Source organism: Arthrobacter sp. MSA 4-2 (assembly GCF_016405885.1).
GTDB lineage: Bacteria > Actinomycetota > Actinomycetes > Actinomycetales > Micrococcaceae > Arthrobacter_D.
The window spans coordinates 1-57,671 of record NZ_JAEKGC010000016.1 but is presented as its reverse complement, the minus strand read 5'-3'; the positions used below and the strand labels follow the sequence as shown (position 1 = coordinate 57,671).

Genomic DNA, 57,671 nt, shown 5'->3' with positions numbered 1-57,671 from the left:
ACCCACCCCCTCAACGAGGCCCTCGACCGCCTCGGCGGTCGCATAGTTCGCCTTCAGCCCGTCGTGAGTCGTCGTGTAGTCGTGGATGGTCAGCAGATCGGACTCGGTGTGCTCCCAGCCGTCGTTGGAGACGACGGGGCGGGTCGGATCGAGGGCCTTGGTGAGGTGGTACAGGGCCTGCACGAAGTGCTGCTGGGCGGGATCGTGCGAGATGTGCTGGACGCCCCAGCTCTCGTTGACCGGAACCCAGGTGACGATCGAGGGGTGCGAAATGTCACGTTCGACCACGCTCATCCACTCGCGGGTGACCCGCTGGACGGCGGTCGGGGAGAATTCGAAGGTGCTTCCGATCTCGCCCCAGATCAGCAGGCCCAGGCGGTCCGCCCAGTACAGGAAGCGGGGGTCCTCGACCTTCTCGTGGAGCCGGGCCGAGTTGAACCCCAGGTCCTTGATCAGCTGAATCTCGTCCTGAATGGCCTGGGAGTCCGGCGCGGTGTACAGGGAGTCGGGCCAGAAGCCCTGCTCCAGCACGGAGCGCACGTAAAACGGGCGGTCGTTCAGCAGGAAGTGGCCGCCGGCCTCGCCCACGCTGCGCAGGCCAAGGTAGGACCAGATCTCGTCGAGGACGTTGCCCTCCCGGTCCATCAGGACGACGCGCGCATCGAGGAGTCGCGGGTGGTCGGGAGACCACAGGAGGTTCTCATAGGCCTGGCCGTTCGCCTGGTGGGCCAGCGCGCTCGTCATGGTGAACCGTGGCTGGGAGGAGAACACCTGATGGGTGCCGAGGGGTTTGCCGCGGTAGCTGAGCTCGACCCGGACGCTCACCTCGTCGACCGGACGGGAGGACAGTTCGACGTCGAGGCTCACCGTCCCGCCGGGCACGTCGGTTCGCCAGGCGATCCGGCGGACGGAAGTGGCCGGGACGGCCTCGAGCCAGACCCGCTGCCAGATCCCGGTCGAGCGGTGGTACCAGATGACATGGGGCTCTTCGAGCCAGTCCTGCTTGCCGCGTGGCTGGGAGACGTCGTGGGGGTCGTCTTCGGCCCGGACGACGAGGACGAAGTCCTCCCCGGTCCTCGCCTGCTCCGTGATATCGAAGGAGAACGGTGTCTGACCGCCCTCGTGGGTGCCCAGCAACCGGTCGCCAGCCCATACCGAGGCCCGGTAGTCCACCGCGCCGAAGTGGATCAGCACCCGGTCCTCACCGCCGGTCCATCCGCTTGCGGCAATGTCGGCCGGGGTGAGCGTGCGCCGGTACCAGACCACCGGATGGAAGCCCGTGGCTCCGATGCCGGAGCGGGTGGATTCGGGCGGGAACGGGACGAGGATCCGTTTGCTGAAGCTGGTCGTCCCGGCTGCCCACCCGCTCTCAACCCCGGTATTTGAGTCGTCATGCTCGAACTCCCACTCCCCCGACAGATCGTGCCAGTGGCGCCGGACGAGCTGGGGCCGCGGGTAGCTGCCGTCTTGGGTGCTTGCACTGAAGGAGGAAGAGTTAGGCATGGCGTCAATCCTGACCGAATTTTTCAACGCTGTAAAGTCAATTTCGCCAAACGCTCCACGATGACGCGACTCAGGTTGGGGCGCCCGTTCAGGCCGACGGAACGGCCGGCTTGCCCTGGGGCACTGCCAGCCCGGAGGACACGGACGGGGTGCTCTGCCGGATCGTGAGTCCATGGGGAACGATCCGGTGCCGACCGACACCGCGGAAGCCGTCGATGCGTTCGGTCAGCAGTTCGAGGGCCGTCGAAGCCAGCGCCGACTTGTCCGGAGCCACCGAGGTCAGGCTCGGCGTCGTGTACTTCCCAATAGCCGTGTCATCCCACCCGAGCACCGCGATTCCATCGGGCACCGAAATGCCGGCGGCGGCGCAGGCACGCAGGGCTCCGGCGGCGAATTTGTCGTCGCGGCAGACGATGCCGTCGATGGAGACCCCCCGCTCCAGGGCAGCCCGAACCGCCTCACCGCTGGCTTCGGGCGAGAAGTCCTTTACCGACAGCACGAGCGCGGGATCCGGATCCAGCCCTGCCTCGATCAGGCCCTGCTGGTACCCAAGCAGCCGCTTGTCCGTCGAGAAGGTGACGTCGTCCTCGACGACTCCGAGGAAGGCGATGCGGCGCCGGCCCTGCCGGAGGAGGAAATGGACCGCTTCGGCCGCTGCGGCGACGTTGTCGATCATCACGTGGTCGCTGGTCGCCGGCATCGCGCCCTCCCCCAGCAGCACCAGGGGGGTGTCGTGGTGGAGCTTTGCGATGGACAGTGCGCCAATACTGACCGGGTGGAAGATGATGCCGTCCACCAGGCCGGCTTCGCGGTCCTCGAGCACTGCGTGTTCGGCGTCGAGTTTGCCCAGGGTCTGTTCGATGATGACCCGGTAGTTCCGCCGCGCCGCCTCTTCGGCGATCTGGCGGGAAAGCTCCGAGAAGTAGGGGTGGTCGATCTCCGGAATGGCGAGGGCGATCATCCCGGTTCTGCCCGTGACAAGGCGGCGGGCGGTCAGGTTCGGCCGGTAGCCGAGCTTGTCGATGGCGGCCTGCACCCGGAGCCTCAGTTCGGGCGCCACATGCGGGTAATCATGGACAACGTTGGACACGGTCTTCGTCGACACGCCTGCGACTTCGGCTACATCGACAAGTCTTACTCGCTTCACTGCCACCCCCTCGCTGGAAAATTAATACTAGTGGACAGTCGGGACTCATTGGGGCTTACTAGACATACGAGTTTACAGCGCTGTATCTTGAGGCAACGTCTACGGAACGCCGCCTTGCCGGATGGGCCGCCTGACAACGATGCGAAACGCCCCGGGCGCTGAGCACCACTTTCACCGAGGAGGACAATGATGACCTATCCGAAGCGGTTCATCCGTAACCGTGTATTCACAGCCACCGCCGTTGGGGCCACCGCCCTTCTGGCACTCACCGCCTGCGGAGGTGGCGGAGCCCAGCAGGGCACGGCCACGGAGTTCACCGGTGAATACACCGGCCCGAAGGTCGAACTCGACTACTGGAACGGGTTCACCGGCGGTGACGGCCCGTTCATGGAAAAGATGGTCGAAGAATTCAACGCCGAGCATGACAACATCAAGGTCGTCCCCAACACCATCAAGTGGGCCGACATGTACCAGAAGCTTCCCGCCGCCGTTCAGGCCGGCGAGGGCCCCGACGTCGGGGTCATGCACCTTGAGCAGCTGTCGAGCAACGCCGCCCGCAACGTCATCGTTCCCGTCGATGACCTCGCCGAGGAGCTCGAACTGACCGGTGACGACTTCACCGAAGAGGTTTGGGACGCAGGCGTGTACGAGGACAAGCGCTACGGCGTCCCGCTGGACGTTCATTCTCTGGCGATGTACTACAACACCGAGCACTTCGAGAAGGCGGGCATCACCGAGGCCCCCACCGACGCCGCATCCTTCGAGGACGCGCTGAAGAAGCTGAAGGCCGCCGGTTACGAGAACCCGTTCTGGATGCCCGCGAAGTGGCCCAGCCACCTCATGAACCTCTCCCTCCTGTGGCAGAACGGCGGCGAGCCCTACGACGCCGATGGCGCCAAGGCCACCTTCGATTCGGAGGCCGGCGTCGAGGGACTCGAATGGCAGACCTCGATCATCGAGGATGGGTACAGCCCCAAGAACGTCGCCATCGATTCCCAGTACGTCGCCTTCAAGAACGGTGAAAACTCCATCACCTGGGACGGCATCTGGCAGTTCAACGACCTCGAAGCCGCCGGCGTGCCTTACGCAGCCGCTCCGATCCCCGTGATCGGCGAGGAAGACGCAGTGTGGGCCAGCTCGCACAACTTCTTCCTCCCCCGCCAGGCCACTCCCGACGAGAACAAGGTGAACGCCGCCAAGGTCTTCATCGCCTGGATGAGCGAGAACTCCGACACCTGGGCCGGCTCAGGCATGATCCCGGCCCGCACCTCGGTGCGCGAAGGCGGAGCACTTGATGGAACCCCGCAGGAACCGATCGCTGCGAAGGTCGACTCCATGAAGTTCCTGCCTCCCGTCCCGGGTCTGGGCACCGTCCAGGCCGAGACTCTCGAGGTCGGCGTCGACAACGCGATCCTCGGCGAGCAGGAGCCCAAGGAAGCCCTTTCAAAAGTTGCTGCGAAAGCATCCCAGCTGATGGAAGAAAACCAAGCCTCGTTTGGAAAATAGCCGAACATGAAATCCTCATCCCAGGTGGGCGCCTCCTCGAAGGGGGAGGCGCCCGGGCGTCAGCCGACCACTACGCCCACCCGAATTGCGGCCCCAAAAACGAATAAGGGTGTCGCCAAGCAGGCCGCAGGCACTCCGTGGCTGTTCCTCGCTCCGTACCTGATCCTTTTCATCGGGTTCGTCCTCGTCCCCATCGTCTTTGGCCTCTGGATCAGCCTGCACGCCTGGGACTACACCCGTCCGCTTCAGCCCTTTGTCGGGCTGGCGAACTACGTGTCGCTGTTCCAGCCCGACTCGCCCTACTTTGAGAGCTTCTGGAGCTCCATGCAGGCAACGGGCATCTTCACCGTCTTCAGCGTTCCGCTGCTGCTGACCATCCCGCTGGCCGTCGCACTGCTGATGGCCTCGAAGTTCCCGGGCCGGAACTTCTTCCGCGCCGTGTACTTCGCGCCGTACGTCCTTGGCGTCGCAGTGATTTCGGTGCTCTGGCGCTACCTGCTCGACAACAACATCGGCCTCGTCAACTACTACCTCGGCGTGATCGGCCTGCCGGACAACATCGCCTGGACCACCTCCACCCCCGCGGCCTGGGTTGCCCTGATCGGCGTGACGGTGTGGTGGACCCTCGGATTCAACGCTGTCATCTACCTGGCGGCCCTGCAGGACATCCCCGCGGAGCTGTACGAAGCGGCAAGGGTCGACGGCGCCAACAAGTGGCAGCAGTTCCTCAATGTCACGATCCCCGGGCTGCGCCCCGTGTTGTCCTTCGTCACCATCGTCACGCTCATCGCCTCGGTGAACATGTTCGGCCAGTCCTACCTGATCACCCTTGGCGGTCCGGGACGTGAGACCCGCACCGCGATCTACCAGATCGCCGAAACGGGCCTGCGCAACTTCCAGATGGGGAACGCGGCAGCCATGAGCTACGTGCTCACCCTGTTCCTCATGCTCCTGAGCCTCATCGTGTTCTGGCTCTTCCGTGAAAAGAAGGAGGGGAAATGACACAGCTCACCGAGTCCGGTGCGTCAACAGCATCCGGCGCATCCGGTGCAGGGAACAGCGGGCGCCCGTCCACCAAGCGCGCCGATCCCGCCGGGCGGCGCAAGATGGTCCTGCGGCTGATCATCCTCAGCATTGTGGCGCTGATCTTCATCAGCCCGCTCATCTTCATGTTCGTCACGTCCTTCAAGACGCGTGAGGATGCCACCGGGATCCCGCCGAGCTGGATCCCCGACCCGTGGACGCTGCAGGCGTACGAGTCGATCCTCGCCCCCGGCAGCAGCACCCCGGTGCTGCGCTGGTTCCTCAACAGCATGGTGGCCGCACTGCTCCACGCGGCCCTCGTCGTCGTGATCTCCGCCCTCGCCGCCTACCCGCTGGCGCGGATGGAGTTCCGGGGCAAGAAGATCGTGTTCGGCGTCATCGTCGCCACGCTGCTGGTGCCCCCGGTCATCCTGATCATCCCGAACTACCTGATCGTGAGCGGCCTGGGCTGGCTCAACGCCCTGGTGGCGATCATCGTCCCGACCGCTGCGTCGGCCTTCGGTGTGTTCTTCATGCGGCAGTTCTTCGGAGCGCTGCCTGAAGACCTCGAGGAAGCCGCCCGGCTCGATGGGGCGAACCGGTTCGAGATGTTCACGAAGATCATCCTGCCGCTCGCGAAGCCCGCAATGGCCACGCTGGCGCTGCTGGCGTTCCTCACCAACTGGAACGACTTCCTCTGGCCGATTTACGTGCTCTTCAGCCCCGAGGTGCAGACCCTGCCCGCGGGCCTTTCGACCCTCCAGTCGGCCAACGCGGTGAGGTACGACCTGCTGATGGCCGGCGCCGTGATGGCTAGCCTTCCGGTCCTGGCGCTGTTCGTCTTCCTCCAGAGGTTCATCATCGAGGGAGTCTCACGCTCCGGCGTGAAGGGGTAACACCTGAAGGGCTGAACCCCCGAAGGGCTCACAACGGTTCCCGATTCCCCCCGGCGCACGCGCCGGGGGGAATCGCCCGTTAAGCGCCATGTCAGGGGACGACCGAAACCCCGATCCCTGCGCACTAGACTTCTGAAGGCACCTCCCGCGGAGGCGCCTTCCCAGCCAGTACCCAGCACCCACCCCAGAGGAACTCATGACACCGATGGACCCCGCAGTGCCCGTCTCGGGCCACCAGTACACGCTTCGCGCCGGCGGCTACACCGCCGACATCGCCGGTGTCGGAGCCTCGGTCCGCCGGCTGCGCTTCGAGGGCCGGGACCTCGTCGTGCCCTACGAGGAATCCGAGGTCCGCCCCTTCTTCCGCGGTGCACTCCTGGCGCCCTGGCCCAACCGGATCGTCGACGCCCGGTACACCTTCGGCGGGAAGGAAAACTTCCTCGCAATGACCGAGCCCAACCGCGGTCACGCCCTGCACGGGCTGATGGCCTGGCAGGACTGGGTTGCCGAGGAGCACACCGAGTCCTCCGTCCGGCTTCGTGCCGAGGTGGTCCCCCAGGACGGCTACCCCTTCCGCCTCCTGGTCCAGGTTGACTACGTGCTCGACGACGGCGGCCTGTCCACGACGGTGACGGCGACAAACACCGGGCCCTCCCCCGCCCCCTACGGCACCGCGCCGCACCCGTATCTCGTGGGCGGGAACGGCCTCGTCGACGATTGGACCCTCTCCCTGCCCGCGGACTCCGTCCTGAACGTCACCGAGGACCGGCTGATCCCCACCACCCTCGACCCGGTGCACGAGGAGTTCGATTTCCGAGCTCCTCGCGCCGTGGGCGCGACCTTCATCGACCATGCCTTCACGGACCTGGCGTACGACGCCGACGGGCGGGTCACCGTGGGTGTCACCGGCACCGACGGCCGCGGCGCGGGCATCACCTTCGGCCGGGACTGCCCCTGGGTGCAGGTGCACACTGCGGACCAGCCGGACCCTGCGGTCTCCCGCATCGGCATGGCCGTGGAGCCCATGACGTGCCCGCCGGATGCCTTCAATTCGGGCACCGACCTCGTCGTGCTGGCTCCCGGCGGATCCCACGAGGCGCGCTGGAGCATCCACACCCTCTAGGGGCCAACAAAGGGTTGCGGCGGCTCCGCGCGCCTGCTAGTCCTGAGTGACAAGGTGTTCCGCAGAGGAACCGGCATGCGCCCAGGGACGAGCGGTGCCGGAAGAAGGGAAGTGCACCGTGGTCCGCAGCAACCCTCCGGTCGAGGAACCCGACGAGAAGAACGTCGAGGTCAAGAACCGGCCGAAAAACTGGGCCGCCGGCGTGCCGGGGGTCTACTACTCAATGAAGCCGGCGCTCGAGCACATGGGGGTGGACCGGACCCGGAAGACCCTGCTGGCGCTGAACCAGAAGGACGGTTTCGACTGTCCCAGTTGCGCCTGGCCCGACCCGAACCACCGCAAGGCCTTCGAGTTCTGCGAAAACGGCGCCAAGGCGGTGACCTGGGAGGCCACCCCCGTCGTCATCGGCACTGAGTTCTGGGCCGAACACTCGCTGACCGACCTGCGTGCACGCACCGAGTACTGGCTCGGCATGCAGGGCCGGCTTACCGAGCCCGTCTACAAGGCCGCCGGCGAGGACCACTACCGTCCGGTGGGCTGGGACGAGGCGTTCTCGATTGTCGCCCGGAAACTCAACTCCCTGGAATCCCCGCATGAGGCGGCCTTCTACACCAGCGGGCGGACCTCGAACGAGGCGGCGTTCCTCTACCAGCTGTTCGTCCGGGGCTTCGGCACGAACAACCTGCCCGACTGCTCGAACATGTGCCATGAGTCCTCGGGCTGGGGCATGGGCCAGACGATCGGCATCGGCAAGGCCACCATCACCTACGACGACTTCGCGAAGTCGGACCTGATCATCATCCTCGGCCAGAATCCGGGGACCAACCATCCGCGCATGCTCACCGCGCTGGAGGAGGCCAAGGAGTACGGCGCGAAGATCGTCGCCGTAAACCCCCTGCCCGAGGCGGGCCTGCGGAGGTACAAGAACCCGCAGCGGGTCAGCGGCATCGTCGGGCGCGGCACCGAGATCGCCGATCAGTTCCTGCAGATCCGGCTCGGCGGCGACATGGCGCTGCTCCAGGCCGTCTCCAAGCGGGTGTTCGAGGCCGAGGCAAGGAATCCGGGCAAGGTCCTCGACCACGACTTCCTCGAGAAGCACTGCGAGGGCCTCGATGAGCTCCGCGAGCACCTCGCCCAGCTCGACGAGCAGGCGGTGCTCGAGGCGACCGGGCTGCGCAGCGAGGAGATCGACGAACTTGCCGCACGCTACCTGCGGGCCGAGCGGGTCATCATTACGTGGGCGATGGGGATCACGCAGCAGAAGAAGGCAGTCCCCACGATCAAGGAGATCATCAACCTGCTGCTGCTGCGCGGCAATATCGGCAAGCCCGGTGCCGGTGCCTCCCCCATCCGCGGGCACAGCAATGTGCAGGGCGACCGCACCATGGGCATCTGGGAGCAGATGCCGTCGACCTTCCTCGACGCGCTCGGCAAGGAGTTCTCCTTTGACGTGCCGAGGGACCACGGCGTCGACTCCGTCGAAAGCATCCACCAGATGCGCGACGGGAAGATTAAGGTGCTCGTCGCCCTCGGCGGCAACCTGGTGTCGGCCATCTCCGACACACAGGTCGCCGAGGCGGCCTTCGCCAACACCGAGATGACCGTGCAGATCTCCACCAAGCTCAACCGCTCCCACCTGATCACCGGGGAAGAGGCCCTGATCCTGCCGACCATGGGGCGCACCGAAATCGACGTGCAGGAGAGCGGCCGCCAGTTCGTCTCGGTCGAGGACACAGTGTGCGCCGTCCACCCCTCATTTGGCAGCGTGGAGCCGGTGTCGCACACCCTGCTCTCCGAGCCGGTGATCATCAGCCGGCTGGCCCGCGAGACGCTCGGCGACCGGGTGAAGGCAGACTGGGCCGGCTTCGAGAAGAACTACGACCTCATCCGCGAACACATCTCCCACGTCGTTGACGGCTGCGAGAACTACAACGAGCGGATCCGGCAGGACGGCGGTTTCGTGCTGCCCAACGGACCACGGGACTCGCGGACTTTCCGCACCCCCACGGGTCGTGCCGTGCTGACTGTGAATGACCTTGAGCCCCTCGAGCGTCCGCCGGGCACCCTGATCCTCCAGACCGTACGCTCGCACGACCAGTGGAATACCACCATCTACGGGCACAACGACCGCTACCGAGGCATCCGGAAGGGCCGCCACGTCGTGTTCGTCAGCCCCGAGGACATCGCCGAGCTCGGCCTGTCCGACGGCCAGCAGGTCGACCTGCACGGCGTGTACGACGACGGGATCCAACGCGTGCTGCGCGACTTCCGGCTGGTGTCCTATCCCACCGCCCGGGGATGCGCCGCGGCCTACTACCCGGAGGCCAATGTCCTCGTCCCGCTGGACTCGGTGGCCGAGGGAAGCAACACCCCGGTGTCGAAGGCGGTCCTGATTCGGCTCGAGCCGACTGCTCGTGACGCGGCGGGCGAGGAGGCGGGTGAGGCGGCGGACGCGAACGCCGGTTCCGCGGCGGCGGCGCCGGCCTGAGAATTTCGCGGGATTTTCCCGTGGAAATGTCGATTCGGGGCCGCTCCGGCCGTCATGGGCATACGGGACGCACCCCGCGCCCGCCGAATACGAAAGGTCCAAACCATGCGTTACTCCCTGCTCCTGAATAACCCCGAACCCGCCGACGCCGGCATCACCGAGGAGGACATGGCCCCTTTCCGGGAGGCTTTCGATGCGTACGCGAAGTCGCTCAACGCCGCGGGCATCCTCGTCGCCGCGGAGATCCTCAAGTCCGCCGAGATGACCACGACGGTGACGCTGCGGACGGGCACTCTCTCCATCCAGGACGGCCCGTTCGCCGACACCAAGGAAAAGCTCGCCGGGGCCTTCGTCATCGACGTCCCGGACCTCGACGAGGCCCTCGCCTGGGCCTCCAAGTGCCCGGGCGCCCAGTACGGGGTGATCGAGATCCGTCCGTCAGCGATCTCCTTCCGCGAGGGACAGTGGCAGGAACTGGGCTGAGCACTGCCGAGGCGCGGGCTCGGGCCGAGTCCGTGGCCCGCGCCTCCTACGGCCGCCTGCTCGCCCTGCTCGCCGCACCCACCGGCGACCTTCAGGCCGCCGAGGATGCCCTGGCCGACGCGTTCCTCCGCGCGCTGACCAACTGGCCGGTTTCCGGCATCCCGGAGAACCCCGAGGCCTGGCTGTTCACGGTGTCGCGCAACCGGCAGCGGGACCGCTACCGGTCGGCGGCCTACCGTACCTCCGTGCCGTTGGAGCCCGACGCCGGTTCCTCCGGAGCAGGTCCCCCGAGTGGCACATCCCGGAGAACAGGCTCCCTGGTGGCTGTCCCTTCACCCGTCGGGTCCGGCTCCGCCCTGCCGGGTGCCGTGCACTGGGACGAGGTCGACGTCGAGGCCATTCCGGACCGACGGCTCGCCCTGCTCTTCGTCTGCGCCCACCCCGCCATCGACCCGGGGGTCCGTACGCCCCTGATGCTCCAGGTGGTTCTAGGCGTTCCGTCGGACCGGATCGCCTCGGCCTTCGCCGTGCCGGCACCGGCGATGGCGCAGCGCCTCGTACGCGCCAAGCGGCGCATCCGCGAGGCCCGCATTCCCTTCGTCCTGCCCGACACGACAGTGCTGAAGGAGCGCCTGCCCGCGGTGCTCGAGGCGGTGTACGGCGCGTATGCCCTCGACTGGCGAAGCCCCTCGCCGGGCGCCCGAAGAGTGCGGGCGGGAGTTGGGTTGGGTGAACCATCCGGGGCGGACGCCGGGGCCCAACCTCAGACAGGGGTCGACGCCCGGGCCCGCCTCGGGGCAGGCCCGGACACCGGGGCTCACTCCGAGGCCGGGGCAGGCGCCGACCCTCCCGAGAACCTCGCCGCCGAGGCGCTGTACCTTGCGACGCTTCTCACTGAACTGCTTCCCAACGAGCCGGAGGTGCACGGACTGGCCGCGTTGATCTGCCTGTCGCTGGCCCGGGGAACCGCGCGTACTGCCTCGGCCGGAGGGTTTGTTCCCCTCGCCCTTCAGGACACCAGCCTTTGGGATCGTGATCTGATCGCCCGCGGAGAAGAACACCTGCGGCGTGCCCACTCCCTAGGGCGAATCGGAAGGTTCCAGCTCGAGGCCGCGATGCAGTCGGTCCACTGCGCCCGGGCCCGCACGGGGAGGACCGACTGGCAGGCGTTGCTCCGCCTCAACGAGGCCCTGGTGGCCCTCACACCTACTCTCGGAGGGATCGTCTCACTCGCTTCCACCCTGGGCGAGGCATCCGGCCCGGACGCGGCCCTGTCCTTCCTCGACGCGGCGAACGCTCCGGCTCTCGAGGATTTCCAGCCGGCCTGGGCAACCCGAGCGCACCTGCTGGCCGAGGCGGGCCGGACCGCGGAGGCGGCGGAGGCCTACGGCAGGGCCCTTGCATTGACGACCGATCCGGCGCTGCGCGGCTTCCTCGAGCAGGCACTGCAGCACCTCACGGCACCGGGGCCGCCGTCAGCCGACACCGGCACCGGCACAGACTAGCTAACACCGACGTTCCAACACCGACGCGGAGCACTCCCGAGGCCATCTCGACACCGTCGCCGGCTCCTACTCCCGCCGAAACTGCAGCTCACCACCCTTTGGAACGGGCTTTCGGTGGTGTGCTGCACACTCAACGCGCAAGCCGCCGGAACGCACCGACGCGGCCACACCCGCCCCGCGCCGAAACTGCAGCTCACCACCCTTTGGAACGGGCTTTCGGTGGTGAGCTGCACACTCAACGCGGAATTTACTGCGCGGTGCCGGTCCAGCCTTCTTCTTCGCGGTCATCGCCCGTGGCAAGCACCCGCAGCACGGTGGAGGCGGCCTTCTGGACCGCCTCGTCCGCACCCTTGCGGCCCTTGGTGGTGACGGTGCCCGCCGCATATCCCACGAGGAAGGCACTGATGGCTCCCGCGTTCGGCGCGACGGCCGACGACGACCGGGCGGCCACCTCGAGGATCTTGGCGGAGTCCACCTCAAGGTCGAGGATCTGCAGCGCCTGGGTCAGGGTGCGGCTCCAGTCGCTGAGCTCGCGTTCCTCTGCGTCGGGACTCGTTGTCATCGCTTCTCCTTCGACACGCTCCGCTGCGGACATCTTCTAGGGATAGCACCGCAGAAGGCGCTCCACAACGAAAAGTTGGAAGCGCCTCCCATGCTTCGGCCCGGCTACTTGACGGCTCCCGCGGTGAGTCCGCCGATCAGCCGCTTCTCGATGAGTGCGAAGAGGATGATCACGGGGATGATCGCCACGATCGAGATGCCGAACACGTACTGCCAACTCGTGGCGTATTGACCGATGAACTTCGTCAGCGCCACCGACAACGGCTGGTTTTCGGCCGTGGACATGATCACCAGGGACGCAGCGAACTCGTTCCAGGAGGAGACGAAGGTGAAGATGATCGCGGTGACAATGCCGGGCCAGACAAGCGGCAGGTTCACGGTGAAGAGGACCTTGAGCCGGCCGGCGCCGTCGAGCTGGGCTGCCTCGTCGATCTCCTTGGGGATGCCGGCGAAGAAGCTGTGCATGATCCACAGCGCGAACGAAAGGTTGAAGGCTGCGTTGATCAGGATCATCGCCAGCCACGTGTCGTTGATGTCGAGAACAAGCATCTGCCGGAACAGCCCCGCGGTGAGAACCGCCGGCTGCAGCATCTGCGTCACGATGACGAGGAACAGGAACGCGATCTTTCCCGGGAAGCGGAAACGTGCCGTGTAGTAGGCCGCGGGCGTGGCAACCAGGAGCACGAGCAGCGTCGCAAAGATCGAGATGATCAGTGTTGAGATGAGGTTGAACGGCAGGGGGGTCTCGGGCGTCGACCACATCGACGCGTAGTTCCCGAACTGAAGGCCGTCCTGCGGGAAGTACCGCGGCGGCACCCTCAGGATTTCCGGCCGGGTCTTGAGGGAGCCGACCAGCATGATCAGGTACGGCGTCAGGAAAACCAACGCGATGATGACGCCGACCGCAATGCGCAGGCCGAGCCGCCGTCCGCTGATGCCGTCGGGCCCGTACTTGCGGACACGGTCCTGCCGCACCGGCGGGATGGCGGCTTTCGCCGGAGCGCTCACTGACACCTCAGGTCTCCTTCATGGGTCGAACGACCTTCACGTACACCGCAACGATCAGAATGACGACGGCGAAATTCACGACGCTGAGGGCGCTGGCGATGTCGAGCCGCCGATCGAACTGAAGCACCTTGAAGATGTAGGTCATGAGGGTGTCCGCGCTGTAGCCGGGGATTGAGCCGGTCATGATGCGCAGGATCGGCAGGTTGTTGAACACGTTGATCACATTGATCAGCACGGCGACGGCGAGCGCGCCGCGCAGCTGCGGCAGCACGACGCTGAAGTAGGTGCGGACTGGGCCCGCACCGTCCATCTTCGCGGCCTCGAGAGCGTCGGACGGAACGGCCTGCAGCCCGGCGAGCAGCGTATAGGTGGTAAAGGGGATCGAGACGAAGATCCCAACGACGATCGCGGCCCCCAGGGCCGTCGCGACGTTCTTCGTGAACCCATAGGTCGAATCGAGGAGTCCGATGTCAACGAGGAAGGAATTCATGATGCCGTAGTCGCGGTCAAGGCCGTAGTAGAAGACCGTTGTCGTCATGACGACGCTTGCCGCCCAGGGGACGATGACAGCCATCCTCACCAGGGTTCGGCCGGGAAAGGGCTTGTTGAGGAAGTTGGCGAGCAGCAGGGAGAGGACGACCGTCACCGAAACGACGACGATCACCCAGACGAAGGTGTTGAGCAGGACCCGGGGCAGGTTCGGGTCGGCGAAGACTGTGGCGAAGTTTTCAAAGCCGACGCCTTCGACGTTCGTTCCGGCCTGGCTGATCCGCCGTGTCGAGGAGTAGATCATGTATGCGGCGGGGAAGAGGACTACTCCGAAGATCAGGAGCAGGACCGGGCCGACCCAGGGAAGGGCCGCCCACAGGCTGTCCCGGTTCTGGGGACCGCCGCCGCGTTTCCGTTCCCGGATGACCGGGGGTGTCAAAGTGCTCATGGAGTGCGGACCGTTCCTTAGGGAACGCAGGGGAGCCGCCCGGACCGGGCCGGCTCCCCTGCTGGGTAGATACCTATGCCGAAAAGGTGCTGCTGGTAGCCCGCGGGTCAGCCGGCGGCGTCGGCCTTGGCCTGGATCTGGTCCAGTACCGTCTTGGCCTCCTGGTCCTCAAGCTGGCCCATGAGCGACTTGAAGGCGCCATCCGTTGCGTTCCACGCCGGGTTGGACGTGGGGTAGAACTGTGCGTCGGGAAGCATCTCGAGGAACGGCTTCAGGACCTCGTTGGATGCCATCTCCTCGGCACCGCTCTTGGTGGTGGGCAGGAATCCCTCGGCCTCGACCCACGGCACGTAGGTGCCGGTTTCGAAGAAGAAGTCCATGAACTGCGTGATGGCTTCCTGCTTGTTCTCATCGTTCTTGAAGGCCATCAGGCGGTCTGCGACGCCGAGAGTTGCAGGCTCCCCGGTGTTCGTAGGAACGTTTGCAACACCGTAGTTGAGGTCGGGGTTTTCCTTATCGATCTGGCCCACGGTCTGCGGCAGGGCGTAAACCATTCCGATCTTGCCCTGGGCGAAGACGTTGATCATCGGAGTGCGCTGGGTGGCGCCGGGGTCGGGCTGGGTGACGCCGTCGGTGATCATTTTCTTCATGAACTCGGCAGCTTCGACGTTCTCGGGGGTGTTGACGGTGATTTCGGATTCGTCTCCGAAACCGCCGCCGTTGCCCGCGAACCAGATGAGGCTTTCACCCTGGGCTTCCTCGGAGCCCAGCGGCATGCCGTAGCCGGGTGTCCCGGTGTCGGTGATCTTCTTGGCCGCGTCGTAGAGCTCATCCCAGGTCTTCGGTGGCTCGGCAACGCCGGCCTCCTCCATCAGGTCCTTGTTGTAGAACAGGGCGCGGGCGGAGGCGAGCAGCGGAAGGCCATACTGGGTTCCCTCAAAGGATTCGTTCTCGACGAAGGATTCCTGGAAGTCGCCGATGATCTCTTCGGAGGCGATGTCCTCGGCCGGGTACAGCAGTCCCTCGGCCGCAAAGGCCGAGAAGGCACCGCCGTTATAGATGTCGGGGGCTTCACCTGACTGGATCTTGGTCTGCAGCACAGACTCGAGGTTCTCCCAGGATTCAATCTGCAGGTTCACGGTGACGCCGTCGTTGGCGGCTTCGAACTCCTCGACGACCCCTTCCCACAGCGCCTTGGTGTTATCGGAGTAGCTCGGCACGAGCATGTCGATCGTGGTGTCTCCGCCTTCGCCTTCCGCTTCGGAGCCACCCCCGCCAAAGCCGCAGGAGGTGACCATCAGGGTCCCGGCGGCGACGGCAGCCACGAGACCTTTGCGCAGTCTGCTCTTCATGAATTCCTCTTTCAGGTGATATTTCGAGTGATGGCACCGACGCGGGAAGTTCTGGTCCGGACGGGCAGGACGGCCGCGGGCGGGACCCGGGAGTCGGCAACACGATGGTTTTTTGTGATACGTGAAGGCGTCCCCCAATCACAAGGAATCACCTAATGCAGAAATAATGACGTGATGTGGGTCTCACGTCAAGAGAAACGCGCCGCAGGTTGGCGCTGGCGTTTTCCCTAATCCCTGCGGTCACCCACGGCAAAGGAAGGGAGCGGGCCGCGGGGGACGGGAGCGTTTCCGGTCATGATCGCAGTTGAGCACTGGACATCTGGTTCGATCACCGTTCATCATGGGAGCAGCATTCCCCATTCTTCCAGCACCGGGCACCTCCGCCCGAAGGAGACCCCATGTCACAGTCCACCGAACCGTCAGCGCCAGTCGGGGCTGCCCCCGGCCAGCACATGGCTGCGGAATTGGCTTCCCAGCCCGATCTCTGGGAGCAGGCAATAGCCCAGGCCGGGTCCGAGCGGCTGCTGCCGGCCGACGGCCGCAGGGTCGCAGTAATCGGATGCGGAACTTCATGGTTCATGGCCCAGGCCTACGCCGCAGCCCGCGAAGCTGCCGGCAGGGGGGAGACCGACGCCTTCGCCGCCTCGGAGGCCTCGGTGCTGGCCACCCGCTCCTATGACTCGATCGTCGCCATCACGCGCTCGGGCACGACGAGTGAAATTCTTTCCGTGCTCAGCCAGGTCAAGGGACGTACCCCTACGGTTGTCCTCCTCGGCGATACCGGCTCGCCGGCAACCGGACTGGCGGACGCCGTCGTCGGCCTGCCCTACGCCGACGAGTCGTCGGTCGTCCAGACCCGCTTTGCGACGACCGCCCTGGTCTACCTCCTGACGACGCTGGGCGAGGACCTCACCGGCGCCGTTGCGGATGCCCGGAGCGTGCTGCAGGGCGCAACGGACCAGGAACTGCTCGACGCGGAGCAGTTCAGCTTCCTCGGCACAGGTTGGACGGTGGGGCTCGCCCACGAAGCCGCGCTCAAGATGCGGGAGGGCGTCCAGGGCTGGACCGAGTCCTACCCCGCCATGGAATACCGCCACGGCCCCATCTCCATCGCCGCGCCCGGACGGGTCACCTGGTCATTCGGCGACGCGCCCGCTGGGTTGGACGCCGAGGTCGCCGCCACCGGGGCGTTGTTCATCGACTCGGGGCTCCACCCGCTCGCTGACCTGGTGCGGGTGCACAAGGTGACGCTTGAACGCGCCCTGGCCCGCGGCCTGAACCCCGACGTGCCGCGCAACCTCTCCCGCTCCGTCATCCTCGAAGGCTGAGTTTCGGTGAGAGGTGGGGGAAGCGCCGGCACCGGTCCTGGCACCTGGGCCGGCCCGCAGGTGGGACTGCCGGCCGATCCGGTGACCGGGCCCGGTGCAGGGAGCGGGGAGCCTCCCGCCCGCGCGGTCCTAGCCTTCGACGTCGGCGGGACCGACATGAAGGCGGCCCTCGTTGACGATGCAGGCCAGCTCCACTCCCTCCTGCGCATCCCCACGCCCCGGGACCGGCAGTTCCCCGGTGATGTCGTCGTCGCCAAGGTCGCCGCACTGACCGAGAGCTACCGCGCCGAATATCCCGGGTGTGCCATCGAGTCAATCGGTCTCGTTGTGCCCGGCCTCGTCGATGAAGAGGCAGGCATCGGCCTCATGTCAGCCAACCTTGGCTGGCGGGACTACCGCTTTGGGGAACACCTCACCCGCGCCACAGGCCTTCCTGTGGCGTTCGGACACGACGTGAGCATCGCCGGGGAGGCCGAGATGCGCGCCGGCGCCGGGCGGGGCCTGCGCGACGTCGTCGTGATGGTCATCGGCACCGGGATCGCCGGTGCGGTGTTCTGCGAAGGTCAGCGGGTGCGCGCCGGAGGATATGCCGGGGAGATCGGTCATGCAGAGGTCCCCGGAGGCACCGAGTGCCCCTGCGGGGCGTTCGGATGCCTCGAAACTATCGGCTCCGCAGGTGCCATCACGAGGCGTTACAACGCCCTCTCAGGGAACGCCGCGGCAGGAGCGGAGACCGTCCTGACGGCGGCGCGGAACGGAGATCGGCACGCGGCGCAGGTCTGGGACGACGCGGTGAATGCGCTTGCCTTCAGCATCTGCCAGCTCACGGCCATCCTCGGCACCGAAGCCGTCATCCTCGGCGGGGGGCTCGCGCAGGCCGGCCCGGCACTGGTCGAGCCCCTCCAGTCCCGGGTCGAATCGAGGCTGTCTTTCCTACGGACACCCCGGATTCTCACCACGGTCCTTGGCCAGGACGCAGGCCTCATCGGCGCCGGACTGCGGGCCCGGGATTTGGTGGCCCGGCCATGACGGGGCCGCCTCCCCTGGGCACGGTGGGAACCGTCGTCACGGTGACCCCCAACCCAGCCCTCGATGAGACCTATTCCTTGCCGGCCATCGTCCTGGGGACCACCCACCGCGTTGCGGCACCGGCTGTGAGGGCCGGCGGGAAGGGCGTCAATGTCTCCCGGGTCCTGCACCAGCAGGGCTATCCGACGCTCGCCCTGGCGGTTGTCGGCGGACCAACAGGTGAGCAGTACACCACCGAGCTCGCCTCAAGCGGCATCCCCTCGGTCCTCGAGCCGGCCACCGCACCCACCCGCCGCAGCCTTGCCTTCCACGATTCGACGGCCGGCAGCACAAGTCTGTTCAATGAGACCGGCAGCGCGCTGGAAGCGGCGGAGTGGGCCCGGCTCCGGGCCCGGATTGACGATGCCCTCCGCGGTGCGGGCTGCGTCGTCGGCTCGGGAAGCCTCCCTCCAGGGGCGCCGACCGACTTCTACGCGGCATTGGTGCGCCGGTGTGCGGAGGCCGGAGTTCCCTGCATCATCGACACCTCCGGCCCGGGGCTGCTCCGGGCCGCCGCAGCCGGCGCGGACCTGCTCAAGCCCAATGCCGGTGAACTCCGCGAGGCGACGGGGGAAGCTGATCCGGTTCGCGGCGCCCGGCTCCTGCTCGGCCTCGGAGCCCGCCGTGTCTTCGTCAGCTGTGGTGAGGACGGAATGCTCGCCTTCACGGCCGACGCGCCCGACGGCCACCTCCGCGCCGCCCTCCCGGAGCCGCTGCACGGGAACGCCACCGGCGCCGGCGATGCGGCCGTTGCGGCCCTGGCCACACTGCTCGCAGTTGGATCCGGTGATGTTTCGGAAATGCTCCGCCGGGCCACTGCCTGGTCGGCGGCAGCCGTGCTCATGCCGACGGCCGGTGAGATCCACCCCGACCACGTCCGTCTGGCCGCCGAGGTCTCCGTGACCCGGCACGACGACGGCGCGCCGACCAGGCAGAGCACCCCGGGCACTGAACCGGTTGGAAAGGAATCCTGATGGGCCTGACCCCCACCCGCGAGATCCTCGATGCCGCCTTCGCCGCGCGCACCGGAATCGGGGGGTTCAACGTGCTGCACCTCGAGACCGCCGAGGCGATTGTCGAAGGTGCCGAGGCAGCGGGGCTCCCGGTGATCCTCCAGATCTCCCAAAACTGTGCGGACTACCACGGCGCGCTCGCACCCCTTGCCCTCGCCTGCCGGGCCGTCGCGGCGGGCGCCCGGGTGCCGGTGGCACTCCACCTCGATCATGCCGAGGACGAACGGCTCGTCGACGAGGCCATCGAGCTGGGCTTCGGGTCGGTGATGTACGACGGGTCAACCCTCCCCTACGCCGAGAACGTTCGATCCACGGCCCGGGTGGCACGGCGGGCCCGTGACGCCGGCGTGCTGGTGGAGGCGGAGCTGGGACGGATCGGAGGCAAGGACGGTGCCCACGCCCCCGGGGTCCGCACCGATCCGGGTGAGGCGCGCAGCTTCGTCGAGTCGACAGGGGTCGATGCCCTCGCGGTCGCCGTCGGATCCTCCCACGCCATGACCGAGCGGACCGCGTCCCTCGATGTCGACCTCGTGCGGGAACTGCGCGCGATGCTTGAGGTGCCGCTCGTGCTTCACGGCTCCTCGGGAGTTCCCGACGATACGCTCGTCGCGGCGGTCCGGGCCGGGATGACGAAGATCAACGTCTCGACCCACCTCAACGGCTTCTTCACCCGCGCGGTGCGCGGGGTGCTCGAGGAGCAGCCGAACCTTGTTGACTCTCGGCGCTACCTCGGTGCCGGACGGCGGGCCCTGGCGCCCGAGGCGGCGCGGCTCCTGCGGCTGCTTGCCCTTTCAGAGGGCGGGAGCTGAGCGATGGAAAAGACCGAGCGGCTCAACGCCATCCTCGACCTGCTCGCCGCTGACGGCCACGTGCAGGTCGAGGATATCGTCCGGGAGCTGAAGGTATCCCCCGCTACGGCCCGCAGGGACCTGGACAGCCTGGCCGCCCAGCGCCTGCTTACCCGGACCCGCGGTGGGGCCACTATGGAGTCGGTCGCCTACGACCTTCCCACCCGTTACAACCGCGACGACCACACAGCGCAGAAGCAGGCCATCGCCCAGGCCGCCAGTGCCTTGGTTCCCAAGGGCGCGGTGATCGGGCTTTGCGGTGGCACCACAAGCACTGCCATCGCCCAGGCCCTCGGCATGCGGCCCGACCTGCTCGAGCCCTCGAACAAGCCGACCCTCACCGTCGTCACGAACGCCATCAACATCGCCGTGCAGCTCGTGGTGCGGCCGAACATCCGCATCATGGTCACCGGTGGAGTGGTGAACCCGCGCTCCTACGAGCTGGTGGGCCCGTACACCGACGTGATCCTGCAGCGGGTCGCGCTCGACCTTGCCTTCGTCGGAGTGAACGGCCTCGATCCGGAAATCGGCCCCACCGTCAGCGACGAGGGCGAAGCGGCGGTCAACGCCCTGATGGCCCACCGCGCCTCCGACACCTACATCGTCGCCGACTCGTCGAAGATCGGGATGCGGAGCTTCGCGACAATGACCGGTTACGTCTTCAACAACCTCATCACCGACAGCGGCATCACCGCCTCCCAAAAGAAAGCGTTTGAAGCCGGCGGCACGAAGGTGCTCGTCGCCCCGCCCGCCCCGCTCTGACCGACACCCGAATCCGCCGTAACGATTGGCCCACCATGCGTATCGTCATCCTCGAAAATGCCGCCGACATCGGCGGGTACGCCAGCGACCGCATCCTCAAGCGGTTAGCCGCCGGCAGGCTCCGCACCCTCGGGGTGGCGACGGGATCCTCGCCGCTGTCCATCTACAAGGAACTCGAGCGAAGGTGGACACCGGCGCTGGGTGCGCTGAACGCGTTCGCGCTCGATGAGTACGTCGGGCTGCCTCCGGGCCACCCCGAAAGCTACGCCTCGGTGATCCGGCGGGAGGTCACCGACCGGCTCAAGCTCGACCCGGCGAAGGTCCACGTGCCGCAGGGCAACGCGCCGGACCTGGCGGCGGCATGCGCCGAATTCGAGGCAGCCATCGCCGCCGCCGGCGGGATCGACCTACAGATCCTTGGGATTGGACGCAACGGGCACATCGGCTTCAACGAGCCGACCTCCTCCCTTGCCTCCCGGACCCGCGTTAAGACCCTGATGTCAGCCACCCGGGTCGACAATTCGCGGTTCTTCACGGACGAACACCAGGTCCCGCGCCACTGCGTGACGCAGGGGCTCGGAACCATTCTCGAAGCACGGGAGGTGCTTCTCATGGCACAAGGGACGGCCAAGGCTGAGGCGATCGCCCGGGCGGTCGAGGGACCGGTGTCGAGCATGTGTCCGGCGTCGGTGCTGCAGTTGCATCCGCGGGCCACCCTGGTCATTGACGAGGAAGCAGCCGAGCAGCTCACGCTGCGTGAGTACTACCGCTATGTGCAGGAAAACCCGGTCGAGGGCGTCACCGGGGCTCCCTGAAACCCAAAATCCACCGGGCCTCCCCACGAGAAGGTCCGGGCGCTCGGGCAGGAGCGCCGGGACCGGGTGCCGGGAAGGGTGCCCCGGCTGAGCAAAACAACTACCCTGCTGTCATGCCGCGCGTCATTTACAACACCGCCACTTCGTTCAATGGGTTCATCGCCGATGAGTCCAATTCGCTTGACTGGCTCTTCGCCGCCGAAGCCCCCGAGCCGGGCGTCCACGAACGGTTCCTCTCCGGCATCGGCGTGCTGGTCCAGGGCTCGACAACCTACGAATGGGTTCTCCGGGAGGAAAATCTGCTGGAGGCACCCGAGAAGTGGCCGACCTATTTTGGACCCCGACCGACCTTCGTCTTCACCTCCCGGGCCCTGCCCGTTCCCGAGGGAGCGGACGTCCGCTTCGTCACTGGGGCGGTTGACACGGTGTTTGAGCGCCTGACTGAGGCAGCCGGAGACCGGGACATCTGGATTGTCGGCGGCGGCGACCTCGCCGGGCAGTTCCTCGACAGCGGGCATCTCGACGAGATCCAGATTTCGGTGGCCCCGGCGGCTTTGACCGGCGGCGCCCCACTGTTTCCCCGACGGGTCAATCCGGACGCCCTGGTGCTGCGCGAAGCGACCCAGCAGGGGCAATTTGCCCAGCTCATCTACGAGGTGAGGCGGTAAGGCCGACGCCCGGATTCGCGACAGTCAGGCGATGTCGTCAGTCCGGCGACGTCAGTCAGGCGACGTCAGTCAGGCGACGTCGCGGTGGGCCTTCCGGAGGTCGCGCATGGCCGAGGCGACAACGGCGGCCCGCTCGGCGCCCAGGATATCGACGTAGATAGAGCGCACGACGTCGGCCACAAGACGATGAAGGCCGGCGGCCATCTCCTCGCCCGCAGGGGTCAACTCGAGATAGGTGATCCGGCGGTCATTCGCACCCGGCGAACGCTGAACGAGCTGGCGGCGGGCCAGCCGGTCCGCAACCTTGGTGAAGCCTCCCGAGCTGAACGCAGCTTCCCGGGCCAACACCGTCATCGGCACCCGACGAAGGGGGCTGCTCCCAAGGCGGAGCATGGTTTCGGTCTCCGGTTCGTCAAGGTTGAACGCTGCGGCGACCGCCACGTGGAGCTTTTTGTTGGTGACGGAGAATCCCCGGATCACCTGGCCCCACTCGGCAATGACCTCCTCGTCGCTGGGCACGGGTGCAGAGCTCGCTTCGCGGGATTCCATCTCGAACCTTTCCTGCTGGGCCGCCACCGGCAATTCTTCTTCGGGCAAGCATATTCCACGGAAGCAAACCGCGGATGACCGGGTGGCTCCCCACGTCCGCCGCGGAACCAGCTGCTGGCGGTCGCGGGCGCGGCGGAAGGAACGTGCGACGGAAGGAACGTGCCGGCAGAAGGAACATGCCGGCAAAAGGAGCCCGTCGGAGAAAAGAAGCTGGCAGATTCAAAGCAGGCGCAATAACTGCTGGGAATCACCTCATCGACCACTGTTGGGCACGGTAGTCGCATCAGTTGAACTTATCGTGAGACATATTGCTATTGCCGGCCAGCCGGCGGAAATGCATTTTTTGGAATAATCAGCGGGCTGGAGAAGCAAATCCAACTTCTCACGCATTCCGTGCCACCTATTCGAGGTGTTCGGATCAGCGCTCGGGCTCGGAGCAGTATTCTCTGGTCAGATCAGTGTTCCGTGTTCCGGTTGGAGTTCCACGCTCCGATGATTGCCTCGATCCCGGTCAGCCGACACGGGGCCAATCGGCAGGCCGGCGACGTCCCTACTCCTCCGGCAGTGGCAGCGGTCACCTCATCCAAACAGCACGCCCGCGCGGCCCTCAGCACTTTGGATGACATTCCTACTTCCAGAGGACGATATTCACCTTTTCGACGGCTACCGGGAGGTTCGGCGGGATAGGCTGGAAAAGAAAGAGCGGCCCGGTTCGTAAATATACCCCCGCCGCAAAATTAACAATGCCGCCTCCGGCCGTTAGGAAAATATGTCGAATTACCAGTTTCACGACACTGAAGTAAAGAATGGCAATCGGATGCCCGGTGAAGGAGGCGTCGTCCAGCGCTCCTCCGGGAGGGCCCTAAGCATCACTGGCGTCGTTCTCGCGTTCCTCATCAGCCCGGTCGGACTGATCATCAGCATCGTTGCAATGGTGAAGGCCCGCAGGAGCGGCACGGGCAACGGACTGGCCCTCGCCGGAATCATCGTGGGGCTTCTCGGCACGGCGATCCTTGTGGTTGGTGCCTTCGTTGTGATGTCACTCGTGCCGAACTTCATCGAGCTGACTGAACAGTGCCAGGGCCTGGCATCGGGAGCACCGGTCGAGGTCAATGGCGCGAAGGTTCAGTGCCCGTAGCTGCGCGGTGCCGGAAGCGGCTCCAAACCGGCTCCGGCCTGAGGCGGACATCGACTCGTCCAGAACCCGCGGGTCCCGCCCATGCATCAGCCCCTGCAGGCGTAGAAAGATTCCGCCTGCAGGGGCTGATGCGTGAGGGATACCCGGGCGACCTCGAGGGGTCCAGCGCGCGCTGATCGGGGTCACGGGCCGGGAGCGTCCTGCCTGCTATTCGAGGTCAGGAATGATCTTGCGTGCGAGGGCGACAAGCTGCGCCTGCTCCTCGGCCGTGAGGCTCTGCACGGTCTTGCGTTCGAGTTCTTCCCAGATTCCGAGGGTACGGTCCTTGAGAGCCTGTCCCGCATCGGTGAGGAAGACGAGGGTGACTCTGCCGTCGACGCTGGATTTTTCCCGCCGGACCAGGCCCGCGGTTTCCAAACGGCGCACGGACTTGGCGATTGTGGAATGGTCGAAGCGCTGGGTCTGGCCAAGGGCCTTCTGGGACTGGCCATCCTCATCCCACAGCTGCATCAGGATCAGCTCCTGACTGGGAAAAAGCCCAAGTTCCGCGAGCATTGACGCGGCCAGTGCCCGGTGCGAACGGGCCAGGCTGTAGATCGCCCAGCTGGCGGGAAAGTCGCTCGCTATGGAGGACTGGGTCTCCACAGATCCGTTCGGGGATTTCACGATTGCTGCCTTTGGTTCGTTGTCCGAATGCGGGAGCTGGGGCGGCACAGCAGGCCGGGCCACCCGCACCCAAGCGGGTCAACCCTAGCATTCCCCCGGGCGGGGTGCCCGGACGGCGGAGGCCGTCGAGGGCAGGACCTGGCCGCCAAGGCGCTAGCCGCCCAGGGGTCCCGGGAACGATGCCCTGCTGGAGGACCGACGGGTGAAGACCAACGGGTGGAGAGGCCGAAGCCCCTCCACCCATCGATGCGCATCCACCGGCACCCCCGCGCCTGTGAGTCCGCTTTGGGATTACTTGCCGACTGGTTCCAGCACGGGGTAGTCGGTGTAACCGGCGGCACCGCCACCGTAGTACGTTGCCGGGTTGCCCTCATTGAGCTCAGCACCCGTCCGAAGGCGCTCGACGACATCCGGATTGGCAAGGGCCCAGGAAGCAATCGGGGCGATGTCGGCCAGCCCGGCCTCAACGTCAACTGCCACGTCTTCACGGGCCCGTCCGGCACGCAGCACCAGCAGCGTATTGGGGAAGGCGGCCCGGATGTCACGCAGCAGGTCCTCATCGCCGATGTGCAGCACGTGCACGTAGGCCAGGTCGAGCTTGGCCAGTTCACCGACGAGGTAACGGTAGAGATCGGCCGACTCGGGGCCCTCATCCAGTCCACCAAGGGTCAGGCCCGGGGAGAGGCGGATGCCGGTGCGCTCGGCGCCGATCTCCTCGGCAACGCCGCGGGCGACCTCGAGGGCAAAGCGGGCGCGGTTCTCAATCGATCCCCCGTACTGATCCGTGCGCACATTCGCGTTGGGGGCGAAGAACTGCTGCAGGAGGTATCCGTTGGCACCATGGAGTTCGACGCCGTCGGCCCCGGCACGGATGGCGGCCGCGGCCGCGGTGCGGAAGTCCTGCACTGTGGCGGCAATTTCCTCAACGCTCAGCTCCCGGGGCGTGGGGATGTCCTGCGCTCCGGTCCGAGTGAACATCGGAACGCCCGGAGCGATGGCCGACGGGGCCACCGCGGTGCGGTGGTGGGGGGTGTTGTCGGGGTGTGACATCCGCCCGGCGTGCATCAGCTGCAGAAACATCGAGGCGCCGGCTTCGTGCACGGCGGTGGTCACTTCACGCCAGCCCTCAACGTGGGCGTCGGTGTAGATGCCTGGGGTGTTCAGGTAGCCCTGGCCGTCATCCGAAGGCTGGACACCTTCCGTGATCAGCAGGCCCAGGGAGGCCCGCTGGGTGTAGTACTCGGCCGTCAGCGGCCCGGGCGTGCCGTCGTCGATCGCCCGGCTGCGGGTCATCGGAGCCATCGCGAGGCGGTGGTTCAGCGAGATGTTGCCGAAGGAGATGGGATCCCAGAGGCTCGTCATGATATTTGTCCAATCATTAGGTGTCGGTGCTGCGGAGTTTGCGGCCCTTAGGCCGCTGGGGCGGTGGATCGAGGGCGGCGGCTTCCATTTAGGTTGCCGACCACATGTATAGCGGATAAGGTTTCGGAGATATTCCCAGGCCTGCGGGGCCGGGAATGGCTTCGAGTCGGAGTGTGCCGGTGATTGTTTACGTTGCCAGCCACATGTATAGCGGATCTGGTGTGCGGATTATTCCCCAACCAGGTCGAAGACCAGAACTTGCGGCCACAGCATCAACGCCTTCAGGCCGCGCCCGAGGTGAGCTCCTTCCGGAGCTCGGGTACCACGTACTCCCCGAGCAGGTCGATCTGCTCAAGGGTGGTCTCCAGCGGCACTCCCCCGATTTCCAGGGCGAACAGGATGCGCTGGAAATTTCCGGCGTAGTTCCGGAAAGACAGAGTCTTCTCGATCACCTGCTGGGGACTGCCGGCGATGGTTGGGGTCTGCGCCATGTAGTCCCCCATGGCCGAGCCCCCCGGGAACATTGGGGCATTGTCGAAGTAGGGCTGGAAGTCCCGGACGGCGTCCTGGGAGTTCTTCCGGATGAACGCGTGCGCTCCAAGGCCCACGATGGCCTGGTCTGCACGTCCATGCCCGTAGTGCTCGAACCGTTCGCGGTACAGGCCGACCATCCGGGCAGTGTGCTGCGGCGGGCCGAAGATGTGGTTCGCAAAGAAGCCATCGCCGTAGTAGGCGGCCTGCTCGGCTATCTCGGGAGTCTTCACCGAGCCGTGCCAGACAAAGGGTGCGGCACCGCCCAACGGGCGGGGAGTGGAGGTGAAGTTCTGCAGCGGCGTGCGGTACTTTCCACTCCAGGTCACCCGGTCCTCATCCCACAGCCTCCGCAGCAGCGCATAGTTTTCGATCGCCAGGTCGACACCCTTGCGTGAATCCTTGCCGAACCACCCATAGACGGGCCCGCTGTTACCGCGGCCGAGCATCAGGTCGAGGCGGCCGTCGGCAAGGTGCTGGAGCATGGCGTAATCCTCGGCGACCTTCACAGGATCGTTGGTGGTGATCAGGGTGGTCGAGGTGGACAGGTGGAGGGTACTGGTCTTGGCGGCGATATAGCTCAAGAGCGTCGTGGGCGACGAGGTGACATACGGCGGAATGTGGTGTTCACCGGTCGCAAACACATCGAGGCCTGCCTGCTCCGCACGGAGCGCTATCTCAACCGTTCCCTTAATGCGTTCACGCTCCGTCGGAGGCCTGCCCGTTGCGGGATCCGCCGTGCGGTCGCCGACGCTGAAAATACCGATCTGCATGATTCCTCCATCTAGTGGGCGCCGACACCGGGGCCGTTGCCGGGTGTTGGGCGTTTCTGGTTCCGAATTTAGGTTGCCAACCACACAACTGCCGGACGTGCCCGGCTATTCCCCCGTCCACCGGCGGCATGCCGGGGAATGGAACCGTTGCGGGGCCGGTTGTAGATATGTGCCCGGCAACATAAAAGATTGAGGTAAAGGAGAGTTCGAATGACTACGCAAAGAATCCTGGCAGTGTCCGCAGGCCTGGGGGTTCCGTCCTCCAGCCGGATGCTCGCCGATCAACTGGCCGATGCGGTTCGGGCGGAATTGGCATCCCCCAACCTGCCCGTGGAAGTCGAAGCGGTGGAACTGCGGGACTACGCCGTGGACATCGCCAACAACTTTCTCACCGGCTTTCCCGCGCCTGCGCTAGCCTCTGTCGTCGATCGTCTGACCCGCGCCGACGCCCTTCTCGTTGTCAGTCCTGTCTTTTCCGGCTCCTACAGCGGCCTGCTGAAGTCGTTCTTCGATGTATTGGACCCCGCTGCACTGGAGGGGATGCCGGTGTTGATGGGCGCCACCGGTGGGAGCGCCCGCCATGCCCTGATGCTCGAGCACGCGATGCGCCCCCTGTTCACTTACCTCCGGGCGGTCGTCGTCCCCACCGGCGTATACGCCTCCCCCGAGGACTGGGGCTCCGGCGAGGCGTCAATTCAACCCTTGGAACAGCGGATCCACCGCGCAGCCCGGGAGCTCGGCGGAGTACTCCGCAATTCTCCACGCACTTTTCGGACCGGCCAGGACCCGGTTCCATTCCAAGAACTCCTCGATCGGGCCGCCGGCTGATCGGCTCGCCCCCAACGCGCACCCCACTCCCATCTAAGGCAGCACCATGACACCTCCCCCAGCTCCCTCCCCCACCCCGCCGCCGCAGGCAGGTGCCGCAATGTCCCAGCGGCAGGTCCTGCAGGCGCTCACCGGCCTGTTCGCCGGACTCTTCACGGCGATCCTCAGCAGCACCATCGTGGCCAACGCTCTCCCGGCCATCATTGCGGACCTCAACGGCTCACAGACCGACTTCGCATGGGTCATCACCGCCGCCCTGCTCGCCGGCGCGGTGACCACTCCTCTCTGGGGAAAGCTGGCGGACCTGTTCGACAAGAAGCTCCTGGTGCAGCTGAGCATCGTCGTTTTCGTGGCGGGCTCGGTGCTTGCGGGATTCGCGTCGACCATCCCGGTCCTGCTGGCGGGCCGCGCCATCCAGGGTATAGCGATGGGCGGTCTGACCGCCGTGTCGATGGCGATCATCGGCGCCATGGTCTCGCCCAGGGAACGGGGACGCTATTCGGGGTACCTCGGCGGGGTCATCGCCGCCGCGACTGCGGCCGGGCCGCTGCTGGGCGGCGTTATCGTGGACTCGCCCCTGGGCTGGCGCTGGACCTTCTTCATCGTCGTGCCGTTGGCAGTGACCGCCCTCTTCCTGCTCCAGCTGACGCTTCGGCTCTCCTCCACCGCCCGCCGGGTCACGATTGACTGGCTTGGCTCGATCCTCCTGACGGCGGGAGTGAGCACCCTGCTGATCTGGGTCTCCTTCGTCGGCAAGGAGAACACCTTCGGGTGGGTCTCCTGGCAGAGCGGGCTGATGGTCGGCGGCAGCATCCTGCTCCTGGGCCTGCTGGTCCTCGTGGAGTCGAAGGCCGCCGAGCCGGTGATCCCCCTGAAGATCATCACCGAGCGCACCACCGCCCTGGCAATCATCGCCTCCCTCGCCGTGGGAGTCGCTCTGTTCGCTTCAACGACCTACCTGGGCCAGTACTACCAGGTGGCACGCGGCTTCACCGCTACCGACGCCGGCCTGCTGACGCTCCCCATGATCGCCGGCAACCTGATCGGTTCGGTCACCTCGGGGCAGCTGATCACCCGCTTCGGGCGGTGGAAGCGCTTCCTTGTCGGCGGGTCGGTCCTGCTGATCCTCGGGCTCGCCCTCGCGGGCACCATCGACGAGCTCACCAGCCTCTGGTTCGTCGGAAGCTTCATCTTCCTCTTCGGGCTGGGCCTCGGAATGCTGATGCAGAACCTCGTGCTCGCCGTGCAGAATACGGTGTCACTGAAGGATGTAGGCTCCGCCAGCGCATCGGTGGCGTTCTTCCGCACCATCGGTGGCGCTGCCGGCGTCGCCGCTCTGGGGGCCGTCCTCGGCAACTCGACAGCGGCGCGGACGGCGGAAGGCCTCCGGGCTGCCGGACTCCCCTCCGATCCCTCCGGAGCAGCCGGCGGTTCGCCCGATCCGGCCGGACTGCCCGCACCGGTGGGCGACATCATTCGGGCCGCCTATGGGGAAAGCACTGCCCTGATCTTCCTGATCACCGCCGCCATCGCTGTCCTAGCCCTGCTCAGCGTGCTGTTCATTCGGGAAACCTCGCTGCGATCCACCGTTGACATTCAGGCTCCGGCCGCCGCACCCCCGGCAGCACCAGATCCCTCCGCACGGGACGCGGATCCGTCAGGACCGGCCACTGATGCCTCCGCACCGGACACGGACCCCTCGGACGGCCGAGTAAGGCAGGTCACTTCTGGGCCGCGGTCCAAACCGATCGGCTAAGCGGAGCCGTTTCCTCCAGAAGACGCAGTCGGGCTCCCCGGCTGCGTCTTTTTTCTGCCCGGACCCGCTCGGAAGCCGTGCCCGATCGACCGGCGTCCCGCCCGTTTGCGGGCAAACATCTTCCGTGGAAATAAATTATATGGAAGCGAAGTTGTACACACCGCACCCGGACCGCCACGGTCCGAGCGAACACGTTAGTAAGTCGATTGGAGGTGGGCAGATATGCCCACAATGCCTGTAGCCGGGATCGCCCCCCGTGCAGATGCGGTCGAACCCGCTGATCTCATTGTTCGAAACGGCAAGATCTTCACCGGTGATCCGGCACGCCGGCAGGCGACCGCCGTCGCCATCCGGAATGGAAAGGTCACGGTCGTCGGGGACGATGCCGATATCGCCAAGGTTGCCGGGCCGAACACCAAGGTCGTTGACGCTCAGAACCGCCGGGTCGTTCCCGGACTCAACGATTCCCACCTCCACGTCATCCGAGGTGGACTCAACTACGTCCTCGAGCTGCGCTGGGACGGAGTGCCCACCTTGAAGCTGGCGATGCAGATGCTCCGCGAGCAGGCGGCCCGCACTCCGAAGGGCCAGTGGGTCCGCGTGGTTGGCGGTTTCACGAAGGAGCAGTTCGCCGAGAAGCGCCTTCCCACCCTCGCCGAGCTCAACGCGGCAGCCCCCGACACCCCGGTGTTCATCCTCAACCTCTACTCCTCCGCGCTGCTGAACCGCGCCGCGGTTCTGGCCGCGGGCTATTCCAGGGAGACGCCCGACTTCAAGGGCGGCCAGATCGTCCGCGGGCGGGACGGCGAGCCCACAGGACTCCTCCTCGCCGCTCCAAGCGCACTGGTGCTCTACTCGACCCTGGCCAAGGCTCCGCTGCTGCCCCCCGAGGAACGCAAGGATTCGACCCGCCAGTACCTGCGGGAACTGAACCGGTTCGGCCTGACCTCCGCCATCGACGCGGCCGGTGGGTTCCAAAACTTCCCTGATAACTACCGGACGGTGATGGACCTGGCGAACGAGGGCAAGCTGTCCCTCCGCATCGCCTACCACCTCTTCCCGCAGGTCGCCGGACAGGAAGTCGACGATCTCCGCCGCTGGACCGAGACGGTCCGCCCCGGCGACGGCGACGAGTGGCTCCGCCTCAACGGCGCCGGTGAGAACCTCACCTGGGCCGCCGGCGACTTCGAGAACTTCACCGAACCGCGTCCCGAGCTCTCACCCGACTACGAGGTTGAGTTCGAGAAGGCCGTCCGCCTCATGATGGAGAACGGCTGGGGCTTCCGCCTCCACGCCACCTACAACGAGACCATCGAGCGGGACCTCGCGGTCTTCGAAAAGCTTGCCGCCGAGGGCTTGTTCCCCGGCGGCAACCGGTGGATCTTCGACCACGCCGAGACGATCAGCGGCCGAAGCCTCGACCGGGTCGCGGCCCTCGGCGGAGCGCTCTCCATCCAGAACCGCATGTCCTTCCAGGGTGAGGCCTTCGTCCAGCGCTACGGCGCCGGCGCGGCAGCCGAAGCCCCGCCGATCCGCAAGATGCTCGACCGCGGACTCGTCGTCGGCGCAGGAACCGACGCCACCCGCGTCTCCTCCTACAACCCCTGGGTTGCCCTGCACTGGCTGGTTTCCGGACGGACGGTCGGGGACACCCTCATCTACCCGCCCGAGAACCGTGTGAGCCGCGAGCAGGCACTCGAAATGTTCACTGTCGCCGGTGCCAAGCTCACGGGCGAGGACAACGTGAAGGGCGTCCTGCGGGAAGGCTTCTACGGAGACCTCTCGATCCTCTCGGACGACTTCTTCGCCGTCGAGGAGCGGGATATTCCGCACATCGAGTCCCTGTTCACCGTCGTCGGCGGCCGGATCGTGTACGCGGCCGGAGACTACGAGGGCCAGGACGAGGAAATGCCCAGGGTGTCCCCGCTGTGGAGCCCGGTGGCCCACTACGGCGGATACCAGGCGACCCCCAAGCCCTCGATGGCCGGAGGCCGCCAGGCCGAACTGCTCGCCCAGGCGGCAGCCGAGTCCGAGCAGCAGAGGCAGTGGCGCGCGGCCCGGTACGGCACCACCCTCACCATTGCCGACAACGCGTTCGAAACGCACGCGCACTAAGCCCCCATGAATAAGAAAAGTCTGTACGAAATCATTCGCACGGCATTCAGCAGGAACCAGCACAAAGGAAAAGAAGAAATGACCACCATCGATTTCGCCAACGTCACCGCCACCCCCAGTGACGACCTGCTCACGCCGGACAACAGCGTGTTCCTCTTCGTTGACCACCAGCCCCAGATGTTCTTCGGCGTCGGCAGCGGAGACCGCACCTCGATCATCAACGCCACCGTCGGCCTTGCCAAGTCCGCCAAGGCCTTCAACGTGCCCACGATCCTGACCACCGTGGCCGCGCAGTCCTTCTCCGGCAACATCCTGCCGGACCTGGCCGCGGTGTTCCCGGACCAGGAGATCATCGACCGTTCCAGCATGAACGCCTGGGAAGACGAGCGCGTCGTCGAGGCCATCAAGGCCACCGGCCGCACCAAGATCGTCCTGTCGGGCCTGTGGACCGAGGTTTGCCTCGTCCTCCCCGCGCTCTCCGCGCTGGGCCAGGGCTACGAGGTCTACGTCGTCTCCGACGCCTCCGGCGGAGTCACCAAGGAAGCCCACGACAACGCCATGGAGCGCATGACCCGCGCCGGCGCCGTCCCCGTGACATGGATCCAGGTCCTGCTCGAACTCCAGCGCGACTGGGCCCGCAGCGAGACCTACATCCCCGTCACCGAGGTCGTCAAGGCCCACGGCGGAACCTACGGCCTGGGCATGCACTACGCCGGTGACTTCATCGGCGGAAACGCCGGCTAAACAGCCCCCCGGCTGAGAGTCATCCAGCTGGAAGGCCACCTGATCGACGATTCACCCGACGAAAGCAGCACGGCTGACCGGCCCAGTGGCCGGTCAGCCGAAGCACGACGACCACCCCAGGTAATTAGGTAAGACGACGAAAGAGACCGGATCATGAATGCCGATATTGGAATCCTGCTGCTGCGCGTGGTGATCGGACTGTTGATCGCCGCCCACGGGCTGCAGAAGATTTCCTTCCGGCTGGGAGGCTCAGGACTTCAAGGCGGCATCCGCGAGTTCCGCGCCGATGGATTCCGCGGCGGTGCCTCTACGGCACTCGCCGCGGGCCTAGGCCAGCTCGGGTCCGGCCTCTTTCTCGCTTCCGGTCTCCTTACCCCGCTTGCGGGCATGGCGGCCATTGGGGTGATGACCGTCGCGCTGACGGTCAAAGCCGCCAACGGCCTATGGGTCCAACACGACGGATATGAGTACCCGCTGGTGCTCATCACCATTGCCGGCGCGCTCAGCCTCACCGGTCCGGGCGCCCTCTCCGTGGATGCCCTCCTGGGCATTGACCTCCTGCCCCTCTGGGTAGGCATCCTCACAACTCTTGTAGGTGCAGCCTCCGGTCTCATCGTTCGAGTCCTGCTCCACACCGCACCAGTAAACCGACCCGACCAAAGGCACATCTGACATGGCCCGGCTACCCCAGACCAAACACCCAGCCTCATTCGCAATCATCGCCGCGACCTTCGCCCTGATGACCACCGGCGGAACCCTGCCCATCCCCCTCTATACCCTGTGGGGCGATGAGTTCGGGTTCGGCGCCGGGACGACTACCTCGGTCTTCGCCGTCTACGTCCTGGGCACGCTTCTCGCACTGATCTTCTTCGGGGGCCTCTCCGACCAGGTGGGCCGCAGGCCGCTGGCCTTCGCCGCCCTGGCGCTGACCCTCGCCTCCACCCTGTTCTTCCTCTTCGCCGGGAACGTGCCGATGCTCCTTGCCGGCCGGTTCCTCAGCGGATTCGGTGTGGGACTGATGACTTCCGCCGCGACGGCCGCCCTGGCCGAGCTGTACCGCGGGAAGAACAAGGCGTTCCCCTCGATGATCTCGACCGCCGCCAATATGGGCGGCCTAGGCCTTGGCCCGCTCGTCGCGGGTGTCTTCGCCCAGTACCTGCCGGCACCGACGGCCCTGATCTTCATCGTCTTCGGCGCACTTGTGGCCCTGGTGTTCCTGCTGACGTTCTTCGTTCCCGAAACCCATCCGCGCACGGCCGGCAAGATCAACTGGGCGCCGCGGGTCGGAGTGCCCCGCTCCGCGCGGGGAATCTACGGCAGGTCGGCGGTCGCCGTCATTCCGACGTTCACCCTGCTGGGCCTGTTCTCGAGCCTGACCCCGCGCTTCATCTCGCAGACCCTCGACGTGCACAACCTCGCGATCGCCGGGCTTGCGACCTTCATCCTCTTTGAGATCGGCGTGATCGCCCAGCTCGTGTTCCGCGGAAAGGATCCCCGGTGGTCAATCCTCCGCGGGCTTCCCCTGCTGATCGCGGCCCTCGCCCTCGTGCTCACCGGGTTCCTCACCGGAAACCTCGGAGTGTTCGGGCTTGGCACGGTCATCGGCGGGTTCGGCGCCGGCCTCACCTTCATGGGAGGCCTGGGCCAGCTCGCGCGCGCTGTACCGCACGAGAGCCACGCCAAGAGTGTCGCGGCCTACTTCATCGCCGCCCAGAGCGGCCTGGCCATCCCGGTCCTCTCGATCGGCGCCCTCACCGGCCCCCTTGGGCTCACTACGGGAACCACTCTCGTGATCGCCGTCGTGATGGCCCTGGCCGCCGCGGCCTGGCTCGTCAACCGCCGGTCACCGCGCGGAACCGCCTGAACCCTCCGGCGCCCGCGCCGCACAGAAACCACCCCCTCAGAAACCAGCACCACCCTTTGGAGAAAAATCATGGAAATCGGCGTTTTCACAGTCAGTGATGTCACCCGCAACCCGCTTACCGGCAAGACCCCCGCCGAGGGCGAGCGCATCAAGGCAGCCGTCGCCATCGCCAAGAAGGTCGAAGAGATCGGCATGGACGTCTATGCCACCGGCGAGCACCACAACCCGCCCTTCTACGCCAGCTCCCCGACGACGATTCTCGGCTACATCGCCGCCCAGACCGAGCGGATCAAGCTCTCGACGTCCACCACGCTGATCACCACGAACGACCCGGTGAAGATCGCCGAGGACTTCGCCACCCTGCAGCACCTGGCCGACGGCCGGGTCGACCTGATCCTTGGGCGCGGCAACACGGGGCCGGTCTACCCCTGGTTCGGGAAGAACCAGCAGGACAGCGTCGAGCTCACCATTGAGAATTACAACCTGCTGCGCCAGCTGTGGGACAACGACGTCGTGAACTGGGAGGGCAAGTTCCGCACCCCGCTGCGCAACTTCACCTCAACCCCGCGCCCGCTCGACGGCGTGGCCCCCTTCGTCTGGCACGGTTCCATTCGCACCCCGGAGGTCGCCGAGATCGCCGCCTACTTCGGCGACGGGTTCTTCGCGAACAACATCTTCTGGCCCAAGGAGCACTACCAGCAGCTGATCGGGCTCTACCGTGAGCGTTACGCCCACTACGGCCACGGCGCCGCCGACCAGGCGATCGTGGGCCTCGGTGGCCAGTTCTTCATGGCCCGGAGGTCCCAGGACGCGATCAAGGAGTTCCGCCCGTTCTTCGACAACGCCCCGGTCTACGGCCACGGTCCGCGGATGGAGGACTTCATGGCCCAGACTCCGCTGACGGTCGGCAGCCCGCAGGAGGTCATCGAAAAGACTCTCTCGTTCCAGGAATACTTCGGCGACTACCAGCGCCAGCTGTTCCTCATCGACCACGCGGGCCTGCCGCTGAAGACGGTGCTGAACCAGCTCGACCTCTTCGGCGAACTTGTCCTCCCCGAACTGCGGGCGGAGTTCGCCAAGCGCCGCCCCGCGCACGTCCCCGACAAGCCGGTCCACACGACCCGCAAGCCCGGCTCCGTCACGGCCGCCTGAGGCGGGGCGCAGATACGCACCCGTGGACCTGCGGGCGCCGATGCGCCCGGCAACGAGGCACAAGCCCCGGTGGAAGAACTCCTTCCACCGGGGCTTGTGGCGTTTACTGGGGCCGGCGGCTAGGCCGGCGGACCGTACACCGGAGGTACCGATTCCAGGAGCATCGGAAGCTGGCTGGCGATGAAGGCGTAGATGAGGAACATATAGATCGTCCAGAGGACCCAGTAGCCGACGGCCGTCCAGGCGAGGATCTTGCCCGCGGTGGAGGGTTCGCCCAACCGCTCGGCCCTGCCCGCCTGGATCAGGGCCAGGGGCACAAAGACGATGGGAAGGAAGAAGCTCAGGAACCCGAAGGCCAGGGAGAGCTGCATGTGTTTCTTGCCGGCCAGCGAGTCCGCCGGCGTACCTGCCCCGCGGTAGAACTGGGCTCCGCCGCCGAAGGGCTGCTCGCTGGGATACGCGGGCCTGCTCTGGTGCGCATACTGGGACATCGGAGAAATTCCTTCCAGGGAAAAGCGGTTGAGGTGCTGCACCTCGCGAATAGAACTGCGAACCGGCCCGAGTCCGCGTGGAAGGTTCCCCCATCGATGCGATCTGTGTAAGGCGGCATGAGAACTATAGCCCGCAGATTCACCAGTGGGAAGATACGCATGTTGCATTTGAGGCAGCAGGGATTTATCCCCCGACAGGAGGTTCATGGACGGAACGGTTGTCCTTGGCTGGTTGGCTGGGGCGCTCGGGATCTACGCGCTGCTGCTCCTCGGCCTTGCCGTGTATGCCCGGGCCCACCCCGAGGCCCTCACCATGACCGACGCCCTGCGGTTCCTGCCCGACCTGCTCCGCCTGCTGCGGCGCCTCGCCGCCGACCGGGCGGTCCCCGCCGGCGTGCGCGCGGCGCTCCTGCTGCTCCTTGCGTATCTGCTGCTCCCGATCGACCTGGTTCCGGATTTCCTCCCCGTCATCGGCTATGCCGACGACGTCCTCCTGGTCGCCTTCGTCCTTCGGCTGACCGTCCGCCGCGCCGGCGCCGGGGCCGTTGAGCGCCACTGGCCTGGGAGCCCCCAGGGCCTTGCGGTCCTCCTTCGGCTGGCCGGCCTCTGAGTGGCCCGGCGACACGAAACGTAACCCGGGCGCACGGCCGGGCCCGCACCAGGCGTAGTCTCCCGGCATGGTTTCAAGCACAATCCCCGTCTTCGACCTCGGCACGGCCCGCCGCCCCGATGGTTCCTTCGATCCCCGGTTCATCGACCGGCTCCGCGACGCAGCGCACACCGTCGGCTTCTTCCAGGTGACCAACTACGGAGCCTCCGCCACCCAGGCGGAGGACCTGTTGTCGGTGGCCCGCCGGTTCTTCGACCTGCCGCTTGAGGAGCGCCTGCGGCTCGACAACCGGCGGTCTCCCCACTTCCGGGGCTACGCCCGGCTGGGCACCGAAATCACCCGCGGCAGGCCCGATGCCCGCGAACAGATCGACTTCTCGCCGGACCGCGCGCCCCTCGAGAGCTATCCCGCGGACCAGCCGTACTGGTTGCTCCAGGGGCCCAACCAGTGGCCCTCCGAGGCCCTTCCCGAACTTGAACGTTCAGCGATGGCCTGGGCGGAACTGCTCTCTACCGTGGGGGCCGAGCTTCTCAGCGCCCTCTCCGTGGCCCTGGGCCTCCCCGAGGACCACTTCGCCGAACCCTTCGAAGGCACGCCGGCCTGGATGGCGAAGCTTGTCCACTACGTTGGCGGCGACGGCGGAGCCGGAGGCCAGGGCGTCGGCTCCCACGCCGACTACGGGTTTGTCACCCTCCTGCTCCAGGACGAGGTGGGCGGGCTTGAGGTGCTTCCCCGGGGACGCTCCGAGTGGGTGCCGGTCGAACCGATTCCCGGTGCGCTCGTCGTCAACCTCGGGGAGATGCTCGAAGTAGCCACCCAGGGGTACCTCGCCGCCACTATCCATCGGGTGGCATCTCCTCCGCCCGGAGTGGACCGGTACGCGGTCCCGTTCTTCTGGTCTCCCCGGCTTGACGCCGTCATCGAACCGGTATCGCTTCCCGCGGAGCTCGCGGCGGCAGCGACCGGCGTCACCGATGATCCTGAGAACCCGATGCTCTCCTCCTACGGAAAAAACGTCCTCAAGGGGCGCCTGCGGGCCCACCCGGACGTCGCCGAACTGCACCACCCCGGGCTGGTCGGCCGGTAAGACGGAGGCGCACCCGCACCGGCACCGGACGGGGTGCGCCTCAGCCCGCCGCGACGGGCGGACCGGCGATCAGCAGCAGCGTGAAGACGACCCCGATGCCGACGACGGCGAGCGCCGCGGCGAGCACGGGGCTGCGCAGCACCCAGGCCTGAGCCGTCTCGACGGGGTTCCCGGGTGCCTCCCCGCCCGGGCGGAGGCGCCACGGGCCGCTGAGCATCCCCCGGCGCTGAGCCATCAGTTCGAAGGGGATGGTGGCGAAGGGCACCACGGCTGAGACCAGTCCTAACAAGCCCATCCGCCATGACCACTTCGAATTGATCCAGACGAACACTGTGGTCGCGACGAAGCAGAGGAACACGAACCCGTGAATCCCGCCGGCCGGCGGCACAAGCGCTTCGGTGCTTCGGGTGACGTACTTGAAGAACATGGCGGTGAGCAGGAACGCCCAGGTGAGAGCCTCGGCCACGGCGACGGTCCGAAACAGGGTGAGCGGATTCATGGATCTCCAAAGAAAGTGGACGTTCGGGCGGAGCCGGTAAAGGGCGGCAGGCGCACCGCAACTGCTGGTGGCAGCGCCTCGGGGCCGGCAACATCCGAAGGGTAAACAGGCCCTTCCACGCTACCGCATCCCCCTTGGTAGATTGTTGCTGATCGCCCAGCCGCCGGGAGGCCCAGTGTTCCTGCTTGAAAACGCCGCACCGGACGCCGGGGCCGACCTCGTGTTCTCGGCGAGCGACCTTGTCAACGCCGCCGAGTGCGAGTACCGCGTCCTGCGGATCCTCGATGAGAAACTCGGCCGCACTCCGCCGGCCACCTTCGCCGCCGATGAGATGCTTCAGCGCGCCGCGGCCCTGGGCGATGTGCACGAGCACCGGGTCCTCGAGAAGTTCACCGCCGAACTCGGCACGTACTCCCCCGGAAACCCGGGCGGCGTGTACGAGGTGGTTCCGGCGGCCACCATGGACCGCGCCACCCTGACGGCGAAGCATGAGGAATCGTTGGGTGCCCTGCGCGCCGGGGCCGGGGTCGTGTTCCAGGCCTCCTTCTTCGACGGAGTGTTCCACGGCCGCTCCGACTTCCTGGTGCACACCGGTGAGGGCTATGCGGTGTGGGACACCAAGCTCGCCCGGCACGCGAAGGTCGGCGCCCTGCTGCAGCTTGCAGCCTACGGCGACCAGCTGCTGCGCGCCGGGCTCACCCCGGCGCCCCAGGTGACCCTCGTCCTCGGCGACAGCACGTCAAGCGTCCACAGCCTCGACGATCTCATCCCGGTCTACCGGGAACGCCGGGCACGATTCCTTGACCTCCTGGCGGCGCACCGCGCCCAGCCCCACCCCGTCGAATGGGACGGCCCGGGCCATACCGCCTGCGGCCGGTGCGACTACTGCCAGCAGATGGTGGAGTTCACGCGGGATCTGCTGCTCGTGGCGAACCTGAGCCTCGCACAGCGCGCCGAACTGCGGAAAGCAGGCATCTCCACGATCGACCAGCTTGCGGCGAGCGAAGCGGCCGGCGGCGCCCCGGCCCTCGCGCGGCTGCGCGACCAGGCCCGGATGCAGACGGGCATTGAGCAGGCCGACGGCGGCGTCGACTACACCGGTGCCGACGGCAGGTCCCGGCGCCTTGGGTACAAGGTCCTGCCCGGCCACGCCCTGGGCCTGCTGCCCCCGCCCGACGAGGGGGACATCTTCTTCGACTTCGAGGGGGACCCGCTGTGGCAGGACCCTGGAACGGGATCCTGGGGGATCGAGTACCTTTTCGGCGTCGTCGAGAATGCCCGGGAGGCCGGTTCAAAGCCGCCGTTCCGGGCGTTCTGGGCCCACTCGCGGGCGGAAGAGCGGACGGCCTTCAGCAGCTTCCTCGACTATGTCGCCGAGCGCCGCGCACGATATCCAGGCCTCCACATCTACCACTACGCGGCCTATGAGAAGAGCGCCCTGCGCCGGCTGTCGATGACCCACATTCTCGGGGAGGACGCGGTGGACACCCTGCTGCGCGAGGGCGTGCTGATCGACCTCTACGAAGTCGTTCGGCGCAGCCTGCGCATCTCGGAGAAGTCCTACAGCATCAAGGCCCTCGAACCCCTCTATATGGGGGCCGACCTCCGAACCGGAGCGATCACCGACGCCGGGGCCTCAGTCGTCGCCTACTCCGAGTACTGCGCGGCCCGCGACGCCGGTGACGATGCTCGGGCCGCCGAACTGCTCGCCGGCATCCGGGACTACAACGAGTACGACTGCCGCTCCACCCTGCACCTGCGCAACTGGCTCCTCGAGCGGGCCGGCGAACGCGGGATCGGGCCCGCTTCGGCGGACCCGCCGGAACGCGAGCGCACTGCATCCGAGCCGCAGCCGGAGGAGGCGCAGCTGCTGGCGTACCTCGGCTCCCTCCCGGCGGCAGCGCAGGGTCCGGATGATCGCGCCGTGGCGATGGTGGCGGCGGCCGTGGGCTATCACCGGCGCGAGCGCAAGCAGTTCTGGTGGGAGCACTTCGACCGGCTCGCCACCCCGCCCGAGAACTGGACGCAGGCCCGGGACATGTTCCTTCCCGAGTCCGTCGAGGTGGAGACGGACTGGGCGCTGCGCACCCCGCGCGCCCGCTCCCTCTCCCGGACCCTCCGCCTCACCGGGGTCCTTCCCGAGGGTTCGGACTTCCGGAAGGACTCGACCTGGTTCAGCGTGTACGAGGAGCCCCTGCCCAATGGGGTCGACTCCGCGGACTCGGGGCGGGGCGGGTGGTTCGGCGCGAAGGTGCTCACTGCCGGAACCGACGGTGGGAAGGACGTGATCCTCCTCGAGGAACGGCTGCGGGCCGGCGCGCCCGCCCACCCGTTCCTGCCCGCGGCGCTGGCCCCGGACCAGCCCATCCGCACTCCCTCCATTGAGGCGGCCCTGCTGGCCGTGGCCGCCGAGGCCGGCTCGACCCTTCCCGATCTCCCCCACGGGCCCGGCCTTGACCTGCTCCGCAGGACTCCACCGCGGCTGACCAGCGGTGTGCTCCCTCCGGCCCTTCCCGGGCCCACCGGGTATGCCGACGCCATCACCGCGGCGGTCGAACGGCTCGACTCGTCCTACCTGGCCGTCCAGGGACCGCCGGGAACCGGGAAGACCTTCGTTGGCGCGGCGGTGATCACCCGGCTCGTCGCCGGCGGCTGGAAGGTCGGCGTCGTCGCCCAGTCCCACGCCGTCGTCGAAAACCTGCTGAGAGCCGCGCTCCGGGCCGGGGTGCCCCCGGAGAGGGTCGCGAAGAAGACGGCGGATCCCGCTGCTCCCTGGCCGAACACCACCGACGACGGCGTCGCCGCGTTGCTCCAGGAGGGCGCCGGCTGTCTGGTCGGCGGCACGGCCTGGACGATGACCGGCAGCAAGGTTCCGGCGGGCTCGCTCGACCTCCTGGTCATCGATGAGGCCGGCCAGTTCTCCCTTGCCAACACGCTCGCGGTGGCACGCTCGGCCCGGCGGCTGCTGCTGCTCGGCGATCCGCAGCAGCTCCCCCAGGTCACCCAGGGCAGCCACCCCGAACCGGTTCACGAATCGGCCCTCGGCTGGCTTTCCGACGGGCACGCGACGCTCCCCGGGCGGTTCGGGTATTTCCTCGCCGACAGCTGGCGGATGCATCCGGCGCTGTGCGCCTTTGTCTCCCGGCTCTCCTACGATCGACGGCTCGAATCCACGCCGTCGGCCGCACTCCGGAACCTCGACGGACTCGCCCCGGGCGTCGAATGCGTCCTGGTGGAGCACACCGAGCGGCGGAGTACCTTCTCCCCGGAGGAGGCGGCGGAGGTGCTCGCGCAGGTCGTGCGGCACCTCGGCCGGGACTGGACCCCGGGCGAGGGCGCCGGAGCGCGGCCCCTGCGGGAGGCGGACCTCCTCGTCGTCGCTGCCTACAACGCGCAGGTCCAGCTGATCCGGACCACGCTCGACGCCGCGGGCTACCCGGGGGTGCGGGTGGGAACGGTGGATAAGTTCCAGGGCCAGGAGGCGGCCGTCGTGATCGTGTCAATGGCCTGCTCGAGTGCCGCCGAGGCGCCCCGGGGAATTGAGTTCCTGCTCAGCCGCAACCGCATCAACGTGGCAGTGTCACGGGGGCAGTGGCGTGCCGTGATCGTCCGCGCGCCGGGGCTCACCCATCACGTCCCCCCGCGTCCGCAGGCGCTCGAGGAGCTCGGCGCGTTCATTGGCCTGTGCGCCGGCGGGGCCTGAGCCGGGCCCTAGGCATCTTCGACGCTCAATCCGGCACCTCGGACCCGAAAAGGGGTTAAACAAAGGCAGGGCGGGAAAATCCCGCCCTGCCTTAGATCCGGACCTTAGAGAGGCTGGATGTTTGACGCCTGGGGACCCTTGGGGCCCTGCTCGGTGTCGAAGCTAACCTTCTGGTTCTCATCAAGCGAGCGGTAGCCGCTGGCATTGATGGCGGAGAAGTGTGCGAACACATCTGCGCTTCCGTCGTCGGGGGCGATGAAGCCGAAGCCCTTTTCAGCGTTGAACCACTTCACGGTACCTGTTGCCATTTTTGTTTATCCTTCTGAAATTCAGACGCCTTCCGACTTTCGGAAAGCCCCAGTCGCGGCGTGCTTGTCCGCTCTTTCAGAGATGCGGCGTGGGCCCCGAGGAGCTACACCACGTGAAATACAAATGCGCAACACTACAACCGTTACCAACCTAACAGCACCACCATGGGTGATGGCAAGCAGGAATCGAAACCTTCTCTATAAATATTTGGGCCTCAGGCGGCCACCGGCCGCGCAAGGCCTGCAACCAGCTCGAAAGAGCGCAGCCAGGCCGCTTCGGAACTCGCCCTCGTGGCGATAATCAGTTCATCGGCATCGGCGTGCTTGGTGAAGCCTTCGAGGTAGTCCTGCACCTGGGGCGGGGTCCCCACGGCCGAGTAGGTGAACATCTGCGCCACCTGCTGGCCTCCCGGAGAGGCAAGGAGCGCATCGGCCTCCTCCGGGGTGAAGGCACGGCCGCGGCCGAGCAGCAGCTCGGCCATCCTCCGCTGGCCCTCTCGGAACTGGTCCTGCGCCTCATCCTCGGTATCGGCCGCAAGAACATTGAGGCCGGCGATGACGTGGGGCTGCTCGAGCTGGGCGGAGGGCTGAAATTCCCGCCGGTACAACGCCACAGCCTCCCGGAGCGCCGCCGGGGCGAAGTGGGAGGCGAATGCGTAGGGCAGCCCAAGTGCCGCGGCGAGGCCCGCCCCGAACAGCGAGGATCCAAGGATGTACAGGGGAACGTTCGTCCCGCGTCCGGGCGTGGCGTGGACTCCCGGGATGCGCGTATCACCGGAGAGGTAGCCCTGGAGTTCGAGGACGTCCTGCGGGAATGTGTCGGCGGCGGCGGGATCGCGGCGCAGGGCCCGCATCGTGTTCCCGTCACTTCCCGGTGCGCGGCCCAGGCCGAGGTCGATCCGGCCCGGGTGGAGCGTCTCGAGGGTCCCGAACTGTTCGGCGATCGTCAGGGGTGAATGGTTCGGCAGCATGATTCCGCCGGATCCCAACCGGATGCTGGTGGTGGCCGCGGCGACGTGGGCGATCAGCACGCTTGTCGCGGAGGAGGCGATGCTGCTCAGGTTGTGGTGCTCGGCGTACCAGATCCTCCGGTACCCCCACTTCTCCGCGCTCTGCGCCAGCCGCACGCTCGAGGCGAGGCTTCCGGCAGCCGTGCCTCCCCTCGGGATGTGTGCCAGGTCGAGGATGGACAAAGGAACAGAGATCAAGAGAAAAGCCTTCCCAGAAGTGGCGCGCTGTGCTATCTCGCGTCCCGGCCATCACCGGACCGGGTATGCAGTAGGCAACGGCAGAAACGGGCCACTTATTTCGGGCGCCCTCTGACCCGGCGGACTAGATCGGCGTTTTTGGCGCCTGTCCCTCGTCGCCGCTGACCCGCACCGCCTTGCGTTTGCGCGCACGGTCGAGCGCATTGATCACCGGGGCGGCGGTCATTCCGTGAAGCACGATGGACATGCAGATCACCAGCGCCACGATCCGCCACAGCGAGGCTTCCTCGGCGTCGAATTCTCCCTTCGACAGCGCGTACCCCAGGTAGTAGATCGAGCCGATGCCGCGGACACCGAAGAATGAAAGTACGCCCCGCTCCCAGAGCCCGGTGCGTCCGCGGGCGAGGCTGACCCAGGCGGCAACGGGACGGATCACGAGGAGGAACAGGACCGCGACGAGGATCTCCCGCCAGGTGAGGCCCATCAGCAGGCCGCGGGAGATGGCTCCCCCGAGGAGGACGAGCACCACAACCGTGAGCAGCCGTTCGAGCTGCTCGATGTAGCTGTGAAGGATACCGTGGTAGCCGCTTGTCTGCTCAGCAGCGCGGATGGTGACGGCGCAGACGAAGACGGCGATGAAGCCGTACCCCTCGGCGAGTTCGGTGAGGCCGTAGGTCAGGAAGGTCGCCGCCAGCGCCACGAACCCTTCGGAGTGGTTCGCCAGCCGGACGGTTTCGATCCGGGCCGAGAAGAACAACCGTCCAAGCAGCTTGCCCATGCCGAACCCGAAGAGGCAGCCGATGCCCAGGCGCCACGCCACGTCCAGCGCGATCCACTCGGGGAACCACGCGCCGGGTGCCGCCCCCACGAGGCTGATGGCGATCGCGAGATAGACGAAGGGGAAGGCAAGACCGTCGTTGAGGCCCGCCTCGGAGGTGAGCCCGAAGCGCACCTCGTCCTCGCCGCCGAGATCCTCCTCCGATTCGGACGGTTCGCCCACCTGTACCTCCGAGGCGAGCACCGGGTCGGTGGGTGCGAGGGCCGCGGCGACAAGAAGCGCCGCGGCGATTCCCAGGCCCAGCACCCAGAGGCCGAGGAGCATCAGACCCACAATGCACAGCGGCATGGCGATGCCCAGCAGGCGCCAGGTGGTGGCCCACCGCTTCCTGCCCACCCTGCGGTCCAGGGCGAGCCCTGCACCCATGAGGGAGATGATGACGCAGACCTCGGCGAGGTGCGTGGTGAAGTCACCGTGGGCCACAGGGTCGGGGGTGGGCAGCGTTTCGATCAGGGAGAACGCAAGCACCCCGGCCCCAAGGAACACCATGGGCATGGAGATGGGCGCCCGCATCAGGAGGCGGGGCAGCAGGGCGGCGGCAAAAACCGCGAGCCCGGCGGCAGCGTAGATAAAACTCGGCGCTTCGAACACCGGCACCCTTTCTCAGGAAGACGTCGGACAGCCCCTTTCGTACCTTACGTGCTGCACCGGTGCACCGGGTACCGGAACCCGGCCGGTCCCCGCCGGTTGGAGTTCCGCCCGGCGGACGGTATGGCCGACAGCGGACAGCACCGCCTCCCGGGCACGGTGCGCAGCCGCCGCGTGAGAGCATGAAAGTATGCCCTCTTCGTCCCACCCCCTGATCGATGTCACCGACATCATCCGCATCGTGGGCGGTGCCTCGTTCCAACGCGGACAGGTCTATGCCAAGGACGGCGCCGTCAGTTCCCTCGCCTGGGACGCGAGCGCGAAGATCCTCACCGGCCGGGTGCGGGGAAGCGCGCCCACCGAGTACCGCACCAAGCTGCGCCTCGGCCTCAAGGGTGACGGCCGCTTCCGTCCGCTCGAAAACTTCTGCAGCTGCCCGGTCGGCTCGGACTGCAAGCATGTTGCCGCCACCGCCCTCCAGAGCAACACCGAGCACCTCCTGGCCCGCCAGGAGACCTCTGCGGCACCGCCGCCTCCGCGGCCGGCGGCGGGCTGGCAGGCCTCGCTGAGCGAACTGCTCGCCCCGGCCCCGGGCACCGCCGAGGTTCCCGCAGCGCCGACGACGCCACTGGGTCTGCAGTTCGAGGTGCGCACCCCCGAGGTGGCGGTCCAGCGCTGGGGATCGGCCGCCGACCGGCAGGGCCTGCGCACCCTCAATGCCCGGCTGGGGGTCCGGCCCGTGAGCCAGAACTCCAAGGGCAAGTGGGTCAAGAACAACCTCTCGTGGGGAAGCATCAGCTACCAGACCTACGGTTTGCGGCTCGACCCGGACCAGCACCGCTGGTTCTCCCAGTTCCCTGCCCTGCACCGGGGCACCGGCGTCAACTACTTCGGCAATAACGACTCGTGGCTGTACCTCGACGACTTCAGCAATCCCCTGCTCTGGCACCTCCTCGAGGAAGCCGGGCGGCTCGGCATCGAGTTCGTCGGATCGAAGAAGTCGGTAACCGTCGTCCTCGCCCACCGGGCCACCCTGCGCCTCGACGCGACGGCGACGGCCGACGCCGCAGTGCAGCTCTCCCCCGTCCTGGAGATCGATGGGCGGATCCACCCGCCGGAGACCGCCCACGTCATCAGCGACCACGGGATCTACACGGTGGCGCCGGACACGACAATCACCCTCGCCCCGACCGGCAAGAAGCTCAGCGGGCAGGACCTTGAACTGCTCCGCCGCGCCCGCCCGGTCCTCATCCCGGCTGGGGAGACATCAATCTTCCTTGAGGAGTACTACCCCCGCCTCAGCCGGTCGCTCAAGGTGGCCAGCAGCGATGGAAGCGTGGACCTGCCCGAGGTCCAGCCGCCGGCGCTCGTCCTCACCACCGCCTACCGGCCCGACGGCGCGGTGACCCTCTCCTGGGACTTCCGGTACAACTTCGGCACCGCCGCGCAGCGCCACCCCCTGGGCGGCGGCCCGGCCGCCGCTGACGGCTACCGCGACCCCGACGCCGAGGACGTCCTGGAGGCGGCCGCCCGGGCCCTGCTCAGCCCGCTGCCGCTGCGGAAGACCACCCTCGAAGACATGCAGGCCGTGGAGTTCACCGAGTCGGTGCTGCCGCGGATCGAGGCCGAACCGGGCCTCGAGGTCGACGTCGTCGGGGAGAAACCCGACTACGAGCACCTGACCGAGACCCCGCAGCTGGTCATCAGCACCGTCGAGACGGAGGACCGGGACTGGTTCGACCTGGGCGTGATGGTGACGGTCAGCGGGCGCAAGATTCCCTTCGACCACATCTTCCGCGCCCTGGCGCAGGGCCGGACGAAGCTCAAGCTCGTCGACAACAGCTACCTGTCCCTCCAGCAGCCCGTCTTCGACCAGCTGCGCGAACTCATCGAGGAGGCACGCGGCCTCACGGAGTGGGAGACCGGGTTCCAGATCAGCCGTTACCAGGCCGGGCTGTGGGCCGAGTTCGAAGACCTTGCCGATGAGACGGAGCAGGCCGAGTCCTGGCGGAACGCCGTCGCCGGGCTGCTCGAGCTTCCCGACCTGGCACCGGTCGAGCTTCCCCTGGGGGTCAAGGCCGAACTGCGGCCCTACCAGAAGGAAGGCTTCAACTGGCTCGCCTTCCTCTGGCGGCATCAGCTCGGTGGTGTGCTCGCTGACGACATGGGCCTCGGTAAGACCCTTCAGGCCCTGACCCTGATCCAGCACGCCCATGAAACCGGCGGGCCGCACGCGCCCTTCCTCATCGTGGCGCCGACCTCCGTGGTGCCGAACTGGATCAACGAGACCCACCGCTTCACCCCCGGGCTCCACGTCGTCGGCATCACCGACACCCAGGGCGCCTCCGGGGTGCCGATCCGCGAGCAGGTGCGCGGCGCCGACGTCGTCGTGACCTCCTACACCCTGTTCCGGCTCGACCTTGACGCGTACTCGGAAACCGAGTGGGCCGGGCTGATCCTCGATGAGGCGCAGTTCGTCAAGAACCGCACCTCGAAGGTCCACCAGGCCGCCAAGGACTTCGCCGCACCCTTCAAGCTGGCGATCACGGGCACGCCCATGGAGAACAACCTGATGGAACTGTGGGCGATGTTCAATATCGTCGCCCCCGGGCTGTTCCCCTCGGCTCGCCGGTTCACCGAGGACTACCGCACACCCATCGAGAAGATCGGCGACAACCGACCGCTGGCGCGGCTGCGCCGGCGCATCCGCCCCCTGATGATGCGCCGCACCAAGGAGGCCGTCGCCTCCGACCTGCCGCCGAAGCAGGAGCAGGTCCTCGAGGTCGAGCTCACCCCGGAGCACCGCCACATCTATTCGACCTACCTCCAGCGGGAACGGCAGAAGCTGCTGGGCCTCATCGATGACCTCAACAGCAACCGCATGATCGTGTTCCGGTCGCTGACGCTGCTCCGCATGCTGAGCCTCGACGCCTCCCTCGTTGACCCCGACCACGCGGATGTTCCCTCGGCCAAGCTTGATGTGCTCTTCGAACAGCTCGAGGACGTCCTTGCCGAGGGCCACCGCGCCCTGGTGTTCAGCCAGTTCACCTCCTACCTGAAGAAGGCCGCCCAACAGCTCGAGGCCCGCGGGATCGAGTACGCCTATCTCGACGGCTCGACGCGCAGCCGGGGAGAGGTGATCGACAGGTTCAAGGAGGGTTCGGCGCCGGTGTTCCTGATCAGCCTGAAGGCCGGTGGTTTCGGCCTCAACCTGACCGAGGCCGACTACTGCTTCCTCCTGGACCCCTGGTGGAACCCGGCCAGCGAGGCGCAGGCGGTCGACCGGACCCACCGGATCGGGCAGACGAAGAACGTCATGGTCTACCGGATGGTCTCCAAGGGCACCATCGAGGAGAAGGTGATGAAGCTCAAGGAGCAGAAGGCCCAGCTTTTCAACTCCGTCATGGACGACGACGCCGTGTTCAGCTCGGCGCTCACCGCCGAGGACATCCGGGGCCTGCTCGAGGCCTGAGCTTTCCAGCCCCGGCCGCAGCGTCCACAATGAACGCAGGCGGGCCGAGGCTCCGCTGCGGTCCCCGGGCGGAAGGAGGTGGCGGTGGAGGAGGAACTGCACGACGCCGCCGGACCGGCGGTTGGCGCCGCCCGCCTGCAGTGCGCCGGCGCGTCCAAGCGGTTCGGTGGCGAGCCGGTCCTGGAGCGGGTCAGCCTCGAGGTGCGCGGGGGCGAAATTCATGCCCTTGTGGGCCTCAATGGAGCAGGCAAGACCACCCTGATGCGCCTGTTCCTGGGCATGCTCCGGCCCGACGGAGGATCGGTCCTGGTGGCAGGCCGCGAGCCCTCGAGGCTGTCATCGGGCGAACGCGCCGGCGTGGGCTACCTGCTTGAACATCCCCTTGCGTATCCGGAACTCACCGTCCTGCAGAATCTGACGCTGGCCGGGAGGCTGGCCGGGCTGCCGCCGGAGCGTGCCCGCGCCGCGGCCCTTGAGCTCATCGGGGAATTCGCGCTCACGAAGTGGGAACACACGCAGGGCCGCAGGCTGTCCCTGGGCAATAAGCAGCGCCTTGGCCTTGCGGCGGCCTTAACCGCCTCGCCGGGCACGATTCTCCTCGACGAGCCAACGAACGCGCTCGACCCTGCCGGGGTCATGATCGTGCGCCGGATGCTGCTGGACCGCGCCCACACGCGCGGCGCAGCGGTGCTCGTCTCGAGCCACCATCTCGACGAGGTGGCGCGGGTCGCCGACCGCATCAGTGTCCTGAACGCGGGACGCATCATCGGCAGCCTGCCGCCTGACGCCATGGACCTCGAGCGGCGCTTCTTCGACATGATTTACGCCGACTCCGGGATCGGGCAGTGACCGGTCCGGCACAGCTCAGGGCTGCCCTCGCCGCCGAGTGGCTCAAGTTCCGCCGCGCCCGCCCCGTGGTGTTCACGAGCGTCTTCCTCGTCCTCGGCGTACCGGTGATGACGGTGGCGTCGGTGCTCTCCCTGGACGGCGCCAACCCGCTGCTGGCGGTCAAGGCCGAGGGCGTCGTCGGTGCCGGCGGCTGGGAGGGGTTCTTCGCCGGGGCCGCCACCATCAGTGCCGTCGGCGGTCTCCTGGGTTTCGGGGTCGTCGCCGGATGGGTGTTCGGCAGGGAGTTCACCGACGGCACCATCGGTTCTCTCTTCCTTGCGGCGGTCTCCCGGACGGCCACGGCCGCCGCGAAACTGCTGCTGATCCTCGCCTGGTCCGGCGCGGTCGCCGTCGCACTGACCTTCACCCTGGTCGCGGCCGGGCTCCTCACCGGAACGGCCGGAAACCCGGGCGATCCGGGGATTCCTGCCCTGGCGGCCAAGTTCCTGTTGATCACCGCCGCCACGGCCCTCCTGGCCCTGCCCTGTGCGTGGGCCGCCACCCTGGGCCGGGGCTACCTCGCCTCGATCGGCGCGGTGATCGTCATCGTCGTCCTGGCGCAGCTGGCGGCAATGGTGGGGGTCGGCGGCTGGTTCCCCTTCTCCGCTCCCGGGCTGTGGGCGAGCCAGCGCGGCGCCGGCACCGACGCCACGACAGCGGTCCAGGTGTTGCTGTCGCTGCCGCTAGGCGCTCTTGCAGCGGGCCTCACCCTGCGGTCCTGGCACCGGCTCACCCTGTCCTGACCCCGCAGGGCCGCTCCTACGGCTCCCGGCGGAGCAGGTCGGCGAATTCGGCGGCCCGGGTCTCCGGCCACCAGTGCCCGGCGTCAACCCTTGTCACCCTCAGGTGCTCCACCCACCCGCCGAGTCCCTCGACCAGCGCCGGGGACAGGAATGGGTCCTTCACCGGCACGACCACGTGGACCGGCACCGTCACGGCCGGCAGCCGCGGCCCGAGCCCTGAGGGCGAGCGCAGCGCCCGGTACAGGGCGAGGCCCCGGATGGGATCGGCTCCCACCCGGCGCCGCGCCGAACGCTCATAGCGCCGGCGCAGCGCCACCTGCCAGAAGAGTTCGGGGAGGACCGGCAGCTGGAAGGCCCCGATGTACCAGCTGCGCAGCAGTTGCCCGGCGAGTTCGGGCCAGCGGCCCGGCGTCCGGAGGCGGCTGCGGGTCCAGCGGCGGAAATGCCCGAGGTCTGGCCCCGAGATGCTCGTGAAGCGGGCGATTCTCCCCTCGGAGCGGGGATCGGTCACCGCCGTCCAGCCCTGGATGGAGCCCCAGTCGTGGCCGACCAGGTGTACCCCGGGAACGCCGACGGCGTCGAGCACCGCGAAGAGGTCATCCACCAGGGCGGAGATCCGGTAGTCCCCCGAAACGGCCACCGATCGGCCGGCGTTGCGGGTATCGACGGCGACGAGGTGGTGGGTCGGAGCCAGCAGGGCGATGACCGGGAGGTACACGCGGTGGTCGTCGGGGTAGCCGTGCACCAGCACCAGGGTAGGAACGCCCGGTCCCGGCTCCCTGCCGTATTCGAAGACCGCCAGTTCCGCGCCTTGCCCCGGCGTTCCCAAGACCACGGTGCGGCGCCGGGCGACGGCTTGGCCGTCGCTGGAGTCTCCACTACCTTCGGCAGGACTCCCGCTCCGTTGGGCGGCGGGGGCGGGCGCGCCGGACGGACCGGCGTTCAGGCCAGAGGGGGCGTCGGGGCGTTCCATCCGGCAACCCTACGCCCCGTCCGCGCCCCGGCGGGCCCCGCCGGAAAGGATCCTGCCGTCCTTCAGCTCAAGGATCCGGGTGCACAAGGCATCGGCGAACGCCCCGTCGTGGGTGGCAAGTATCACCGCACCGCCTGCCGCGGCGTGGCCGAGGAGCAGCTCCCCCACCCGGTTCCGTCCCCGCAGGTCAAGGCCGGCGGTCGGCTCGTCGAGTACCCACACCGACGGTTCCGAGGCGATCAGGGACGCAAACGCCACCAGCCGGCGCTCAACGAACCCCAGCTCGTACGGGTGTTCTCCGGCGGCGTGTCCAAGCCCAACGGCCGCCAGTGCCGTCCGCGCCCGCTCCTGGGCTCCCTCCCGGCCGGCTCCGGCCGCTGTGGGCCCGTAGGCCACCTCGCGCAGCACGGTCCGTTCGAAGAGCTGCTGGTCGGTGTCTTGGAACAGGAATCCCACCGCACCGGCCAGCCGCCCGGTGGCGGTGCGGCGCCCCAGCAGCCGCCCCGCGACGGTCACCGTGCCCGACGACGCCCTCAGCAGCCCGTTCAGGTGCTGCAGGAGCGTCGACTTGCCCGAGCCGTTCGCTCCCGTCAGGCCGACGATGTCGCCCGGGTCGACCCTCAGATCGACGCCCCGCAGAACCTCGGCCTGCCCGCTGGTGCCCTCCCTGCGGTAGGAGAAGGAGACTCCGGCGAGCTCGGTGAGCGGCCCCCCGGTCGAGTCCTGCCGCACGTCCGAGGCCGCCACCGGGGCTGCACATCCCTGCGGGGGGTCCCGCCGCACGTCCGGGGCCGACCCTTCGGTGCCGATGGCGTACCGCTCAAGCCCCGCCGTCCACGCCTGCGCGAGGGTGCCGTCGAACACGGGCCGGCCGCTCACCAGCGCCAGGACCCTGGAGTGCTGCGGTGCCGACCCGGGGAGCATCGGGGCGCAGATCAACAGGGCGGTGCCCGCAGCGCGCAGGACCTCAAGGGTCCGGGCCACCTCGGCCCGGGAGCCGGCATCGAGCCCCTGGAAGGGCTCGTCGAGGATCAGCACCCGGGGGTTCCCGACGACGGCCGCCGCGATGATCGTGCGACGGAGCTGGCCGCCGGAGAGCCGGCGGGGATCCCGGTTCAGGAGGTCCGTCAGCCCGAGCCGGGCGGCGGTGGCCTGCACGGCCGCCCGCAGTTCCCCGGCGGGCATGCCCCGGTTCGCCGGTCCGAAGGCGATCTCCTCCGCGACCGTGGCCGACATCATGGAGAGCTGGCCCTCGGTCCGCTGCGCCGCATACGCCACGGTGGAACTCCACGCGGCGGGGTCGATCCGCGGATCCTCAGGGCTGCCCGAGAATCCCAGCCTGTCCCCTCCGAGGGTCAGCGCACCGCGGAACTGGGCGCCGCTCCCCGCCCCGGTCTGCCCTGCCAGCAGGCGTGCGAGGGTGGTTTTTCCCGACCCCGACGGCCCGACGACGTGCACCAGGGCTCCGGGTTCCACGGCGAGATCCACGCCGGAAAGGACGACGGGACCGCCGTCGTACGCGTAGCTTGAACACTCGAGACGGATCACCGGCCTGCCCCCACCGCGTACCAGGCGCAGCCGAACCCGAGCACCCCGGCGGCCATCAGCCACCTCGCGGTGCGCTGACCCGCCGTATCGGTATCGGGAAGGTAGCTGGTGCGGGGTCCCGGGGAGGAGAACCCCCGGGACTCGAGCAGTTGGGTCCGCTCGGCGGCGTCAATCAGCAGGCCGGTGACGAGGGGAACGCTGACCATCAGGAGACCGCGCACCCGGGAGGGGAGGCTGCCGCCCACCACCAGCCCGCGCGCCTGCTGGGCCCGGGTGATCTGGCGGGCCCGTTCGGCGACGTGCGGCAACAGCCCCACCGCCGAGCCCACGACGAAGACGAGCCTGCGGTTCCAGCCGCGGTGGGTGAGGGTGGAGACCAGTTCGGGAATGCTTACGGTCAGGGCCGCGGTGAGGAGCACCCCGGTGAAAACGGCGAGCCTCAGCCCGGTCAACGCGGCGAACTGCAGCCCCTCGGCGGTGACGCGGGCAGGGCCCCACTCTGCGAGGACCGTGGTTCCCTCGGGGAAGAACAGGCCGTGCAGAAGGAACGAGGAGATCAGCAGCGGACCGGCGGCCACCGCGATGGCCAGGGCGATCTGCCGCGGTTTACCCGAAAGGAGCACGCCGGGCACCACGACGACAACGAGGACGGCGAGTGAGAACTGCCAAGTGTTCACCACCAGGACCAGCACCACCAGCAGCGCCGCAGCGAGGAGTTCGGTCAGCGGGTTGAAGACGCGTCGCCGGGGCACCGGATTACCGTCCGGTGGCCGACCCGGTCCTCCCGGCGAGGACCCCGTACCGCCGGAGGAAGGGGAACTGGGCCCGCGAGCGGCGCGGCAAGGCGTAGGCAAGAAGGGCCACCAGGGTGAAGACGACGAGCTTGTCGAGAGTGTCCGAGGTCAGTCCCTGCTTCGTGGCGGCGACCAGCAGCGAGTCCCCCACGGCGCGGAAGGCGGCAACGAGGGCGTTGGTGCCCACCGTGCCCGCCGCGCCGAACATGAAGGCGGCCACCGGGGCCGCCACCAGTCCGCCGACGGCACCGACGACGAGCCCGGCAACCGGTGCCAGGTAGACCCGCCGGAACATGCCGTACCGTGCGGCGGTGCCGGCCAGCAGCCCGATGAGGGCCGCTCCGGCCGCGAAGGGCAGCGCCAGCGGGTTGAACAGACCCCAGATGGCGTTGCTCAGCGCCCCGGTGGCCGCACCGGCGGCCGGACCGGCGAGGACCGCGACGAGGACAGTGCCGATGGCGTCGAGGTAGATCTGCAGCCCCAGGCTGCCCGCTGTCTGCCCGATCGCGATATTGAGGGCGATGCCCAGCGGCATTAGGACGAGGGAACTCGTGCTCAGGGAGGGCAGGATCCCCGCCACCAGCAGGGCGCCGCCGCCGAGGAAGCCGAACAGGGTGATCAGCGAGGAGGTTCCGCCGATCCCCTCGGCGATCTCCGCGGGCTGCACCAGCACGAGGTACAGGTACGTGGCGGCGATCAGGGCGGCGCCGACGGCGACCAGGGCGGTCCGGGGGCGCGCGGCCTTCGTCGCGGGAAGGGTCAGGGGTGAGCTCATTGCAGTCCTCGGGCGCGCGGGGGCGGGGGCATGCACCTCATGTCACCTCGGCGCGGCCCGCGGCGGTGCGGGCAGTAGCTAAGTGTACCTGCAGGATCCGGGGCGGGTCAGCCCCGCTCTGCGGCCAGCCGGGCGAGGCGGGCGATGAGGGTCTCGAAGACCTTTTCCGGCTCGTTCGCGGTCACCACCCGGGCGTTGGGCGGCTGCTTCCAGAACCCGGCGAAGTCACCGACGGTCTGCCCGAACGTCAGGGGCGAGTCCGTTTCGACGTCGACCGTAGCGGGCCGGGTGGTGGCGGTCGCCTCACCCGTGGCGACCATTGCGGCGAAGAGGTCGTGGAGGTGGGCGAGGTAGCCCTGGTCGTACCGGCGGTGGAACTCCATGTAGAAGCGCAGCGCATCCGAGACGCAGGCGATGATCCGGTTGGGATTGCTGCTGCGCAGCACTTCGGGGTCGTCGGGGCTGAGCAGCTCTCCGCCGGCGCCGGCGGAGCGCGACAGCCGGTCGAGGTGCTCCGGACGGCATTCGATCCGCTCGGTCGACTCGAGGGCGCACACCACCGGCAGCCGGTCCGGCGGCAGGCCGCGGTAGGCCGCGAAGACCTCCTTGGCCGCATGCGGATCGACATGGATGTTCCATTCAGCGACCGGCGTCGTATTGCCGGGGTAGTTGAACGCCCCGCCCATGATCACCAGGCCCTTCAGGAGCATCGGCAGCCGCGGCTCGGCGCGCAGCGCGAGGGCAAAGTTGGTCAGCGGCCCGGTGATCAGCCCCGTGATCTCCCCAGGGTTCGCCCGGGCCGCTTCCACCCATACCTCCACCGCGGAGCGGTCGGAAACCTGCTGCCGGGCGGCCGGAAGCACGGCGTAGCCGACCCCCTGGTCCCCGTGGGTTTCCTCGGTCGTCACCAGCGGCACCACGAGGGGAACCTCGCTGCCGATGGCCACCTCGACCCCGCTCCGCCCTGCGAGTTCGAGGAGGGCGAGGTTGTTCGCCGCAACCTGCGCCGCACCGACATTTCCGGCGGTGCAGGTGATGCCTTCGAGGCGGACCTCGGGCACAGCACACAGGTAGAGCAGCGCCACCGCGTCGTCGATGCCGGTGTCGACGTCGAGCAGCAACCGGGTCGGACCCACTAGCCGGCCGCCGAGGTCCGCAGGAGCGCAAGCCGCAGGGCGCGGGCCGTCTCCATGTGGGTGCGGGCGATCCGCCGGGCGTCCTCGGCCCGGCGGTCGGCCACGGCGCACACCAGCGCCTCGTGCTCGTCCAGCGACTCCTGCCAGCGGTTGCCGACGGAGAGGGTGGAGCGCGGGGTGTGGATCAGGTGCGTCGAGAGCCTCGCCAGCAGGTCGGTGAGCACCGGGTTGTGGGAGGCCGCCCACAGCGCCACGTGGAACTCCTGGTTGAGGTTGATCCGGGTCTGGTCGTCTGGGTCGGACAGGGCCTTATCCCGCTCGACGAGCGCCTCGAGGCGGATCACATCGGCCGACCGGCGCTCTGATGCGGCCTGGCCCGCGGCTTCCTCCTCGAGCATCACCCGGAGGTCGTAGATCTGGATGACCTCCTGCGGGTCGATCTGGGGCACCTGGAGCCCACGCGCCGCACGCTCCAGGAGCCGCTCGTGCTGGAGCCGGCTGAGCGCCTCCCGCACCGGAGTGCGGGAGACGCCGAACCGCTCGGAGATGACCACTTCGCGCAGGGCGGTGCCCGGCGGGTGGACCCCGGCGAGGATCTCCCCCCGGAGGACCCGGAAGATCGCCTCGCCGTCAACTTTCGCTGACACGTCCGTGGACTCGGTCACGGGGCCGGGTCAGCCCACCAGCTGCCGGAGGACGTACTGCAGGATGCCTCCGTTGCGGTAGTAGTCGGCCTCGCCCGGGGTGTCGATGCGGAGGACGGCGTCGAAGGAAACCGGCGTGCCGCCGTCGGCGGGTGTCGCCGTCACCGTGACGGTGCGCGGCGTCCGACCCTCGTTCAGCTCGGTCACACCGCTCACCGAGAACGTCTCGGTACCGGTCAGCCCAAGGCTCTCGGCGTTCTCGCCCTGCGGGTACTGAAGGGGAAGCACGCCCATGCCGATGAGGTTGGAGCGGTGGATCCGCTCGTAGCTCTCGGCGATGACCGCCTTCACGCCCAGCAGCGCGGTGCCCTTGGCCGCCCAGTCACGGGATGAGCCGGAGCCGTATTCCTTGCCGGCCAGGACGACCAAGGGAATCCCCGCCGCCTTGTAGTTCTCCGCAGCGTCGTAAACCGCTGCCTGCGGCGCATCGGGCTGGCTGAAGTCGCGGGTGAAGCCACCCTCGACGCCGTCCAGCAGCTGGTTCTTGATGCGGATGTTCGCGAAGGTGCCGCGGATCATCACCTCGTGGTTGCCGCGGCGGGAACCGTAGGAGTTGAAGTCCTTTCGCTCCACCCCGTGCTCGAGCAGGTAACGTCCGGCCGGGGTGTCGGACTTGAAGGAGCCCGCCGGGCTGATGTGGTCGGTGGTGACCGAATCGCCGAGCTTGAGCAGGACGCGGGCGCCGTCGATGTCGGAGACCGGCTCTGCCTGGGGGGTCATGCCCTCGAAGTATGGCGGCTTCCGCACGTAGGTGGACTCAGGATCCCAGGCGAAGGTGGCGCCGGCGGGCGTCGGCAAGGACTGCCAGCGCTCGTCGCCCTCGAAGATCGACCCGTAGCTCGAGGTGAACATCTCCTCATTGATCGAGGAGTCGATGACGGACTGCACCTCGACGGGGTTGGGCCAGATGTCCTTGAGGAACACGTCGTTGCCGTCGCTGTCCTGGCCCAGGGGCTGGTTGTCGAAGTCGAAGTCCATGGTGCCGGCCAGGGCGTAGGCGACCACCAGCGGCGGGGAGGCCAGGTAGTTCATCTTCACGTCCGGGTTGATCCGACCCTCGAAGTTCCGGTTACCCGAAAGCACAGCCGTCACGGCGAGGTCGTTGTCCTGGATGGCCTTGGAAATCTCGTCCTCGAGCGGACCGGAGTTGCCGATGCAGGTGGCGCAGCCGTACCCGACGATAAAGAAGCCGAGCTTCTCGAGGTAGGGAATGAGGCCTGACTTCTCGTAGTAGTCGGTGACGACCTTCGAGCCCGGGGCGACGGAGGTCTTCACCCACGGCTTGGAGCTCAGGCCCTTTTCCACGGCGTTGCGTGCCAACACGGCGGCGGCGAGCATGACGGAAGGGTTTGAGGTGTTGGTGCAGGAGGTGATCGACGCAATGCTGACCGCACCGTGGTCAAGCTCGAACTCGCGCCCGTCCTTCATGCTGACGCTGACCTTCTTCGAAGGCCGCGTCTCCTGGCTTGCGTGGGCCGAGACGGTTTCCCGCGGCTTGGCGTTCTCGTCAACGTGGGAGTGGCTGTCCGCGCTGTAGCTGGGGGCGTCGGAGGCCGGGAAGCTGAGCTCGGAGGCTTCATCGACGGTTCCCGCCGGGGATTCGGCGAGGTGCGGGTCGTCCGAGTAGTGGGCCAGGTCTTCACGGAACTGGTTCTTGGATTCGGTCAGGGCGACCCGGTCCTGGGGGCGCTTGGGCCCGGCGATGGAGGGCACCACGGTGGAGAGGTCGAGTTCGAGGTATTCGGAGAACCGGATCTCGGTGGACGGGTCGTGCCACAGGCCCTGTTCCTTGGC

Annotated in this window: 50 protein-coding genes (1 of these 50 running past the window's edge); 28 read left to right on the top strand and 22 right to left on the bottom strand. The window is 67.5% G+C overall.

Features of this window, described 5'->3' with window-relative positions; all coding sequences use genetic code 11:
• Together I6N91_RS15795 and I6N91_RS15790 are read right to left on the bottom strand one after the other, a co-directional pair.
• Positions 1-1,503: the 5' portion of a glycoside hydrolase family 2 TIM barrel-domain containing protein gene (locus I6N91_RS15795; RefSeq protein WP_198814125.1), read on the bottom strand. 408 nt of this gene lie to the left of the window's left edge; 1,503 of the gene's 1,911 nt are visible here — the first part of the coding sequence; it begins with the start codon at positions 1,501-1,503; its stop codon lies beyond the left edge, outside the window.
• 88 nt (positions 1,504-1,591) lie between these two features.
• Positions 1,592-2,650, bottom strand: a complete 1,059-nt coding sequence (locus I6N91_RS15790; RefSeq protein WP_198814123.1) for a LacI family DNA-binding transcriptional regulator — start codon at positions 2,648-2,650, stop codon at positions 1,592-1,594.
• Between the two features lie 189 nt (positions 2,651-2,839).
• On the opposite strand from I6N91_RS15790, the gene I6N91_RS15785 reads away from it, so the two are divergent.
• From I6N91_RS15785 to I6N91_RS15755, 7 genes are all read left to right on the top strand, one after another.
• Entirely contained in the window at positions 2,840-4,156 is a 1,317-nt protein-coding gene (locus tag I6N91_RS15785; RefSeq protein WP_233091937.1) for an ABC transporter substrate-binding protein, read from the top strand.
• A gap of 6 nt (positions 4,157-4,162) precedes the next feature.
• Positions 4,163-5,158, top strand: a complete 996-nt coding sequence (locus I6N91_RS15780) for a carbohydrate ABC transporter permease (RefSeq protein ID WP_198814119.1) — start codon at positions 4,163-4,165, stop codon at positions 5,156-5,158.
• Positions 5,155-6,075 carry a carbohydrate ABC transporter permease gene (locus I6N91_RS15775; protein ID WP_233091936.1) on the top strand — a complete coding sequence of 307 codons (921 nt, stop codon included), beginning with the start codon at positions 5,155-5,157 and terminating at the stop codon, positions 6,073-6,075. Before I6N91_RS15780 ends, I6N91_RS15775 begins: the two co-directional genes overlap by 4 nt.
• Before the next feature lie 205 nt (positions 6,076-6,280).
• Positions 6,281-7,198 (top strand): aldose 1-epimerase family protein, encoded by a 918-nt coding sequence (locus I6N91_RS15770; protein ID WP_198814147.1) that lies wholly within the window; start codon positions 6,281-6,283, stop codon positions 7,196-7,198.
• 118 nt (positions 7,199-7,316) lie between these two features.
• On the top strand, positions 7,317-9,686 hold the full coding sequence (locus tag I6N91_RS15765) for an FdhF/YdeP family oxidoreductase (RefSeq protein WP_198814117.1): 2,370 nt from the start codon (positions 7,317-7,319) through the stop codon (positions 9,684-9,686).
• A gap of 105 nt (positions 9,687-9,791) precedes the next feature.
• Entirely contained in the window at positions 9,792-10,169 is a 378-nt protein-coding gene (locus I6N91_RS15760) for a YciI family protein (protein ID WP_198814115.1), read from the top strand.
• Positions 10,151-11,674, top strand: coding sequence for a DUF6596 domain-containing protein (locus tag I6N91_RS15755; protein WP_307843392.1), 1,524 nt, complete (start codon positions 10,151-10,153; stop codon positions 11,672-11,674). The genes I6N91_RS15760 and I6N91_RS15755 overlap by 19 nt, the downstream gene beginning before the upstream one ends.
• Before the next feature lie 247 nt (positions 11,675-11,921).
• Here I6N91_RS15755 and I6N91_RS15750 read toward each other — a convergent pair whose 3' ends face one another.
• The 4 genes from I6N91_RS15750 to I6N91_RS15735 form a co-directional block, all read right to left on the bottom strand.
• Positions 11,922-12,236, bottom strand: coding sequence for a DUF6457 domain-containing protein (locus I6N91_RS15750; protein ID WP_198814113.1), 315 nt, complete (start codon positions 12,234-12,236; stop codon positions 11,922-11,924).
• 104 nt (positions 12,237-12,340) lie between these two features.
• Positions 12,341-13,249 (bottom strand): carbohydrate ABC transporter permease, encoded by a 909-nt coding sequence (locus I6N91_RS15745; protein WP_198814111.1) that lies wholly within the window; start codon positions 13,247-13,249, stop codon positions 12,341-12,343.
• A 1-nt stretch (position 13,250) separates the two neighbouring features.
• Entirely contained in the window at positions 13,251-14,180 is a 930-nt protein-coding gene (locus I6N91_RS15740) for a carbohydrate ABC transporter permease (protein WP_198814109.1), read from the bottom strand.
• Between the two features lie 107 nt (positions 14,181-14,287).
• Positions 14,288-15,532 carry an extracellular solute-binding protein gene (locus tag I6N91_RS15735; RefSeq protein WP_198814107.1) on the bottom strand — a complete coding sequence of 415 codons (1,245 nt, stop codon included), beginning with the start codon at positions 15,530-15,532 and terminating at the stop codon, positions 14,288-14,290.
• Positions 15,533-15,930: 398 nt separating this feature from the next.
• Here I6N91_RS15735 and I6N91_RS15730 point away from each other — a divergent pair, with 398 nt between their 5' ends.
• The 7 genes from I6N91_RS15730 to I6N91_RS15700 all read left to right on the top strand — a co-directional run bounded on the left by I6N91_RS15730 (position 15,931) and on the right by I6N91_RS15700 (position 22,034).
• A complete protein-coding gene (locus I6N91_RS15730) occupies positions 15,931-16,860 on the top strand; it encodes an SIS domain-containing protein (RefSeq protein ID WP_198814105.1) in 930 nt (309 codons plus the stop codon).
• A 6-nt stretch (positions 16,861-16,866) separates the two neighbouring features.
• Positions 16,867-17,889, top strand: coding sequence for an ROK family protein (locus I6N91_RS15725; RefSeq protein ID WP_307843391.1), 1,023 nt, complete (start codon positions 16,867-16,869; stop codon positions 17,887-17,889).
• Entirely contained in the window at positions 17,886-18,902 is a 1,017-nt protein-coding gene (locus I6N91_RS15720; RefSeq protein WP_198814103.1) for a hexose kinase, read from the top strand. The genes I6N91_RS15725 and I6N91_RS15720 overlap by 4 nt, the downstream gene beginning before the upstream one ends.
• Entirely contained in the window at positions 18,902-19,750 is an 849-nt protein-coding gene (locus tag I6N91_RS15715) for a class II fructose-bisphosphate aldolase (RefSeq protein WP_198814102.1), read from the top strand. Before I6N91_RS15720 ends, I6N91_RS15715 begins: the two co-directional genes overlap by 1 nt.
• A gap of 3 nt (positions 19,751-19,753) precedes the next feature.
• A complete protein-coding gene (locus I6N91_RS15710) occupies positions 19,754-20,551 on the top strand; it encodes a DeoR/GlpR family DNA-binding transcription regulator (protein ID WP_198814101.1) in 798 nt (265 codons plus the stop codon).
• Between the two features lie 35 nt (positions 20,552-20,586).
• Positions 20,587-21,366: a glucosamine-6-phosphate deaminase gene (gene nagB / locus I6N91_RS15705; protein WP_198814100.1), complete on the top strand. Its 780-nt coding sequence runs from the start codon at positions 20,587-20,589 to the stop codon at positions 21,364-21,366.
• Positions 21,367-21,479: 113 nt separating this feature from the next.
• Complete coding sequence (locus tag I6N91_RS15700) at positions 21,480-22,034, top strand: dihydrofolate reductase family protein (protein ID WP_198814099.1); 555 nt, start codon at positions 21,480-21,482, stop codon at positions 22,032-22,034.
• A 69-nt stretch (positions 22,035-22,103) separates the two neighbouring features.
• Here I6N91_RS15700 and I6N91_RS15695 read toward each other — a convergent pair whose 3' ends face one another.
• The gene (locus I6N91_RS15695) at positions 22,104-22,583 is read right to left on the bottom strand and encodes a winged helix DNA-binding protein (RefSeq protein ID WP_198814098.1); all 480 of its coding nucleotides are present in this window, start codon (positions 22,581-22,583) and stop codon (positions 22,104-22,106) included.
• Between the two features lie 817 nt (positions 22,584-23,400).
• On the opposite strand from I6N91_RS15695, the gene I6N91_RS15690 reads away from it, so the two are divergent.
• A complete protein-coding gene (locus I6N91_RS15690) occupies positions 23,401-23,721 on the top strand; it encodes a DUF4190 domain-containing protein (RefSeq protein ID WP_198814097.1) in 321 nt (106 codons plus the stop codon).
• Positions 23,722-23,928: 207 nt separating this feature from the next.
• Here the strand turns inward: I6N91_RS15690 and I6N91_RS15685 are convergent, their stop codons facing one another.
• The 3 genes from I6N91_RS15685 to I6N91_RS15675 all read right to left on the bottom strand — a co-directional run bounded on the left by I6N91_RS15685 (position 23,929) and on the right by I6N91_RS15675 (position 27,053).
• A complete protein-coding gene (locus I6N91_RS15685; protein ID WP_198814095.1) occupies positions 23,929-24,387 on the bottom strand; it encodes a MarR family winged helix-turn-helix transcriptional regulator in 459 nt (152 codons plus the stop codon).
• 291 nt (positions 24,388-24,678) lie between these two features.
• The gene (locus I6N91_RS15680) at positions 24,679-25,749 is read right to left on the bottom strand and encodes an alkene reductase (RefSeq protein WP_198814094.1); all 1,071 of its coding nucleotides are present in this window, start codon (positions 25,747-25,749) and stop codon (positions 24,679-24,681) included.
• Positions 25,750-26,030: 281 nt separating this feature from the next.
• Complete coding sequence (locus tag I6N91_RS15675) at positions 26,031-27,053, bottom strand: CE1758 family FMN-dependent luciferase-like monooxygenase (RefSeq protein WP_198814093.1); 1,023 nt, start codon at positions 27,051-27,053, stop codon at positions 26,031-26,033.
• Positions 27,054-27,263: 210 nt separating this feature from the next.
• Here I6N91_RS15675 and I6N91_RS15670 point away from each other — a divergent pair, with 210 nt between their 5' ends.
• From I6N91_RS15670 to I6N91_RS15640, 7 genes are all read left to right on the top strand, one after another.
• Positions 27,264-27,881: an FMN reductase gene (locus I6N91_RS15670; protein WP_198814092.1), complete on the top strand. Its 618-nt coding sequence runs from the start codon at positions 27,264-27,266 to the stop codon at positions 27,879-27,881.
• Positions 27,882-27,927: 46 nt separating this feature from the next.
• Complete coding sequence (locus I6N91_RS15665) at positions 27,928-29,637, top strand: MFS transporter (protein ID WP_307843390.1); 1,710 nt, start codon at positions 27,928-27,930, stop codon at positions 29,635-29,637.
• A gap of 222 nt (positions 29,638-29,859) precedes the next feature.
• Complete coding sequence (locus tag I6N91_RS15660) at positions 29,860-31,752, top strand: amidohydrolase (protein WP_198814091.1); 1,893 nt, start codon at positions 29,860-29,862, stop codon at positions 31,750-31,752.
• Between the two features lie 78 nt (positions 31,753-31,830).
• Positions 31,831-32,496: a hydrolase gene (locus tag I6N91_RS15655; protein WP_198814090.1), complete on the top strand. Its 666-nt coding sequence runs from the start codon at positions 31,831-31,833 to the stop codon at positions 32,494-32,496.
• A 153-nt stretch (positions 32,497-32,649) separates the two neighbouring features.
• Positions 32,650-33,168, top strand: a complete 519-nt coding sequence (locus tag I6N91_RS15650) for a DoxX family protein (RefSeq protein WP_198814089.1) — start codon at positions 32,650-32,652, stop codon at positions 33,166-33,168.
• 1 nt (position 33,169) lies between these two features.
• Entirely contained in the window at positions 33,170-34,360 is a 1,191-nt protein-coding gene (locus I6N91_RS15645; protein ID WP_198814088.1) for an MFS transporter, read from the top strand.
• 69 nt (positions 34,361-34,429) lie between these two features.
• Positions 34,430-35,512: a CE1758 family FMN-dependent luciferase-like monooxygenase gene (locus tag I6N91_RS15640; protein ID WP_198814086.1), complete on the top strand. Its 1,083-nt coding sequence runs from the start codon at positions 34,430-34,432 to the stop codon at positions 35,510-35,512.
• A gap of 119 nt (positions 35,513-35,631) precedes the next feature.
• Here the strand turns inward: I6N91_RS15640 and I6N91_RS15635 are convergent, their stop codons facing one another.
• Positions 35,632-36,003 (bottom strand): hypothetical protein, encoded by a 372-nt coding sequence (locus tag I6N91_RS15635; RefSeq protein ID WP_198814084.1) that lies wholly within the window; start codon positions 36,001-36,003, stop codon positions 35,632-35,634.
• A gap of 205 nt (positions 36,004-36,208) precedes the next feature.
• Between I6N91_RS15635 and I6N91_RS15630 the strand changes: the two genes are divergently transcribed.
• Together I6N91_RS15630 and I6N91_RS15625 are read left to right on the top strand one after the other, a co-directional pair.
• On the top strand, positions 36,209-36,613 hold the full coding sequence (locus I6N91_RS15630; protein ID WP_198814082.1) for a YkvA family protein: 405 nt from the start codon (positions 36,209-36,211) through the stop codon (positions 36,611-36,613).
• Positions 36,614-36,680: 67 nt separating this feature from the next.
• Positions 36,681-37,700, top strand: a complete 1,020-nt coding sequence (locus I6N91_RS15625) for an isopenicillin N synthase family oxygenase (protein ID WP_198814080.1) — start codon at positions 36,681-36,683, stop codon at positions 37,698-37,700.
• A 40-nt stretch (positions 37,701-37,740) separates the two neighbouring features.
• On the opposite strand, the gene I6N91_RS15620 is transcribed toward I6N91_RS15625, so the two are convergent.
• The gene (locus tag I6N91_RS15620; protein ID WP_198814078.1) at positions 37,741-38,199 is read right to left on the bottom strand and encodes a DUF3817 domain-containing protein; all 459 of its coding nucleotides are present in this window, start codon (positions 38,197-38,199) and stop codon (positions 37,741-37,743) included.
• A 175-nt stretch (positions 38,200-38,374) separates the two neighbouring features.
• On the opposite strand from I6N91_RS15620, the gene I6N91_RS15615 reads away from it, so the two are divergent.
• On the top strand, positions 38,375-41,902 hold the full coding sequence (locus tag I6N91_RS15615) for a bifunctional RecB family nuclease/DEAD/DEAH box helicase (RefSeq protein ID WP_198814076.1): 3,528 nt from the start codon (positions 38,375-38,377) through the stop codon (positions 41,900-41,902).
• 104 nt (positions 41,903-42,006) lie between these two features.
• On the opposite strand, the gene I6N91_RS15610 is transcribed toward I6N91_RS15615, so the two are convergent.
• The 3 genes from I6N91_RS15610 to I6N91_RS15600 form a co-directional block, all read right to left on the bottom strand.
• Positions 42,007-42,210, bottom strand: a complete 204-nt coding sequence (locus tag I6N91_RS15610) for a cold-shock protein (RefSeq protein WP_026533290.1) — start codon at positions 42,208-42,210, stop codon at positions 42,007-42,009.
• Between the two features lie 215 nt (positions 42,211-42,425).
• Positions 42,426-43,415 carry an LLM class flavin-dependent oxidoreductase gene (locus I6N91_RS15605; protein ID WP_198814139.1) on the bottom strand — a complete coding sequence of 330 codons (990 nt, stop codon included), beginning with the start codon at positions 43,413-43,415 and terminating at the stop codon, positions 42,426-42,428.
• Between the two features lie 127 nt (positions 43,416-43,542).
• Entirely contained in the window at positions 43,543-44,847 is a 1,305-nt protein-coding gene (locus tag I6N91_RS15600; protein WP_198814074.1) for a sodium:proton antiporter, read from the bottom strand.
• A gap of 187 nt (positions 44,848-45,034) precedes the next feature.
• Between I6N91_RS15600 and I6N91_RS15595 the strand changes: the two genes are divergently transcribed.
• From I6N91_RS15595 to I6N91_RS15585, 3 genes are all read left to right on the top strand, one after another.
• Complete coding sequence (locus I6N91_RS15595) at positions 45,035-48,316, top strand: DEAD/DEAH box helicase (RefSeq protein ID WP_198814072.1); 3,282 nt, start codon at positions 45,035-45,037, stop codon at positions 48,314-48,316.
• Positions 48,317-48,400: 84 nt separating this feature from the next.
• Positions 48,401-49,165: an ABC transporter ATP-binding protein gene (locus I6N91_RS15590; protein ID WP_307843389.1), complete on the top strand. Its 765-nt coding sequence runs from the start codon at positions 48,401-48,403 to the stop codon at positions 49,163-49,165.
• Positions 49,162-49,947, top strand: a complete 786-nt coding sequence (locus tag I6N91_RS15585) for an ABC transporter permease (protein WP_198814070.1) — start codon at positions 49,162-49,164, stop codon at positions 49,945-49,947. Before I6N91_RS15590 ends, I6N91_RS15585 begins: the two co-directional genes overlap by 4 nt.
• Before the next feature lie 16 nt (positions 49,948-49,963).
• On the opposite strand, the gene I6N91_RS15580 is transcribed toward I6N91_RS15585, so the two are convergent.
• From I6N91_RS15580 to acnA, 7 genes are all read right to left on the bottom strand, one after another.
• Positions 49,964-50,920: an alpha/beta fold hydrolase gene (locus tag I6N91_RS15580; protein WP_198814069.1), complete on the bottom strand. Its 957-nt coding sequence runs from the start codon at positions 50,918-50,920 to the stop codon at positions 49,964-49,966.
• Between the two features lie 9 nt (positions 50,921-50,929).
• On the bottom strand, positions 50,930-52,468 hold the full coding sequence (locus I6N91_RS15575) for an ABC transporter ATP-binding protein (RefSeq protein WP_198814068.1): 1,539 nt from the start codon (positions 52,466-52,468) through the stop codon (positions 50,930-50,932).
• Entirely contained in the window at positions 52,465-53,220 is a 756-nt protein-coding gene (locus I6N91_RS15570; RefSeq protein WP_198814067.1) for an energy-coupling factor transporter transmembrane component T, read from the bottom strand. Before I6N91_RS15570 ends, I6N91_RS15575 begins: the two co-directional genes overlap by 4 nt.
• Before the next feature lie 4 nt (positions 53,221-53,224).
• Complete coding sequence (locus I6N91_RS15565; protein WP_198814066.1) at positions 53,225-54,037, bottom strand: ECF transporter S component; 813 nt, start codon at positions 54,035-54,037, stop codon at positions 53,225-53,227.
• 107 nt (positions 54,038-54,144) lie between these two features.
• Positions 54,145-55,173 carry a nucleoside hydrolase gene (locus I6N91_RS15560; protein WP_307843388.1) on the bottom strand — a complete coding sequence of 343 codons (1,029 nt, stop codon included), beginning with the start codon at positions 55,171-55,173 and terminating at the stop codon, positions 54,145-54,147.
• Entirely contained in the window at positions 55,173-55,838 is a 666-nt protein-coding gene (locus tag I6N91_RS17265) for a GntR family transcriptional regulator (RefSeq protein WP_198814065.1), read from the bottom strand. The genes I6N91_RS15560 and I6N91_RS17265 overlap by 1 nt, the downstream gene beginning before the upstream one ends.
• A 9-nt stretch (positions 55,839-55,847) precedes the next feature.
• Positions 55,848-57,671 (bottom strand): aconitate hydratase AcnA (gene acnA / locus I6N91_RS15550; RefSeq protein WP_198814064.1); only part of this gene is annotated, 1,824 nt, incomplete at its 5' end.

Excerpts from the sequence above, each read along its gene's own strand:
- I6N91_RS15700 (WP_198814099.1), top strand. The coding sequence starts at position 21,480 with ATGCCGCGCGTCATTTACAACACCGCCACTTCGTTCAATGGGTTCATC.
- I6N91_RS15580 (WP_198814069.1), bottom strand. The coding sequence starts at position 50,920 with ATGGAACGCCCCGACGCCCCCTCTGGCCTGAACGCCGGTCCGTCCGGC.
- I6N91_RS15680 (WP_198814094.1), bottom strand. The coding sequence starts at position 25,749 with ATGACGAGCCTCTGGGATCCCATCTCCTTCGGCAACATCTCGCTGAAC.
- I6N91_RS15645 (WP_198814088.1), top strand. The coding sequence starts at position 33,170 with ATGGCCCGGCTACCCCAGACCAAACACCCAGCCTCATTCGCAATCATC.
- I6N91_RS15730 (WP_198814105.1), top strand. The coding sequence starts at position 15,931 with ATGTCACAGTCCACCGAACCGTCAGCGCCAGTCGGGGCTGCCCCCGGC.
- I6N91_RS15670 (WP_198814092.1), top strand. The coding sequence starts at position 27,264 with ATGACTACGCAAAGAATCCTGGCAGTGTCCGCAGGCCTGGGGGTTCCG.
- I6N91_RS15640 (WP_198814086.1), top strand. The coding sequence starts at position 34,430 with ATGGAAATCGGCGTTTTCACAGTCAGTGATGTCACCCGCAACCCGCTT.
- I6N91_RS15785 (WP_233091937.1), top strand. The coding sequence starts at position 2,840 with ATGACCTATCCGAAGCGGTTCATCCGTAACCGTGTATTCACAGCCACC.
- I6N91_RS15690 (WP_198814097.1), top strand. The coding sequence starts at position 23,401 with ATGCCCGGTGAAGGAGGCGTCGTCCAGCGCTCCTCCGGGAGGGCCCTA.
- I6N91_RS15770 (WP_198814147.1), top strand. The coding sequence starts at position 6,281 with ATGGACCCCGCAGTGCCCGTCTCGGGCCACCAGTACACGCTTCGCGCC.
- I6N91_RS15635 (WP_198814084.1), bottom strand. The coding sequence starts at position 36,003 with ATGTCCCAGTATGCGCACCAGAGCAGGCCCGCGTATCCCAGCGAGCAG.
- I6N91_RS15620 (WP_198814078.1), bottom strand. The coding sequence starts at position 38,199 with ATGAATCCGCTCACCCTGTTTCGGACCGTCGCCGTGGCCGAGGCTCTC.
- nagB (WP_198814100.1), top strand. The coding sequence starts at position 20,587 with ATGCGTATCGTCATCCTCGAAAATGCCGCCGACATCGGCGGGTACGCC.
- I6N91_RS15625 (WP_198814080.1), top strand. The coding sequence starts at position 36,681 with ATGGTTTCAAGCACAATCCCCGTCTTCGACCTCGGCACGGCCCGCCGC.
- I6N91_RS15710 (WP_198814101.1), top strand. The coding sequence starts at position 19,754 with ATGGAAAAGACCGAGCGGCTCAACGCCATCCTCGACCTGCTCGCCGCT.
- I6N91_RS15750 (WP_198814113.1), bottom strand. The coding sequence starts at position 12,236 with ATGACAACGAGTCCCGACGCAGAGGAACGCGAGCTCAGCGACTGGAGC.
- I6N91_RS15565 (WP_198814066.1), bottom strand. The coding sequence starts at position 54,037 with ATGAGCTCACCCCTGACCCTTCCCGCGACGAAGGCCGCGCGCCCCCGG.
- I6N91_RS15775 (WP_233091936.1), top strand. The coding sequence starts at position 5,155 with ATGACACAGCTCACCGAGTCCGGTGCGTCAACAGCATCCGGCGCATCC.
- I6N91_RS15650 (WP_198814089.1), top strand. The coding sequence starts at position 32,650 with ATGAATGCCGATATTGGAATCCTGCTGCTGCGCGTGGTGATCGGACTG.
- I6N91_RS15715 (WP_198814102.1), top strand. The coding sequence starts at position 18,902 with ATGGGCCTGACCCCCACCCGCGAGATCCTCGATGCCGCCTTCGCCGCG.
- I6N91_RS15675 (WP_198814093.1), bottom strand. The coding sequence starts at position 27,053 with ATGCAGATCGGTATTTTCAGCGTCGGCGACCGCACGGCGGATCCCGCA.
- I6N91_RS15630 (WP_198814082.1), top strand. The coding sequence starts at position 36,209 with ATGGACGGAACGGTTGTCCTTGGCTGGTTGGCTGGGGCGCTCGGGATC.
- I6N91_RS15740 (WP_198814109.1), bottom strand. The coding sequence starts at position 14,180 with ATGAGCACTTTGACACCCCCGGTCATCCGGGAACGGAAACGCGGCGGC.
- I6N91_RS15780 (WP_198814119.1), top strand. The coding sequence starts at position 4,163 with ATGAAATCCTCATCCCAGGTGGGCGCCTCCTCGAAGGGGGAGGCGCCC.
- I6N91_RS15660 (WP_198814091.1), top strand. The coding sequence starts at position 29,860 with ATGCCCACAATGCCTGTAGCCGGGATCGCCCCCCGTGCAGATGCGGTC.
- I6N91_RS15665 (WP_307843390.1), top strand. The coding sequence starts at position 27,928 with ATGACACCTCCCCCAGCTCCCTCCCCCACCCCGCCGCCGCAGGCAGGT.
- I6N91_RS15720 (WP_198814103.1), top strand. The coding sequence starts at position 17,886 with ATGACGGGGCCGCCTCCCCTGGGCACGGTGGGAACCGTCGTCACGGTG.
- I6N91_RS15655 (WP_198814090.1), top strand. The coding sequence starts at position 31,831 with ATGACCACCATCGATTTCGCCAACGTCACCGCCACCCCCAGTGACGAC.
- I6N91_RS15695 (WP_198814098.1), bottom strand. The coding sequence starts at position 22,583 with ATGGAATCCCGCGAAGCGAGCTCTGCACCCGTGCCCAGCGACGAGGAG.
- I6N91_RS15595 (WP_198814072.1), top strand. The coding sequence starts at position 45,035 with ATGCCCTCTTCGTCCCACCCCCTGATCGATGTCACCGACATCATCCGC.
- I6N91_RS15735 (WP_198814107.1), bottom strand. The coding sequence starts at position 15,532 with ATGAAGAGCAGACTGCGCAAAGGTCTCGTGGCTGCCGTCGCCGCCGGG.
- I6N91_RS15610 (WP_026533290.1), bottom strand. The coding sequence starts at position 42,210 with ATGGCAACAGGTACCGTGAAGTGGTTCAACGCTGAAAAGGGCTTCGGC.
- I6N91_RS15760 (WP_198814115.1), top strand. The coding sequence starts at position 9,792 with ATGCGTTACTCCCTGCTCCTGAATAACCCCGAACCCGCCGACGCCGGC.